At 59.0% G+C, this 56,584-nt stretch carries 55 protein-coding genes and 3 pseudogenes (1 of these 58 cut by a window edge); 49 read left to right on the top strand and 9 right to left on the bottom strand.

All coding sequences use genetic code 11. The annotated features are described in order from the left end of the window. The 4 genes from MRY80_RS03130 to MRY80_RS03115 all read left to right on the top strand — a co-directional run. Window positions 1–290, top strand: the 3' portion of a protein-coding gene (locus tag MRY80_RS03130; protein ID WP_293287883.1) for a DUF3489 domain-containing protein. It extends 94 nt beyond the left edge of the window; the window shows 290 of its 384 coding nt (coding positions 95–384); its start codon lies off the left edge, out of view; the stop codon is at window positions 288–290. Window positions 291–307: 17 nt separating this feature from the next. Then, window positions 308–730 carry a DUF2924 domain-containing protein gene (locus MRY80_RS03125; RefSeq protein WP_293287881.1) on the top strand — a complete coding sequence of 141 codons (423 nt, stop codon included), beginning with the start codon at window positions 308–310 and terminating at the stop codon, window positions 728–730. Then, the gene (locus MRY80_RS03120) at window positions 727–2,529 is read left to right on the top strand and encodes a recombinase family protein (protein ID WP_293287878.1); all 1,803 of its coding nucleotides are present in this window, start codon (window positions 727–729) and stop codon (window positions 2,527–2,529) included. Before MRY80_RS03125 ends, MRY80_RS03120 begins: the two co-directional genes overlap by 4 nt. A 522-nt stretch (window positions 2,530–3,051) precedes the next feature. After that, window positions 3,052–3,777, top strand: a complete 726-nt coding sequence (locus MRY80_RS03115) for a hypothetical protein (RefSeq protein WP_293287876.1) — start codon at window positions 3,052–3,054, stop codon at window positions 3,775–3,777. Window positions 3,778–3,783: 6 nt separating this feature from the next. Here the strand turns inward: MRY80_RS03115 and MRY80_RS03110 are convergent, their stop codons facing one another. Then, the gene (locus tag MRY80_RS03110; RefSeq protein ID WP_346433377.1) at window positions 3,784–4,395 is read right to left on the bottom strand and encodes a DUF2726 domain-containing protein; all 612 of its coding nucleotides are present in this window, start codon (window positions 4,393–4,395) and stop codon (window positions 3,784–3,786) included. A 296-nt stretch (window positions 4,396–4,691) separates the two neighbouring features. Between MRY80_RS03110 and MRY80_RS03105 the strand changes: the two genes are divergently transcribed. Genes MRY80_RS03105 through terL form a run of 3 tightly spaced genes read left to right on the top strand, consistent with a single transcriptional unit; the run spans window position 4,692 to window position 8,090 of the window. Next, window positions 4,692–6,071 (top strand): DNA methyltransferase, encoded by a 1,380-nt coding sequence (locus MRY80_RS03105; protein ID WP_293287872.1) that lies wholly within the window; start codon window positions 4,692–4,694, stop codon window positions 6,069–6,071. Next, entirely contained in the window at window positions 6,061–6,669 is a 609-nt protein-coding gene (locus MRY80_RS03100; RefSeq protein WP_293287869.1) for a DUF5681 domain-containing protein, read from the top strand. Before MRY80_RS03105 ends, MRY80_RS03100 begins: the two co-directional genes overlap by 11 nt. Next, window positions 6,666–8,090, top strand: coding sequence for a phage terminase large subunit (gene terL / locus MRY80_RS03095; protein ID WP_293287866.1), 1,425 nt, complete (start codon window positions 6,666–6,668; stop codon window positions 8,088–8,090). Before MRY80_RS03100 ends, terL begins: the two co-directional genes overlap by 4 nt. A 259-nt stretch (window positions 8,091–8,349) precedes the next feature. Here terL and MRY80_RS03090 read toward each other — a convergent pair whose 3' ends face one another. From MRY80_RS03090 to MRY80_RS03080, 3 genes are read right to left on the bottom strand one after another with little or no spacing between them, the layout of a single operon-like run. Further along, window positions 8,350–8,565, bottom strand: a complete 216-nt coding sequence (locus tag MRY80_RS03090) for a hypothetical protein (protein WP_293287864.1) — start codon at window positions 8,563–8,565, stop codon at window positions 8,350–8,352. After that, window positions 8,562–8,996 (bottom strand): DUF488 family protein, encoded by a 435-nt coding sequence (locus MRY80_RS03085; RefSeq protein ID WP_293287862.1) that lies wholly within the window; start codon window positions 8,994–8,996, stop codon window positions 8,562–8,564. Before MRY80_RS03085 ends, MRY80_RS03090 begins: the two co-directional genes overlap by 4 nt. Further along, window positions 8,993–9,655 (bottom strand): 5-formyltetrahydrofolate cyclo-ligase, encoded by a 663-nt coding sequence (locus tag MRY80_RS03080; protein WP_293287859.1) that lies wholly within the window; start codon window positions 9,653–9,655, stop codon window positions 8,993–8,995. The genes MRY80_RS03085 and MRY80_RS03080 overlap by 4 nt, the downstream gene beginning before the upstream one ends. Before the next feature lie 118 nt (window positions 9,656–9,773). On the opposite strand from MRY80_RS03080, the gene MRY80_RS03075 reads away from it, so the two are divergent. The 3 genes from MRY80_RS03075 (at window position 9,774) to MRY80_RS03065 (ending at window position 11,670) form a co-directional block, all read left to right on the top strand. Continuing rightward, window positions 9,774–10,622 (top strand): LysR family transcriptional regulator, encoded by an 849-nt coding sequence (locus MRY80_RS03075; protein ID WP_293287857.1) that lies wholly within the window; start codon window positions 9,774–9,776, stop codon window positions 10,620–10,622. Window positions 10,623–10,698: 76 nt separating this feature from the next. Continuing rightward, window positions 10,699–11,142: a group III truncated hemoglobin gene (locus MRY80_RS03070; RefSeq protein ID WP_293287854.1), complete on the top strand. Its 444-nt coding sequence runs from the start codon at window positions 10,699–10,701 to the stop codon at window positions 11,140–11,142. 51 nt (window positions 11,143–11,193) lie between these two features. Then, window positions 11,194–11,670, top strand: a complete 477-nt coding sequence (locus MRY80_RS03065) for an Rrf2 family transcriptional regulator (protein WP_293287851.1) — start codon at window positions 11,194–11,196, stop codon at window positions 11,668–11,670. A 28-nt stretch (window positions 11,671–11,698) separates the two neighbouring features. Here MRY80_RS03065 and MRY80_RS03060 read toward each other — a convergent pair whose 3' ends face one another. Further along, complete coding sequence (locus tag MRY80_RS03060; protein ID WP_293287849.1) at window positions 11,699–12,397, bottom strand: cyclic nucleotide-binding domain-containing protein; 699 nt, start codon at window positions 12,395–12,397, stop codon at window positions 11,699–11,701. A gap of 247 nt (window positions 12,398–12,644) precedes the next feature. On the opposite strand from MRY80_RS03060, the gene MRY80_RS03055 reads away from it, so the two are divergent. From MRY80_RS03055 to MRY80_RS02935, 25 genes and pseudogenes are all read left to right on the top strand, one after another. After that, window positions 12,645–14,012 (top strand): nitrate/nitrite transporter, encoded by a 1,368-nt coding sequence (locus MRY80_RS03055; RefSeq protein ID WP_293287846.1) that lies wholly within the window; start codon window positions 12,645–12,647, stop codon window positions 14,010–14,012. A gap of 99 nt (window positions 14,013–14,111) precedes the next feature. After that, a pseudogene (locus tag MRY80_RS03050) lies at window positions 14,112–15,467 on the top strand (NarK family nitrate/nitrite MFS transporter); the annotation flags it as partial. A gap of 27 nt (window positions 15,468–15,494) precedes the next feature. Next, window positions 15,495–19,250, top strand: coding sequence for a nitrate reductase subunit alpha (locus MRY80_RS03045; protein ID WP_293287843.1), 3,756 nt, complete (start codon window positions 15,495–15,497; stop codon window positions 19,248–19,250). Further along, complete coding sequence (gene narH / locus MRY80_RS03040) at window positions 19,247–20,785, top strand: nitrate reductase subunit beta (protein ID WP_293287841.1); 1,539 nt, start codon at window positions 19,247–19,249, stop codon at window positions 20,783–20,785. The genes MRY80_RS03045 and narH overlap by 4 nt, the downstream gene beginning before the upstream one ends. Beyond that, the gene (narJ, locus tag MRY80_RS03035) at window positions 20,785–21,495 is read left to right on the top strand and encodes a nitrate reductase molybdenum cofactor assembly chaperone (RefSeq protein ID WP_293287840.1); all 711 of its coding nucleotides are present in this window, start codon (window positions 20,785–20,787) and stop codon (window positions 21,493–21,495) included. Before narH ends, narJ begins: the two co-directional genes overlap by 1 nt. Before the next feature lie 13 nt (window positions 21,496–21,508). Further along, complete coding sequence (gene narI, locus MRY80_RS03030) at window positions 21,509–22,228, top strand: respiratory nitrate reductase subunit gamma (RefSeq protein ID WP_293287838.1); 720 nt, start codon at window positions 21,509–21,511, stop codon at window positions 22,226–22,228. A gap of 94 nt (window positions 22,229–22,322) precedes the next feature. After that, window positions 22,323–23,141: a peptidylprolyl isomerase gene (locus MRY80_RS03025; RefSeq protein WP_293288355.1), complete on the top strand. Its 819-nt coding sequence runs from the start codon at window positions 22,323–22,325 to the stop codon at window positions 23,139–23,141. Window positions 23,142–23,151: 10 nt separating this feature from the next. After that, entirely contained in the window at window positions 23,152–23,724 is a 573-nt protein-coding gene (locus MRY80_RS03020) for a hemerythrin domain-containing protein (protein ID WP_293287836.1), read from the top strand. Further along, the gene (can, locus tag MRY80_RS03015) at window positions 23,714–24,334 is read left to right on the top strand and encodes a carbonate dehydratase (RefSeq protein ID WP_293287834.1); all 621 of its coding nucleotides are present in this window, start codon (window positions 23,714–23,716) and stop codon (window positions 24,332–24,334) included. Before MRY80_RS03020 ends, can begins: the two co-directional genes overlap by 11 nt. Continuing rightward, a complete protein-coding gene (glp, locus tag MRY80_RS03010; RefSeq protein WP_293287831.1) occupies window positions 24,321–25,631 on the top strand; it encodes a gephyrin-like molybdotransferase Glp in 1,311 nt (436 codons plus the stop codon). Before can ends, glp begins: the two co-directional genes overlap by 14 nt. Continuing rightward, entirely contained in the window at window positions 25,628–26,173 is a 546-nt protein-coding gene (locus MRY80_RS03005) for a DUF2478 domain-containing protein (protein WP_293287829.1), read from the top strand. Before glp ends, MRY80_RS03005 begins: the two co-directional genes overlap by 4 nt. Window positions 26,174–26,310: 137 nt before the next feature. Continuing rightward, on the top strand, window positions 26,311–26,832 hold the full coding sequence (gene mog / locus MRY80_RS03000; RefSeq protein WP_293287826.1) for a molybdopterin adenylyltransferase: 522 nt from the start codon (window positions 26,311–26,313) through the stop codon (window positions 26,830–26,832). Between the two features lie 14 nt (window positions 26,833–26,846). Next, window positions 26,847–28,001, top strand: a complete 1,155-nt coding sequence (locus tag MRY80_RS02995; RefSeq protein WP_293287823.1) for an NnrS family protein — start codon at window positions 26,847–26,849, stop codon at window positions 27,999–28,001. 109 nt (window positions 28,002–28,110) lie between these two features. Further along, a pseudogene (locus MRY80_RS02990) lies at window positions 28,111–28,418 on the top strand (IS3 family transposase); the annotation flags it as partial. A 666-nt stretch (window positions 28,419–29,084) separates the two neighbouring features. Further along, window positions 29,085–30,659, top strand: a complete 1,575-nt coding sequence (locus MRY80_RS02985) for a recombinase family protein (protein ID WP_293287821.1) — start codon at window positions 29,085–29,087, stop codon at window positions 30,657–30,659. Then, window positions 30,659–31,552, top strand: coding sequence for a plasmid partitioning protein RepB C-terminal domain-containing protein (locus MRY80_RS02980; RefSeq protein WP_293287819.1), 894 nt, complete (start codon window positions 30,659–30,661; stop codon window positions 31,550–31,552). The genes MRY80_RS02985 and MRY80_RS02980 overlap by 1 nt, the downstream gene beginning before the upstream one ends. Next, window positions 31,549–32,439: a plasmid partitioning protein RepB C-terminal domain-containing protein gene (locus MRY80_RS02975; RefSeq protein ID WP_293287817.1), complete on the top strand. Its 891-nt coding sequence runs from the start codon at window positions 31,549–31,551 to the stop codon at window positions 32,437–32,439. The genes MRY80_RS02980 and MRY80_RS02975 overlap by 4 nt, the downstream gene beginning before the upstream one ends. 205 nt (window positions 32,440–32,644) lie before the next feature. Next, a complete protein-coding gene (locus tag MRY80_RS02970) occupies window positions 32,645–32,944 on the top strand; it encodes a hypothetical protein (RefSeq protein WP_293287815.1) in 300 nt (99 codons plus the stop codon). Continuing rightward, window positions 32,941–34,368: a His-Xaa-Ser system radical SAM maturase HxsB gene (gene hxsB / locus MRY80_RS02965; protein ID WP_293287813.1), complete on the top strand. Its 1,428-nt coding sequence runs from the start codon at window positions 32,941–32,943 to the stop codon at window positions 34,366–34,368. Before MRY80_RS02970 ends, hxsB begins: the two co-directional genes overlap by 4 nt. Further along, entirely contained in the window at window positions 34,343–35,449 is a 1,107-nt protein-coding gene (gene hxsC / locus MRY80_RS02960) for a His-Xaa-Ser system radical SAM maturase HxsC (protein ID WP_293287810.1), read from the top strand. Before hxsB ends, hxsC begins: the two co-directional genes overlap by 26 nt. A 19-nt stretch (window positions 35,450–35,468) precedes the next feature. Then, on the top strand, window positions 35,469–35,978 hold the full coding sequence (hxsA, locus tag MRY80_RS02955; RefSeq protein WP_346433376.1) for a His-Xaa-Ser repeat protein HxsA: 510 nt from the start codon (window positions 35,469–35,471) through the stop codon (window positions 35,976–35,978). After that, window positions 35,953–36,351 (top strand): TIGR03982 family His-Xaa-Ser system protein, encoded by a 399-nt coding sequence (locus tag MRY80_RS02950; protein WP_293287805.1) that lies wholly within the window; start codon window positions 35,953–35,955, stop codon window positions 36,349–36,351. The genes hxsA and MRY80_RS02950 overlap by 26 nt, the downstream gene beginning before the upstream one ends. 13 nt (window positions 36,352–36,364) lie before the next feature. Beyond that, window positions 36,365–37,597, top strand: a complete 1,233-nt coding sequence (locus tag MRY80_RS02945; RefSeq protein WP_293287802.1) for a His-Xaa-Ser system-associated MauG-like protein — start codon at window positions 36,365–36,367, stop codon at window positions 37,595–37,597. Continuing rightward, window positions 37,594–37,971 (top strand): hypothetical protein, encoded by a 378-nt coding sequence (locus MRY80_RS02940; RefSeq protein ID WP_293287800.1) that lies wholly within the window; start codon window positions 37,594–37,596, stop codon window positions 37,969–37,971. Before MRY80_RS02945 ends, MRY80_RS02940 begins: the two co-directional genes overlap by 4 nt. Beyond that, a complete protein-coding gene (locus tag MRY80_RS02935) occupies window positions 37,968–39,371 on the top strand; it encodes a cytochrome c peroxidase (RefSeq protein WP_293287798.1) in 1,404 nt (467 codons plus the stop codon). Before MRY80_RS02940 ends, MRY80_RS02935 begins: the two co-directional genes overlap by 4 nt. Window positions 39,372–39,813: 442 nt before the next feature. On the opposite strand, the gene MRY80_RS02930 is transcribed toward MRY80_RS02935, so the two are convergent. Beyond that, window positions 39,814–43,419 (bottom strand): ATP-binding protein, encoded by a 3,606-nt coding sequence (locus tag MRY80_RS02930; RefSeq protein ID WP_293287796.1) that lies wholly within the window; start codon window positions 43,417–43,419, stop codon window positions 39,814–39,816. 209 nt (window positions 43,420–43,628) lie between these two features. After that, on the bottom strand, window positions 43,629–44,516 hold the full coding sequence (locus MRY80_RS02925) for a DUF4238 domain-containing protein (RefSeq protein ID WP_293287794.1): 888 nt from the start codon (window positions 44,514–44,516) through the stop codon (window positions 43,629–43,631). A gap of 467 nt (window positions 44,517–44,983) precedes the next feature. Between MRY80_RS02925 and MRY80_RS02920 the strand changes: the two genes are divergently transcribed. The 4 genes from MRY80_RS02920 (at window position 44,984) to MRY80_RS27260 (ending at window position 48,394) form a co-directional block, all read left to right on the top strand. Beyond that, complete coding sequence (locus MRY80_RS02920) at window positions 44,984–45,373, top strand: DUF3489 domain-containing protein (protein ID WP_293287792.1); 390 nt, start codon at window positions 44,984–44,986, stop codon at window positions 45,371–45,373. Further along, window positions 45,370–45,825 carry a DUF2924 domain-containing protein gene (locus MRY80_RS02915; protein WP_293287790.1) on the top strand — a complete coding sequence of 152 codons (456 nt, stop codon included), beginning with the start codon at window positions 45,370–45,372 and terminating at the stop codon, window positions 45,823–45,825. Before MRY80_RS02920 ends, MRY80_RS02915 begins: the two co-directional genes overlap by 4 nt. Continuing rightward, window positions 45,822–47,489 carry a recombinase family protein gene (locus tag MRY80_RS02910; protein WP_293287787.1) on the top strand — a complete coding sequence of 556 codons (1,668 nt, stop codon included), beginning with the start codon at window positions 45,822–45,824 and terminating at the stop codon, window positions 47,487–47,489. Before MRY80_RS02915 ends, MRY80_RS02910 begins: the two co-directional genes overlap by 4 nt. Window positions 47,490–47,767: 278 nt before the next feature. After that, window positions 47,768–48,394 (top strand): RusA family crossover junction endodeoxyribonuclease, encoded by a 627-nt coding sequence (locus tag MRY80_RS27260; protein WP_346433374.1) that lies wholly within the window; start codon window positions 47,768–47,770, stop codon window positions 48,392–48,394. Here MRY80_RS27260 and MRY80_RS02895 read toward each other — a convergent pair. Beyond that, window positions 48,375–49,586, bottom strand: coding sequence for a site-specific integrase (locus MRY80_RS02895; protein WP_293288352.1), 1,212 nt, complete (start codon window positions 49,584–49,586; stop codon window positions 48,375–48,377). The two genes, MRY80_RS27260 and MRY80_RS02895, sit on opposite strands and share 20 nt — an antisense overlap. Then, the gene (locus MRY80_RS02890) at window positions 49,583–50,029 is read right to left on the bottom strand and encodes an Arc family DNA-binding protein (protein ID WP_293287785.1); all 447 of its coding nucleotides are present in this window, start codon (window positions 50,027–50,029) and stop codon (window positions 49,583–49,585) included. The genes MRY80_RS02895 and MRY80_RS02890 overlap by 4 nt, the downstream gene beginning before the upstream one ends. Window positions 50,030–50,134: 105 nt before the next feature. Between MRY80_RS02890 and MRY80_RS02885 the strand changes: the two genes are divergently transcribed. From MRY80_RS02885 to MRY80_RS02840, 10 genes and pseudogenes are all read left to right on the top strand, one after another. Continuing rightward, a complete protein-coding gene (locus MRY80_RS02885; RefSeq protein ID WP_293287784.1) occupies window positions 50,135–50,320 on the top strand; it encodes a DNA-binding protein in 186 nt (61 codons plus the stop codon). Next, a complete protein-coding gene (locus MRY80_RS02880) occupies window positions 50,320–50,628 on the top strand; it encodes a hypothetical protein (RefSeq protein ID WP_293287782.1) in 309 nt (102 codons plus the stop codon). The genes MRY80_RS02885 and MRY80_RS02880 overlap by 1 nt, the downstream gene beginning before the upstream one ends. 77 nt (window positions 50,629–50,705) lie before the next feature. Beyond that, the gene (locus MRY80_RS02875) at window positions 50,706–51,008 is read left to right on the top strand and encodes a hypothetical protein (RefSeq protein ID WP_293287779.1); all 303 of its coding nucleotides are present in this window, start codon (window positions 50,706–50,708) and stop codon (window positions 51,006–51,008) included. Between the two features lie 313 nt (window positions 51,009–51,321). Continuing rightward, on the top strand, window positions 51,322–52,617 hold the full coding sequence (locus MRY80_RS02870) for an AAA family ATPase (RefSeq protein ID WP_293287777.1): 1,296 nt from the start codon (window positions 51,322–51,324) through the stop codon (window positions 52,615–52,617). Between the two features lie 467 nt (window positions 52,618–53,084). Beyond that, on the top strand, window positions 53,085–53,282 hold the full coding sequence (locus MRY80_RS02865) for a hypothetical protein (RefSeq protein WP_293287775.1): 198 nt from the start codon (window positions 53,085–53,087) through the stop codon (window positions 53,280–53,282). A 57-nt stretch (window positions 53,283–53,339) separates the two neighbouring features. Continuing rightward, a complete protein-coding gene (locus MRY80_RS02860; RefSeq protein WP_293287773.1) occupies window positions 53,340–54,410 on the top strand; it encodes a hypothetical protein in 1,071 nt (356 codons plus the stop codon). Continuing rightward, window positions 54,407–54,589: a hypothetical protein gene (locus tag MRY80_RS02855; protein WP_293287770.1), complete on the top strand. Its 183-nt coding sequence runs from the start codon at window positions 54,407–54,409 to the stop codon at window positions 54,587–54,589. Before MRY80_RS02860 ends, MRY80_RS02855 begins: the two co-directional genes overlap by 4 nt. A gap of 81 nt (window positions 54,590–54,670) precedes the next feature. Next, window positions 54,671–54,877 (top strand): hypothetical protein, encoded by a 207-nt coding sequence (locus MRY80_RS02850; protein ID WP_293287767.1) that lies wholly within the window; start codon window positions 54,671–54,673, stop codon window positions 54,875–54,877. A 96-nt stretch (window positions 54,878–54,973) separates the two neighbouring features. Continuing rightward, window positions 54,974–55,186, top strand: a complete 213-nt coding sequence (locus tag MRY80_RS02845) for a hypothetical protein (RefSeq protein WP_293287765.1) — start codon at window positions 54,974–54,976, stop codon at window positions 55,184–55,186. Beyond that, window positions 55,186–56,584: pseudogene (locus MRY80_RS02840) on the top strand (hypothetical protein); the annotation flags it as partial. The gene MRY80_RS02845 and the pseudogene MRY80_RS02840, both read left to right, overlap by 1 nt.

Raw genomic sequence — 56,584 nt, 5'->3', positions numbered from 1 at the left:
CGCGTGCAGCCATCAAACCGAAGTTAGCCGGCACCGGCAAATCGGCTGCGAAGAGCAAGAAGGACCAGCTTGTCGCCCTGCTGTCGAAGCCGAATGGCGCGCGCATTTCGGTGATCGTCGAGCGCCTGGGCTGGCAGGCGCACACGGTGCGCGCGACAATATCGGGCCTGCGCAAACAGGGCATCGAGGTCACGACCTCGAAGTCGCCGAAGACCGGCGAGACCGTCTACGCAATCGTTTCGGCGCCAATCGAGGAGGGCGGGCAGGCCGCCGATGAGGCGGTATCGTGACCTCGGCGTTGTCATCCATGATCGGAAGCGATGTTGCCGCCTTCGACGAACTGGATCGCGACGCTTGCATCGAGGCTTGGGGGAAGCAGTTCGGCCGGAAACCTCCCAAATTCGTCTCGGTGCAATTCATGCGCCGGGCACTGGCCTATGAGGCACAGGTGAAAGCTCATGGCCGGCACTCGCCTGCGGTTCGAAAGGCGCTCGTACGGTCCTTGAAGGACGTTCGAAGGCCGAGATCGGCTCTGCCGGCCTCGTCCATGTCTCTACGGCCGGGCACGCACCTCGTGCGCGAGTGGAACGGCCGGTCCTATCAGGTCGAGGTGCTGGACGACGGCTTCCAGATGGACGGCAAACGGTACCGGTCGCTGAGTGCCATCGCCCGCAAGATCACCGGAGCCCATTGGTCGGGACCGCGCTTCTTTGGACTGGACGCGTCATGAAGAAGATCCGCTGCGCCATCTATACGAGGAAGTCCTCCGAGGAGGGGCTCGAACAGGAGTTCAACTCGCTCCATGCCCAACGAGAAGCCTGCGTCTCCTACATTACCAGCCAGAAGCATGAAGGCTGGGTGCTGCTGCCGGATCACTATGACGACGGCGGCATATCCGGCGGAACTCTGGAACGGGCAGGGCTGCAGCGCCTCCTCCGTGATGTCGATGAAGGCCTGGTCGATCAGATCGTCGTCTACAAGATCGACCGGCTAACACGATCGCTGGCGGACTTCGCCAAACTGGTCGAACGGCTGGATGCGGCCGAGGCTTCCTTCGTGTCGGTGACGCAGTCCTTCAACACCGCCACCAGCATGGGTCGATTGACGCTGAATGTCCTCCTGTCATTCGCCCAGTTCGAGCGCGAGGTCACGGCCGAGCGCATCCGCGACAAAATCGCCGCCTCGAAGAAGAAGGGGCTCTGGATGGGTGGCAATGTGCCACTCGGCTACGAGCCAGATGGGCGCACGCTGAAGATAGTGGAAGACGAAGCCAGAACGGTTCGAACGTTGTTCGACCTCTATCTGGAACATGGTTCGGTCAAGGCGGTCAAACAGCAGGCAGACCGAATCGGGCTGCGAACAAAGGCCAGGGGAGGGACCGAGGTCAAACCATCGAAAGCAGCCGAGAGTGCCCGCAACGAGCCGGTCAGCATTGATGGTGCGACACCGGTATTAGGCTCTGATGAGATTGTGATCGCGGATTGCAGCGACGGACAGCTTGCCAATCAATCAGCAAAGGGAACTCGCAACGCCGCTGGCAATCTTCCCTTCTGCCGAAGCCACATCCATCACATTCTGGCCAATCCGATCTATGCCGGTCGCATTCGTCATCGGGGCCAGGTCTATGACGGCCAGCACGCAGCGATCATCGATCCCGCGATCTTCGATGATGTCCAGCAGCGCCTGATGGCAACAGCAGGAAGAGGGAGGGGACAGTCGGCATCAGGATCCATGGGGTCGTCGCTCACTGGCAAGCTATTCGACGAGACCGGAGATCGTCTGACTCCGACCCACGCCAACAAGAAGGGCAGGCGATATCGATACTATGCCTCCAACCGCATGATCGTCGGCGATGGGAACGCCGACAAATCGAAGGCTGCGAGCGGATGGCGGCTGCCGGCAAGGTCGCTGGAACAGCAGTTGTCTTCCGCGATCCAAACCCATTTTCGCAATCGTTTGCCCGTCGATCTCCTGATCGATTCTTCAGTCGATGATATCGGCCGCATCCGGGATTTGCTCGATGGAGCCGCGTCAGGCAAATCGGCCAGGAAGCCGGAAGCTGTCCTATCCTGCATCCAGCAAGCAACGATTACCCCGGGAAAGATTGAGATCGCTCTTGATGGCGAGCCCGTCGCTGCCTGGCTATCTGTTCAGTCAAAAGCGATCAACTCCGATGCGATGTCGTTCTCGGTCCCATTCCAGTTCCGCAAGCGCGGTGTCGAAACCAAGCTCATCATCGGAAACGATCAAGGCCAATCCATCGACGAAACGCTGATCCGCAACATCGCCAAAGCGCATCAGTATTACAATGCCATCAAGCACGGTCAGACCTTCGAGGAGATCGCTGCGTCCGAAAGCCTCTCGAAGCGCCGCATCCTGCAGGTGATCGATCTGGCATTCCTAGCGCCCGACATTGTCAAATCGATCATGCAGGGCGATCAACCGATCGGACTGACCGCAAAACGGCTCGGCCAGAATCCGTTGCCATCCGACTGGCAGGCCCAGCGGCGCATCGTGGCCACGCTCTGAAACCTCACACGAATTTGTCGAAGACTTGCATCAGTACCCGATGGTCCGCCGATGCACTTTCCGCAAACTGTCAGCCCCGAAATGGCCGACTGAGACTTTCCGCGATTCAGCGGCGATTTGTGGCTCGAAATGCAGTCTCTGTTTCGAGGCGCACCCGCTAACCCGCGGAAACCACGCAGCTATCTGGCGACGAAACTGGAAACGGTATTTTGGGAAGGGTGGTTGGCTGTGGACGCAGTCCTGGGCGAACCAGTCTCTGGTCGAAATTTCCCTGTTTAATGGGAAAGAACAGGGAATAATCGCGATTTCGAGCGGTTTGAGGTGTTCGAGCGGGCTTTTCTCCGCGAAATCTCAGTGGCTTGCCAATGAAATTCCCGTGGAATCAAAACAGGGAATTTTCTCAAACTCAACGGGAACGGAATCGATTGATCAGGGAAGCTGGTCGATCGCCTGAATTGGTAACTTGATCTGCCTGGCTTCCGATCATAAACCCGAGTGGGTCTGGACAAACGGTACTCGGCTATGACCAACCAAACATATGGGCGAGGGCAAATCGAAAACGCTCTGTGGCGAACGTTTGCGCCGTTCGACAAGAATGTAAAAGATCTGTCGGGCGAAGGCGGGTCCGCGTTCCGGACGCGGATCAGGCGGCTCCTGGAAATCGATCGCACGGGAGGCTTCGAAGCTGCAAACGGTGCAACGATAGCGGAGTACGCTTTCGCGCCCGCTCCGGAAACCGAAGGCGGCGCACTTGCTTTCGAAACGAAGGACGTTTTCCGCATGGCGGTCGCGCTGGAATTTCTGGCGCTCGGGTTCAAGCAGCGCGAGGCAGTGGAGCTCGTCTATTACCTTCGCAGTGACCTCGACACGCTGCTGAAGCGCAGTTTCTTTTCCTATGTAATCGATCCAGACAATCCCCTATTGCCGGATCAATATCCCCGCCTACCGAAGATCATAGTCGACGATATCGTTTATCGAGACCCTCGGATCTATCTTTTGATCAAGTCGGCCGAACTCGAGGAGATCGATTTCGAGTTCAAAGGTAAGACCGCGAAGAAAAAGCGGGCGCCGGTATTCATGATGGTGGATGGTATTTCGGCGCTTCAGGAGACGATTGGTGGACTGAGCCTGCGAACGTTCCGCTCGATGACAGTTGTCGAACTGGCCTATCTCGCGCAGCGGGTTACATCCACGCTGCAAAATTCCCAACCGATCCGTCGCGGGCGCAAGAAAGCCGCTGCGACCTAATCGGGCTCATCCGCCCTGACCGGAGAGTTGCGCGATGATGTCCTGCGGCTGATCCGTGCTAGGGACGAGCCGCTCGACGAGACGCTTGAGTTCCGACGGTGTGGTTTGGCCTCCGATCACCTCATGGTAGCCGATACCCGCGCGCCGGAGCGCTTCCTTCTTGATTGCGTCTCGCGCGGCAGCGGTTCCCTGGTTGTGCGCACCGCCCTGGTATTCGATGGCATGACGCGGCTGGCAGTCTTCGTCCATTAGGAGCAGGTCGACCCGCTTCGAGTTGACGCAGCTATAGGCCTTTGGGTCATTGCAATAGAGTATCTCTCCCAAAGACACCTGCGCCATGACCTGCCATCCAGGATTGCGGCCGATGACCATCAGGTCGAGTTCCTTGAAGACCCGCGCTTCGCTCTTGTTGAGAATAGCCTGGGGCTCGAAGTCGGCGCCCATGACAATCCGCAACTGATCTGCAGCATCGACTGCTTTTGGAAGTGCTGCATCCGGGGCCGGGGCCTGTGGTTGCATGTCACGTTGCCGGTGACCGCGATTGTAACGCGGACGCCAGTTGTTCTTCTCGCGCCAGGCTTGGCGGCGCAACTTCGAACGGAAGCGCTCGATCGCCATACCGATGATTGCGCCGAGGACGAGAACAACAATGAGCGTTTCGGGGCTTTGGACCACTGCGCTGTCCCTATTCAATAGCCGGCAGTTTAGGCGACTGCCTCGTGAAATTCCTTAAACGAAGCTTTTGCATTCGATCTATCCGCGAAGGGCCGGGGCTTCGCTGACTGGCTTACAGCCACCGCAACAGAAAAATAAATACAGACTGAAAAGGGTTTGTAATATGCATCTGCGTCCTGTATGGGATTTCTCGATGGATTAAATACAGACCCAAGTCAGTCTGTGAAGGAGTATAGACCATGGCACTGTCGAACCGTTGGCCGACGCTTGAAGAGGCGATGCTTTGCGATTTGAACCCGCGCGCCAATAACGCGCGAACCCATACGAATGCGGATATCGACGCGGTGGCGGAAAGCATTCGCAAATTCGGGATGACGTTCCCGATCCTGGTGGATGGAAGCAATCAGATCATCGCCGGACACTGTCGGTATGAGGCAGCAAAACGCCTTGGCCTCGAGACCGTCCCGATATTGCGTCGGACCGATATGAACGACGCGCAGATCAAGCTCTACATGCTCACCGATAATCGCCTTGCCGAAAATGCCGGTTGGGACCGCGCGCAATTGGCGATCGAGCTGCAGGAAATCATCGAACTTGCTGACGACTTCGATCTGGAGGTCACGGATACCGGTTTCCAGCTCGTCGAAGTCGATCTCATTCTGCAGGAGGCAGCCGACGCCGAAATAGCCACGGCCGGCCCGGATGAAGCCGATGCGGTTCCTGATTTGACGGATACAGAGCCGGTGACGCGGCTTGGTGATGTTTGGATCGTGGGCCGCCATCGGCTGATATGCGGTGATTCCAAGCAACCCGAAACGTATGATGATCTAATGGACGGAGAGGCCGCCCAGGCGGTGTTCACCGACCCGCCCTATAATGTCTCCGTCGACGGTCATGTTAGTGGCAAGGGCAAGGTCAAACACCGCGAGTTCTATGAAGCCTCTGGCGAGATGACAGCGGAGGCATTCATTGCCTTCCTCGGCCTTGTCATGAGGCAGATGGTCCGAGCCTCGGTCGATGGCGCGATCCATTTCATCTGCATGGATTGGCGGCATGCCTTCGACATCATGACCGCCGGCAAAGACGTCTATACCGAACTCAAGAACATGTGCGTTTGGGCGAAGACAAATGGCGGGATGGGCTCCCTCTATCGTTCCCGTCACGAACTGATCTTTGTCTACAAGGCGGGCAAGGCCAAACACATCAATAATGTGCAGTTGGGGCGCAACGGCCGAAATCGGACAAATCTGTGGGACTATGCCGGCGTAAATTCGTTCGGCCATGGCCGTGATGACGCATTGGCCATGCACCCGACAGTCAAGCCGGTCGCGATGATCGCCGACGCAATCCTCGATTGCTCAAACCGGGGTGGGATCATCCTCGATCCCTTTGCTGGGTCTGGCACGACTCTGATCGCAGCTGAGCGCACCGGCCGACGCGGCTACGGCATCGAAATCGATCCGCTCTACTGCGACGTCATTCTGACCCGGCTCAAGAAAGTCTGCGGCCTCGACGCCGTGCTCTCCGACACGGGCGAGACATTCGCGGAAGTACGAGCACGGCGAGAAACCAAACGACAGCAAATCGAAGCAACGCTGGAGCAGGCCGATGTCTGGTGACGACGCTAATCGCGGAATAGAAGATGATGACGGTGTCGCCGATACGGACGCCGGTGGCGGCGGCGAGGGCCCCGTATACGAGGTCGGCTACAAGAAGCCGCCGGTACAAACCCGCTTCCAGAAAGGCAATTCGGGCAACCGGAAAGGCCGTCCGAAAGGCCGACGCGACTTTCGAACCGATCTGGAAAGAACGCTGATGACGCGTCGCAAGGTCAAACGCGGCGACAAGGTCGTCGCCCTGTCGACACAAGAAATCATGCTGGAGAACCTAGCCGGAAAAGCGGCTGGGGGAGACACGAAATCTGTCGGTCTGATGCTCCAGGCGATCGGCAAATACCTCGCCGACGAGGTCGGCGTTCAGGAGAATGGCGAGCTGGATCTGGAGGAAGCCGATATTTTGAATATCGCGCTTGAGCGCTTCGTACAGCGCCACACGGCACCGGATGAGCGCGAAGAACCTTCCGAGCCGAATACGGTCACTGCCCCGCCGTCGGCGGAACCGGCTCCGCCCGCGGAGCCCGTGATCCAACGCGATGAGCCGGTCGTGAAGCAACCGCAGCAGCCCTCTGTCCTCGACAAGCTTAGGAATCGAAAATGAACGAGCAGATCACCGACAAGAAGCTTCTGAATCACTTCCTGCGCGAAGATCTCCTGGCCTTCACGATCTGTGCTTTTAAGGAAATCAATCCGGGGCGGGAGTATCTCGACAATTGGCACATGCGCGCCATCGTCCATTATTTGGAGGAAAGCGCGGCCGGCCGGTTGAACCGGCTGATCGTGACCCTTCCGCCGCGAAGCCTGAAGTCCATCACCATATCAGTCGCCTATGTCGCTTGGCGGCTTGGCCGGGATCCGGGGCAGCGTTTCGTCTGCGTGAGCTATTCCGCCGAACTCGCGGAACTTCTCTCGCGTCAATTCCGCAAGGTCGTCACGTCTTCCTGGTACCGTTTCCTCTTCCCGAAAATGAAGATCCAATCCGATACCAAGTTCGAACTGGTGACGACCAAAGGAGGAGGGCGATTTGCGACCTCGATCGGCGGCACTCTAACCGGACGCGGTGGTGACGTGATCATCATCGATGATCCGATGAAAGCATCCGATGCGGCGTCGGAATCCGTGCGAAATTCGGTCATCGCCTGGTATCGGGAGTCGCTGCCTTCGCGCCTTGACGTCCAATCCAAGGGAACAATCATCCTCGCCATGCAGCGCCTGCATGAGGACGATCTGGCGGGGTTCCTGCTTGATCAGGCCCAGTGGCCGCATCTCGATCTCCCGGCAATCGCTCAGGCCGATCAAGTCGTGCCAATCGCTCCCAACCAGACCTATCACTGGAAAGCCGGTGAAATCCTGCATCCTGGCCTTTGGACGCTGGAAGACCTCGAACGCTTGAAGCGTGAACACGGCAGCCAGGCATTTTCGGCTGTCTATCTTCAACGGCCTGTTCCGTCCGACGGCAACATGATCAAGCGTAAATGGCTGCAGACCTATAATGGTGTGCTGACCTACGAGGATGGCGACCGCATCGTCCAAAGCTGGGATACGGCGCTCAAAGCCGGTGATCACAACGACTATTCCGTCTGCACCACTTGGCTCGTGAAGGGAGACCGCTTTTATCTCTCCAATGTCTACCGCGAAAAATTGGAGTATCATGCGCTCCGCGCCCGCGCGATTGAACTGGCGAAACTTCATAAGGCCGATCACGTCCTCATCGAAGACAAGGGTTCCGGTACGAGCCTGATCCAGGACTTACAGGATGCGGGCGCCGGGGTTTACCCGATCCCGATCGAGCCCGAGGGCGATAAGGAAACGCGCATGTCGACCGTCACGCCGTTGCTCGAAAATGGCCAGGTGTTCCTCCCGAAGGAAGCGCCTTGGCTGGCGGATTTTATCAACGAACTGATGGCATTTCCCCATAGCAAGCACGATGATCAGGTCGATAGCGTGTCGCAGTTTCTGCGTTGGGTGCGGGACCATCTTCGTCATTTGCCGGCCACGGAGATTAAGGTGACGTGGGGGTAGATTTCTGTATCTGTGTCGGATCGATAACGCCTGCCAAACACCTGTCGATCGGTGCCAATTTGGACTCGAAGAAATAGGCGACAGGTCCGGAGTACCCAAAACAGAACGCTCCGACCCGATCTGTTTTCGGCAGCTGAAAACAACCCCAGCATAGCCAATAAACTTGAGGGCAATAATCGACAGAGGAGCCTCGACAGTTCCCATGAGAGTCCTTGATGAGGCTCATGCGTTTGTCGGAGGTGATGTCGTTTAGTGACCTCTATATTTCCAGCGATAGCGTCACGGCACCCTTCAGCGAGATCAGAATCCCTGTCGCCATGATGCCGGCGCCGGTTTCGGGCGCCAGGATAACGGAATTGCCGTCCGCGCCGAACGCCTGACCAATACAGTAGAAAACAATTCCGATTATCGTAGCAGCCAAGCCCGTTGTGAGTGTCATCTCGCCTTGGCTCAGCGCTTTTGGGGCCTGTCTCATTTGCCGCCTCCATTCGCTCCGGGACGCAGAAAATATTCGGGATGTCCGGAACGCTTCGACGCGGCACGGTCATGCTCGCTCAATTCACCCTCGAGATACTCCTTGAGCGCCGCAGCATTGTTCAGGGCTTCGTCCTTTGCTCCGTATATGAGTGTCACCGGTCCATCTTCGAGCAGGCGGAGGATTCTCGTGACCTCGGAATGCTTGTTGTCCAGTTCCCGGAAATAGGCTGCGCGAAAGCCGTCCCATTTCGCGGGATCATGGTCGAACCACCGCCGAAGGTCTGCGCTCGGCGCGATATCTTTCGGCCACCTGGCAATCCGCAAACGGTCGCGCGTCATCCCGCGGGGCCATACGCGGTCGACAGGGATTCGTGACCCGTCCGAGACGCGTGCGGCGCGATAGGCGCGCTTTATGCGTAATCCGTTCATCCCGGTTTCTTCCAGCGTCTGTCTCCAAGGACTATCCAGTCCATCGGGATATCGTGCGGTTGAGGGAAGATGGTATCGACTTCCGCGACAGGGTGGCCGACACCGATCGTCATGACCCAGTCTGGCATCGAAGCCAGTGTGCGGTCATAAAAGCCGCCGCCATATCCCAGGCGATATCCCGCGCGGTCGGCACCGACAACTGGCGAGACCACGATCTCGGGAGTGAGCCTGCGATCGTCGGCCGGAACCGGGATGTTCCACACTCCGCGCTCCATTCTACATCCGGGGTGCCATTCCCGAAACACGAGGGGTTGTCCCTTCGCGACCACGACGGGTAGCGCCACGCGGGCGCCGCGCTTGTAAAGCGCCGCCATCCAGTCGCGAAAATCCAGTTCGCCCCGGAAAGGCCAGTAGAGGCTGATCACCGGGCTGCAAAACTCCGCTAAGAGATCGTCCAGCAGATCTATGACTTTACGGGCTATTGCAGCGCGGTGATCGGCCGGAACGGCAAGCCGCGCTGCAATAAGCCGCTCCCTTTCCGATTTTCGCCAACGGGCGACGTCGATCGTTGTTTGTGGATCGACCGCTTCGAAGCCGTTCCATCCGTCATCGATCTCGTGGGCGAAGCAGGGGGGCGACGAGTAGGTGGTATGGCTCATGGTCTTCCTCGCTCCGTTGGCCAGAAGATTCCTGAAATGGATTTCCCGCCATCCATTCTTCCGCTCATACAACAATTGGAAAAGCGAATTTTAATGCGATATAATATCGGGTAATACGATGGATGGGCCGATGAACGTTGAACATGCCAGAACCTTCCTTGCGGTGGCCGATACCGGGAGTTTCGTCGCTGCCGCGGAACGGCTGCACGTCACGCAGTCGACCGTCAGTGCCCGCGTCGGCGCGCTGGAGAAGACGCTTGGAGCCCGACTTTTCGTGCGCAACAGGTCTGGCGCCGTCCTGACCAATTCGGGTGGTCGATTCTTGAGATACGCCGGACAACTCGTCCGGACGATGGAGCGGGCGCGTCAGGATATAGGACTTCCGAAACAGTTCCGCGGCAGGGTCGTTATCGGTGCGAGGATGGGGCTGTGGGACGGAGCGATGGTGGACTGGTTCGCGTCCCTGTCGCGCGCCTATCCGGAGGTGTCCTTTCGCGCCGAGATCGGTTTCGAAGCGGAACTGATGCAGGGGCTGGTCGAGGGCCGGATCGACGTCGGCATTATGTTCACGCCGCAGCGCCGCCCGAATCTCTCCGTTGTTCCGTTTCTCACCGAGCGGCTTGTGATGGTCACTTCCGATCGCGATCTCGATATGCGGCCGGAGGCCTATATTCACGTGGATTGGGGTCCCGAGTTCGACAACCAGTTCAGCGCGAGCTTTCCCGAGTTCCCCGGGCCTGCTGTCACGGTCAATATCGGTTGGCTCGGCTTGCAGTGCCTGGAGAAAAACGGCGGATGCGGCTATTTCCCCGAGCGCCTGGCGCGAAGCCGCATCGCCGAAGGGAGGTTGTTTGTCCTGCCGGACGCGCCTGTCTTCGAATTGCCGGCATGGGTGCTTGTCAGGGAAGATCGTAGCAAGTCGCTGGTCGATCCGATGGTTGATGGCCTGAGACGGGCTGTTTCCTAATCCCGGCGAATACCATTGCCATTAAGCGCGGTCTGATCTAAGTGGTATTTAGAATGCTACTTTAAGGATTGCATCCATGAGTGCGGAAATCGACCGGGTTCGTCCGGCGCAAGACAAGCAGCCCGAGTGTGAGGGCGTAGACCGCGAGTTCATCAGCGGCCTTGTCAGGGAATTCTACCGCCGCGTGCGTGCGAATCCCCGTCTTGGCCCGATTTTCGCGCGCGAGATTACGGGTGACTGGGAGCCGCATCTGGAAAAGATGACGGAGTTCTGGAGTTCGGTCATCCTTAAGACGTCCAACTATCAGGGACGACCCGTGCCCGCCCATCTGAAACTCGCCGACGTAACCGAAGAGGATTTCCGCACGTGGCTCGGCATCTTCGCGCAGACGACCAGTGACCTGTGCACGGAGAACGTCGCAGCCGTGTTCAACGAAAAGGCTGAAACGATTGCCAGAAGCCTACAATACGCAATGTTCTATCGCTTGCCTTCTAATCAACAAGGCAGCCGGTTTGCGTAATGTGAAACGCCAAGCCGAAATAGGTTTCGACGATCCAGGGAGGCGACCTGGATGCGGATGACGGCGCACACCGATTACGCGCTTCGAATGTTGATTCATCTTGCGGTCTTCAAGGGACGCCCTCATACGGTCAATGACGTCGCCGAAACCTTCGGCCTCTCACGCAACCACCTTCTCAAAGTCGCTTACAATCTCCGAAAAATGGAGCTGGTTCACGCCGTGCGCGGTCGCTCGGGAGGGATCAGTCTCGCGATCCCGGCGACGGACATCAACATCGGCAGCGTCATCCGCCGGATGGAGGAGGACTTCAGTGTGGTCGAGTGCCTGCAGCGCGACGGCGGGGCTTGCCTGATCTCGCCGGCATGCCGCCTGAAAGCCATCGCGGCCGAGGCGCTGGAAGCCTATCTGCGCGTGTTCGACAGCTACACCCTTGCCGATCTTGTTCGAAACGAATCGGCGTTGGCCGCATTGCTTGGAGACGGTAAAAACGGCCCAAGTGCACGCGCCCTCCCGGAATATTTGGATTAGCGATGTAAAGCCGAAGTGGATCGAGTCGTTACTGATCCCGTCCGTCGATTAGCGGATTCGGCTTTGCCAAGGTTTCGAGAGCCTTCGTGTCGTTCAGCCTGACGAACGAACCGTCTACGTCGACGCCGTAGGGTTTCAGCGTGTTAAAGGCACGAGACAGGTTTTCGGGCGTCATGCCGAGCAGCGAGGCTAAGGTGCGCTTGTCATATGGCAAGTCGAGCGAACCGTTCGCGCCTTGGTCCCGATGATACCGCAGCAGCCTGTTTGCCAACCGTTCCACGGCCGTGCGCAGCTTTAGGTTCTTGTGCTCTTTGACGACCCCGCGATAACAACTGGCAAGCTCCTGGACGATGGCTCGGGTGAAGGATGCGTCTGCTTGGAATGCTTCCCGCACGTTATCGGAAGGTATCAGCAGGATCTTCGATTTCTGGCAGGTCCGTGCCGACATCAGATAAACGGCGTCTTTCAGGACGGCCGCCAGGATAAAGGTGCCGACCGGCTGGACCATTCCCATCGTCGCTTCCCTGCTGTTCGAGCGCGCGTAGAGTTCCACGCATCCTTCGATGACGACGTAGAGGAAATCTGCCGGGTCGCCCTCGGTAATCAGGTCGAGTTGCGTAGGGAAGGTTTGCAGATAGGCGGTCTGCATGAGCGTTTCGAAGTTTTGCTCGCTCATGCTCTCAAACAGCCGAAGAGACCGTACCTGAGGAAGATCAGTTGTTCGCACGATCTCGATCCTTGATAATTATCAAGCGTTGAATTGAAATTGGTAGCAAGCCGATTTCGCCGTTTCAACCAGCCGACTTGATCTCGAACGCGGCCGGATTTGCCGTTCTCCCCGCCGAAACTTGTTTCTTCCTCGCTACCCGCAAACGTTGATCTGGATCAACCCTGCTACCCCTATTTGATCCGCTAGTGTCCCGGTCAGTTTCGAAATCGGCGGGATTTTCCGTCTGTAGAAGGGGGTCGGATCGATGCATTCGCTCGAAGGAGTTACCCGCTCGGACCAATACCGGGCGCTGGGGCTCAGCACATTCGCCTTCACGGTCTGCTTTGCCGTGTGGACGATCTTTTCCATCATTGGTGTCCGGATCAAACAGGAACTCGGACTGAGCGACACGGAGTTCGGGCTACTTGTCGCGACGCCAGTTCTGACCGGATCGGTCAGCCGCATCTTTCTCGGCGTCTGGACCGAACAGTTCGGCGGCAGGATCATGTTCCCGCTGCAGATGTTGATCACGTCGGTTGCCGTCTGGCTGCTGACCTCGGTCCACAGCTACGAGATCTTTCTTCTCGCCGCACTTGGCCTCGGCCTTGCGGGCGGTTCGTTCATCGTTGGCGTCGCCTATGTCTCGCAGTGGTTCGAGAAGGAACGCCAGGGAACGGCGCTCGGCATTTTCGGTGCCGGTAACGTCGGAGCGGCTGTGACGAATTTCGCGGCGCCGTTCCTGGTCGTCGCGCTAGGATGGGAAGGCACTGCACGGGTTTATGCGATCGTGCTCGCCGCGACAGCGGTTCTGTTCTACCTGCTGTCGAAGGACGACCCGGCGCAGGCCGCACGCAAACGGTCCGGCCATCGGCCGGTTTCGGCCGCGGAGCAACTGGCACCGCTGAAGAACATCCAGGTCTGGCGTTTCGCAACTTATTACTTCTTCGTCTTCGGCGGCTTCGTGGCGCTCGCCTCGTTCCTTCCGCGCTACTATGTCGGTGCTTACGGGCTTCCGCTGACGACAGCGGGCGTCTTCGCCGGCCTTTATTCGATGCCCGGTTCGGTTTTCCGCGCGCTTGGCGGCTGGATGTCGGACAAGTGGGGCGCGCGCTTCGTGATGTACCTGACGTTCATCGTGTCGCTCGGCTGCCTGTTCGTGATGAGCTATCCGCAGACTAGCTACGTCGTCAGCGGCATCAAGGAACCGATCAGCTTCCAGTTCGGACTGAATGTGACCGCCTTCGTCGCCATGACTGTCGTTCTCGGGTTCGTCATGAGCTTGGGCAAGGCTGCCGTCTACAAGCATATCCCGGTCTATTATCCGCACCATGTCGGCGCTGTCGGCGGCCTGGTCGGTATGATCGGCGGACTCGGCGGTTTCTTCTTGCCAATTTCCTTCGGCATCCTGCTCGACTGGACCGGCGTCTGGACCGCTCCATACATGCTGATGTTCGTTCTCGTCGCGGTGTCGACGATCTGGATGCACGTCGCCATCCGCCGCATGGAGAAAGCGCGGCACCCGGCGCTCGGCGAAGAGAAATATCTCTCCGACGTTCCCGAGAAGCCCGTCGCCAAACCCGGCTCGAAATCCTCATCGGCATCCACGGACGGACATCTCCACCCGGCCGAATGAAATCAAACGGGAGGCGGCTGACCGCCTTCCGCCCTCCCATATCACTCAGGAGTGCACGAAATGGCACATTCTACTGCAGCAGTGGCCGGAAAGGCTCACATACTGACCGACTGGCGGCCCGATGAAGAATCCTTCTGGCAAGGCAGTGGCCGCTCGATCGCCAAACGCAATCTCTGGATCTCGATCCCCGCGCTGCTTCTGGCCTTTTCGGTCTGGATGGTGTGGAGCGTGGTCGTCGCCAAGCTGCCGGCGATCGGCTTCGCATATTCGACCGACCAGCTGTTCTGGCTGGCGGCCCTGCCGGGTCTCTCCGGCGCGACGTTGCGTATTTTCTACTCCTTCATGGTGCCGATTTTCGGCGGCCGACTATGGACGACATTGTCGACCGCCTCGCTGCTGTTGCCGGCGATCGGCATCGGCTTCGCGGTGCAGAACCCGGAAACACCCTATACGGTCTTTCTGATCCTGGCGCTGCTCTGCGGCTTCGGCGGAGGCAACTTCGCCTCCTCTATGGCCAACATCTCCTACTTCTTTCCCAAGAAGGAGAAGGGCAACGCTCTCGCGCTGAACGCCGGCCTCGGCAATCTCGGCGTCTCGGTGATGCAATTCCTCGTCCCGATCGTCATCACCACGGGCACGTTCGCCGCGGTCGTCGGCGATGGCCAGGTTACCAGTGACGGCGCGACCCTTTGGTTGCAGAATGCGGGCTTCGTCTGGGTTCCGTTCCTGATTGTCTCCACCATCGCCGCATGGTTCGGCATGGATGATATCGCCTCGGCCAAGGCTTCCTTCGCCGAACAGTCGATCATCTTCAGGCGGTTCCACAACTGGGTGATGTGCTGGCTCTATACCGGCACCTTCGGCTCCTTCATCGGCTATTCGGCGGGCTTCCCGCTGCTGATGAAGACGCAGTTCCCCGAAGTGAACGCGCTGTCCTACGCCTTCCTCGGTCCGCTCGTCGGGGCGCTCAGCCGCGCGGCGACCGGTTGGGTTTCCGACCGGTTCGGTGGCGGCCGGGTCACCTTCTGGACCTTCACCGGCATGATCGTCGCGGTCGGCGGCGTTCTCTACTTCCTCGGCATCAAGGAACAGCCCGGCGCGTTCTGGGGCTTCTTCGCCTGCTTCATGGCGCTGTTCTTCCTGACGGGGGTCGGTAATGCGTCGACCTTCCAGATGATCCCGACGATCATGCGCCGGGAAGTGCCGCGGCTGATGCCGCAACTCGATGAAGGCGCGAGGCTGAAACAGGCCGAACGCGAAAGTGCCGCTATCGTCGCCTTCACCTCCGCAATCGCGGCTTATGGCGCCTTCTTCATTCCTAAGGCCTACGGCACCTCGATCGTCCTGACCGGCGGCCCGGCAGCCGCGCTCTGGGCATTCCTGATCTTCTACGTCTCCTGCGTGCTCGTCACCTGGTTCTTCTACACGCGCAAGAACGCGGCCGTTCCCTGCTGAACGGCCGACAAGAAAGGACAAAATGCGATGTCACATCTTCTTGACCGCCTGAACTTCCTGGCGCGAAAAAACACCGGCACTTTTTCCGAGGGCCATGGCGTCACGACAAACGAAAACCGCGACTGGGAGGACGCCTATCGGAAGCGTTGGCAGCATGACAAGATCGTGCGTTCGACCCACGGCGTGAACTGCACCGGCTCGTGTTCCTGGAAAATCTACGTAAAGGGCGGAATCGTCACCTGGGAAACCCAGCAGACCGACTATCCGCGTACGCGGCCGGACCTGCCGAACCACGAGCCGCGCGGATGTTCCCGCGGCGCCAGCTACAGCTGGTACATGTATTCGGCAAACCGCGTGAAATACCCGCTGATCCGTTCGCGGCTTCTGAAGCTATGGCGCAAGGAGAGGACGGTCAAGACGCCCGTCGGCGCATGGGCCGCGATCCAGGAGGATCCGGCAAAGCGTGCCGACTATGTCAAGATGCGCGGTCTCGGCGGCTTTGTCCGCGCCACCTGGGACGAGGTCAACGAGATCATCGCGGCGGCCAATGCCTACACCGCGAAGAAGTGGGGGCCGGACCGGGTGATCGGCTTCTCGCCGATCCCGGCCATGTCGATGGTCTCCTATGCGGCCGGATCGCGCTATCTGTCGCTGCTCGGCGGCACCTGCATGTCGTTCTACGACTGGTATTGCGACCTGCCGCCGGCTTCGCCGATGACGTGGGGCGAGCAGACCGACGTTCCGGAGTCGGCCGACTGGTACAATTCGGGGTTCCTGATGCTGTGGGGCTCCAACGTGCCGCAGACGCGCACGCCGGACGCCCATTTCTACACGGAAGTCCGCTACAAGGGCGCGAAGTCCGTCGTCGTGTCTCCGGACTATTCGGAGGCGGCGAAGTTCTCCGACATGTGGCTGCATCCCAAGCAGGGGACCGACGCGGCGCTGGCAATGGCGATGGGCCACGTCATCCTGCGCGAGTTCCATCTCGACCGGCAGGCGGAGTATTTCGAGGATTACTGCCGCCGCTATACCGACATGCCTATGTTGGTTCGCCTGGTGAAGAAGGACGGCCACTACATTCCCGAGCGTATGCTTCGCGCCTCCGACTTCAAGGACGGTCTTGGCGAAAACAACAACCCGGACTGGAAGACGGTCGCTATCGACGGCAAGACGAAGAAGATCGTAGCGCCGAACGGGTCCATCGGCTACCGTTGGGGCGAACAGGGCAAATGGAACCTCGAAGCCAAGGACGGCAAGGGCAGGGATGTCGAACTCGACATGAGCCTGATCATGGACGACGACCACGACCAGGTCGCCTCCGTCGCTTTCCCGTATTTCGGCAATCGCGAGCATGATCATTTCGAGGGCACCGACCATGACAGCGTGTTGCTGCGCTCGGTTCCGGCCAAAAAGGTCAAGCTCGCCAATGGCGACACGCTGGTCGCCACCGTGTTCGACCTGTTCGTCGCCAATTATGGCCTCGACCGCGGTCTGAAGGACGGTAGCTGCGCCTCGTCCTACGACGAGAACCAGCCCTACACACCGGCATGGGCCGAAAAGATCACCGGCGTTCCGCGTGAAAACATCATCACGGTGGCCCGCGAATTTGCGGCCAACGCGGAAAAGACCAAGGGTCGTTCCATGGTCATTCTCGGCGCCGGTCTCAATCACTGGTACCACATGGACATGAACTACCGGGGGATCATCAATCTCCTGGTCATGTGCGGCTGTATCGGCCAGTCCGGCGGCGGCTGGAGCCACTATGTTGGTCAGGAGAAGCTGCGTCCGCAGACTGGATGGTTGCCACTTGCCTTCGGTCTCGACTGGGGCCGTCCGCCGCGGCAGATGAACTCGACGTCCTTCTTCTACGCGCACACCGATCAGTGGCGCTACGAGACGCTGAAGGTCGATGAAATCCTGTCGCCGACAGCGCCCGAAGGCCCGTGGGACGGCACGCTGATCGACTACAACATCCGTGCCGAGCGTATGGGCTGGCTGCCGTCGGCGCCACAGCTCAAGACAAATCCGCTGGAAATCGCCGCCGCGGCTGCCAAGTCCAAGCAGGAGCCGAAGGATTACGTTGCCGAACAGCTCAAGTCCGGCAAGCTGCACATGTCGTGCGAGGATCCGGACGACGAGGCCAATTGGCCGCGCAACCTGTTCGTCTGGCGATCCAACCTGCTCGGTTCGTCCGGCAAGGGACACGAGTATTTCCTCAAGCACCTGCTTGGCACGTCGCACGGGCTGATGGGCAAGGATCTCGGCGAGGAAGGGCGCGTGCAGGCCAGGGAAGCCGTCTGGCACGACGAGGCGCCGGAAGGAAAGCTCGACCTGCTGGTCACGCTCGACTTCCGCATGTCGACCACCTGCGTCTACTCCGACATCGTCCTTCCCACGGCCACCTGGTACGAAAAGAACGATCTGAATACGTCGGACATGCATCCCTTCATCCACCCGCTGACCAGCGCGGCGGACCCCGCCTGGGAGGCAAGGAGCGACTGGGATATCTTCAAGGGCATCGCAAAGAAGTTCTCGGACGTCGCGCCGGAAGTGCTCGGCGTGGAAAAGGACGTTGTCCTCGTGCCGATCCTGCACGACACGCCGGGCGAACTCGCCCAGCCATTCGATGTCGAGGATTGGAAGAAGGGCGAGGTCGACCCGATCCCCGGCAAGACGATGCCTGCGGTCGCCGTCGTCGAACGCGACTATCCGAACCTCTACAAGCGCTTTACGGCGCTCGGTCCTCTGATGGACAAGCTCGGAAACGGCGGCAAGGGCATCTCGTGGAACACAGAGCACGAGGTCGAGCTTCTCGGCCGCCTGAACGGTGTCGTTACCGAGGAAGGCGCGACCAAGGGCCGCCCCCGGATCGAAAGCGATATCGACGCCACCGAGGTGATCCTCTCGCTTGCGCCCGAAACCAATGGCGAGGTTGCGGTCAAGGCATGGGATGCGCTGTCGAATTTTACCGGCCGCGACCACGCCCATCTAGCCGTCCCCAAGGAGGATGAGAAGATCCGGTTTCGCGACATCGTCGCGCAGCCGCGCAAGATCATTTCGTCGCCGACATGGTCAGGGCTGGAAAGCGAGCATGTCTGCTACAATGCCGGCTACACCAACGTCCACGAACTGATCCCGTGGCGCACGCTGTCCGGTCGCCAGCAGCTCTACCAGGATCACCTGTGGATGCGGGCATTCGGCGAGGCGTTCTGCGTCTATCGTCCGCCGATCGACACCAAGTCGATCAACCCGGCTATCGAGTCCAAATCGAACGGCAAGCCGCAGGTCGTGCTGAACTTCATCACGCCGCACCAGAAATGGGGCATCCACTCCACCTATTCTGACAATCTGCTGATGCTGACCCTGAACCGCGGCGGTCCGGTTGTCTGGATATCGGAAGTCGATGCGAAGAAGGCCGGTCTTGTCGATAACGACTGGGTCGAAGTGTTCAACGCGAACGGTGCCATCGTTGCACGCGTGGTTGTTTCTCAGCGCATGAAGGAAGGCACGATCTTCATGTATCACGCGCAGGAGAAGATCGTGAACACGCCGGGATCGCAGATCACCGGCCAGCGCGGCGGCATTCACAACTCCGTCACGCGCGCGATCACCAAGCCGACCCACATGATCGGCGGCTACGCCCAGCAATCCTACGGCTTCAACTACTACGGCACCGTCGGTTCCAATCGCGACGAGTTCGTCGTGGTGCACAAGCTCGACAAGGTCGACTGGCTGGAAGGCCCGTACCGTGAAACCGCTGCACACAAGGAGGCGGCAGAATGAAAATCCGCGCTCAAATCGGAATGGTGCTGAACCTCGACAAGTGCATCGGGTGTCACACCTGCTCGGTGACCTGCAAGAACGTCTGGACGAACCGCGAAGGCGTCGAATACGCCTGGTTCAACAACGTCGAGACAAAACCGGGCATTGGTTATCCCAAGGAATGGGAAAACCAGAAGAAATGGAACGGCGGCTGGACCCGCAAGTCCAACGGCAAGATCGAGCCGAAGATGGGTGCCAAGTGGCGCATCCTCGCCAAGATCTTCGCCAACCCGGACCTGCCGGAGATCGACGACTATTACGAACCGTTCGATTTCGACTATGGCCACCTTCAGACCGCCGGCGAAAGCCAGGCTTCGCCGACGGCGCGTCCGCGCTCGCAGATCACCGGCGAGCGGATGGAGAAGATCGAATGGGGGCCGAACTGGGAGGAAATCCTGGGCGGCGAGTTCTCCAAGCGGTCGGTGGACTACAACTTCGAAGGCGTCGAAAAGGAGATCTACGGCGAGTTCGAAAACACTTTCATGATGTACCTGCCGAGGCTGTGCGAGCACTGCCTCAATCCGACCTGCGTCGCCGCGTGCCCGTCGGGCGCGATATACAAGCGCGAGGATGACGGCATCGTCCTGATCGACCAGGAGAAATGCCGTGGCTGGCGCATGTGCGTCTCGGGCTGTCCCTACAAGAAGATTTACTACAACTGGTCGTCCGGTAAATCGGAGAAATGCACCTTCTGCTATCCGCGCATCGAATCCGGGCAGCCGACGGTCTGCTCTGAAACCTGCGTCGGCCGTATCCGCTATCTTGGCGTTGTCCTTTATGATGCCGATCGCATCTCCGATGCGGCGTCCACGGCCGACGAGAAGGATCTCTACGAGGAGCAGCTCAAGGTTTTCCTCGATCCCAATGACCCGGCGGTGATCGCGCAGGCGAAAAAGGACGGCGTGCCGGACGCCTGGCTTGAGGCCGCCAAGAAGTCGCCGGTCTACAAGATGGCGATGGACTGGAAGGTCGCGTTCCCGCTCCATCCTGAATACCGGACCCTGCCGATGGTCTGGTATATCCCGCCATTGTCCCCTCTGCAGGCGGCGGCCGAGGCCGGGAAGATCGGAATGGACGGCGCGATGCCGGACGTCCGCTCTCTCCGGATCCCAGTCCGTTACCTCGCGAACCTGCTCACGGCGGGCAAAGAAGCCCCGGTCGTCTCCGCGCTCGAACGCATGCTCGCCATGCGCGCCTATATGCGGGCCAAGACGATCGACGGCGTCATCGACGAGGTGGTCGCCGAGAAGGTCGGCATGACCGGTCAGATGATCGAGGACATGTATCACGTAATGGCGATCGCCAACTACGAGGACCGCTTCGTCATCCCGACTTCGCATCGCGAGATTTCCGAGGACGCCTATGACGTCCGCGGTTCCTGCGGCTTCTCCTTCGGCAATGGCTGCTCCGGCGGTGAATCTGAAACCAACCTGTTCGGGGCAAAGCGTACGCGCACAGTGCAGACGCCGACCGACATCTTCAAGGAGCGAGTGTGATGAATACGGCTCTCAAGGTCATATCGCTGCTACTGACCTATCCTTCCGAGGATATCCGTGCGGCGATCCCTGAACTGAAGGCGGCGCTGGACAGTGCCGCCATCGGAGAACGCGAGGCAGAGGCGCTGAAGCGGCTCGCCGACGATATCGCCGGCCTCGATCTCTACGACGCGCAGGAACGCTACGTCTTCCTGTTCGACCGCACCCGTTCGCTGTCGTTGCATCTCTTCGAACATGTTCACGGCGAAGGCCGCGACCGCGGTCAGGCGATGGTCGACCTGATGGCGATGTATGAGAAGGACGGCTTCGAGATCGATGCGAAGGAGCTGCCGGACTACCTTCCCATGTTCCTCGAATATCTGTCGATGAAGCCTGCGGACGAAGCCGGTGAACTGCTCGGCCAGACCGCGCATATATTCGCCGCGCTTCGCGAGCGGCTGAAGAAACGCAAATCCGTCTACGTCAACGCTTTCGGGGTGCTTGAGGCGCTCGCGCTGGGAAAGCCGGACGCAGCTCTCCTGGCTGAACTGCTCGACATGCAGGAAGACAATCCGGACGACCTCGAAGCGCTTGACCGCGTCTGGGAGGAAGAGGCGGTGACCTTCGGCGGCAATGCCGGCGAAAACGCCTGTGGACCGGACCGTCTCCAGCGCCAGATCCGCGCTTCTCATCGCAAGCCCGCCGACATGGCGCAAGCGCCGAACGCCTGAGAGGACAGGAAAAATGTCTGAATTCATCAACACGCTTCTCTTCGGGATCTATCCCTACATCGCGCTCGCGGTGCTGATACTCGGCACCGCCGCCCGCTACGACCGCGAGCCCTACACCTGGAAATCCGGCTCCTCGCAGCTGTTGCGTCGCAAGCAGCTGATCTGGGGGTCGGTTCTGTTCCATGTCGGCGTCCTGGTGATCTTCTTTGGTCACCTGATCGGATTGCTGACGCCGATCGCCATCTTCGACGCGATTGGCATCAGCCATGGCGCGAAGCAGCTCCTGGCGGTCATCGCGGGCGGCATCGCCGGGATCATGGCGATCATCGGCGCGACATTGCTCATTCACCGGCGCCTGTTCGATGCCCGCGTACGCGCTGCTTCGAGCGCAACGGACACGCTGATCATCGTGCTGCTGTGGATCCAGCTGGCCCTCGGCCTGTTGACAATCCCGATCTCGCTGCAGCATCTCGACGGCCACGAGATGGTGAAATTCATGACCTGGGCGCAGGGCATCTTCACCTTCAACGGTGCGGCGTCGAGCTACGTGGCGGACGCCTCGATCGTCTTCAAGCTTCACCTGACGCTCGGCCTGACAATCCTGCTGCTGTTCCCGTTCACCCGGCTCGTGCACATGCTGAGCGTTCCGGTCCGCTACATGTGGCGGCCGGGATATCAGGTTGTGCGCGAACGCAACCGTCGCGCGGCGCAGACCCGCGTTCCTGCGGAGTGATCCGATGGCGACGATCTATCAAAATCCAACCCTGAAAACCCCTGCGGCGTCGGAGGGGGAGGGCTACACGACATACCAGGAACCGGACACGCGGATCCCGCCGAAGGCCGCGCCGGTAATCCGGGAAATTTCCGTCAACGGTGTCTCGATTCCGGAGGCTGACGTGCTGGCCGAAGCCCAGAACCATCCGGCTAAAAATCCCGGCGGTGCGTTGCGTGCCGCGGCGGAGGCACTCGTGATCCGGGAATTGCTTTGGCAGGAGGCCAAACTCCTCAATATCGACGTCTCGTCTGCCCGCGACGAGGCGGGACGCGTGGAGACGGAGCGCGACGCCGCCATCCGCCTGCTGATGGAACGCGAAGTGCAGGCGCCGCTGGCGACCGATGAAGAATGCCGCCGTTATTACGATCGCCATCCGGACAAATTTCGCACGGAGCCGCTTTACGAAGCGCGGCATATCCTGATCGCCGCGCCCGAATCGGATCGTGAGGCCCGCGATGCGGCACGCCGAACCGCCGCCGACCTGTGCAACGTGCTCGCTCAGCGGCGCGGACGCTTTTCGGAGCTGGCGAAGGAATATTCCGCGTGTCCATCGCGTGAGCAGGGCGGCAATCTCGGTCAGCTGACGCGCGGAAGCACGGTCAGCGAATTCGAGGAAGCGCTGGCCGAGATGGGGGAAGGCGATGTCTCCGCCGTCCCGGTCGGGAGCCGCTTCGGCTTCCACGTGATCGCGCTCGACCGGCGGATCGAAGGACGGCAGCTCCCTTTCGAGATGGTGGCCCAACGCATCGCCGCCTGGCTGGAGGCATCCGCATGGTCGAAAGCGGTCTCGCAATACATTTCCGTGCTTGCCGGTCAGGCCGAAATCAAAGGCATTTCGCTGAACGGCGCGGACGGTCCGCTCGTCCAGTAGGAGGCAGACGGTGAACAAGCAGGAAGAGGCACGGCACATGGCCCTGGCGACGCTGGCGACGCCGACGCCAGCCGAACAGCTTGCGTCTCCGCTCGAATACATCCTCGCCGAGCATTTTCGGCAGCGCACACTCTGCTGGACGATCGACCGTATAGCCGATGACCGCGCGCGCGACGAGGAATGCATAGCCGCGGTGTTGCGTTTCCTGCGCGAGGAATTCGGCCCGCATGTCATCGATGAGGAGGAAGACCTGTTTCCGCTTTTGCGCCGCCGCGCGGAACCGGAGGACCGGATCGACGAGGTTCTGGGCGCGCTGAGTCAGGAACATGCTGCCGACAAGTTCGATGCGAACGCGATACTTGAGGACCTGGACGGGGCGAAAGCCGGCAAGCGCTTCACTAAAACGTTTCGCGCCCTGCTGCACCGCTTTGCCGCCAACGAAAGACGTCACTTGGTCGTGGAAAACGCGATCGTCCTGCCGCTGGCGCGGGTTCGGCTGACCGTCGACGACCTGCACAATCTCGGTCGTCGCATGGCGGCGCGCCGTGGTATCGATTTCCGGGGATTTTCCCATGCTGTCTGATCTGCTCGACCACAATATCCGCTGGGCGACGGACAAGGTTCGCGAGGATCCGGACTATTTCCGGCGGCTTTCGGCACTGCAGCGCCCGGACTATCTCTGGATCGGATGTTCTGACAGCCGTGTTCCCGCGAATGTCATCACCGGATTGGAGCCCGGCGAGGTCTTCGTCCACCGCAATGTCGCAAATCTCGTTCATCGCGCCGACCTCAACCTGTTGTCGGTGCTCGAATTCGCGGTCGAGACACTCGAAGTGAAGCACATCATCGTCTGCGGCCACTATGGCTGTGGCGGCGTCCGCGCCGCCATGGACGGCCATCGCCACGGCATCATCGACCACTGGCTGCAGCCGATCCGCGATGTCGCTGACACGCATGATCAGGCGCTGAACGCGGTCCTCGATCCGGACACCCGCCTCAACCGCCTCTGCGAGCTGTCCATAGCGGCACAGGTGGAGGGCCTGTCGCGCACTCCGATCATCCAGTCGGCCTGGAAGCGCGGCAAGGAACTGGCCATTCACGGCTGGGTCTACGGCCTCAATGACGGCCTGATCCGCGATCTCGAATGCGGCTGTGGCGGAGGCCAGTTGGAGAAATGCCATGACCATTCATAGCGCAATCGGCACATCGCGCTGCGGCTGCGATGACCCGCGTCATCTCGAAAACATGCTGACAGTCGCGCAGGCAGCCGCCACTGCCCGCTCGCTCGTCTCTCCGGTCAGGGAGACGGAAGTCGTCCGGCTTGGCAAGGCCAGCGGAAGGGTCGTCGCCGAAAATATCACCGCGCCGCGTCCGATGCCGTTCTTCGACCAGTCGGCAATGGACGGGTTTGCCGTCCGCGTTGCCGATCTGGAAGGGCAGGGGCCCTGGCGCCTGACCGTCAACCAAACAGTAGCGGCCGGAGATCGTTCCGGGGTCGACTCATGGAAGAAGGGCACCGCGAAAAGGATCTATACTGGCGCTCCGGTTCCCGCAGGCGCAGACGCTGTCGTCGTGATCGAGGATTGCACGGATGAGGGTGCGTGCGTCACGCTCGGCCGCCGTCCGCATTCCGGCGAGAACATTCGACCGCTCGGCAGCGACATCGAACGCGATGCGCTGCTTGCCGTGGCGGGGACATGGATAGAACCGCGGCATATCGGGCTGCTCGCCGCGAACGGGTTTGGCGACTTGAACGTGTATCGGCGCCCGCGTGTCGGCATCTTTTCCACTGGCAGCGAACTGGTTTCGCCGGCAGCGCCGGAAGAAGGCCGCATCTTCGACGCGAACCGGCCCGTGCTGATCGCTCTGGCCGAAGCCGCGGGGGCCGAGGTCGTCGATCTGGGTATCGTCGATGACGACCACGAAGCGACGGTTCGTTTCTTCTCCCGCCATGCGGATAAATTCGACATGCTGCTGTCCTCAGGCGCCGTCTCGGCCGGCGGGCGCGACTTTGTTCGTTCGGCCTTCGCCAGAGCCGGCGGCGAGATCCGCGCCTGGAAGGTGGCGCTGAAGCCGGGCAAGCCCGCCTTGTTCGGCACGCTCGGCCGGACCGCCTATTTCGGCCTGCCGGGCAATCCCCTGGCGGCGTTCGTGGGGTTTGAACTCTTCGTGCGCGAACAGATCCTGCGCCTCGGCGGCGTCAGCGATCCGCGCGGTGGCGAAATGCCGGCGCGAGCCGGATATGCCGCCCGTCGCAAGACCGGCCGCACCGAATATGTGCCGGCCCGGATCGTTTCCCACTCGCCGGAGGGCCTGCCGGTCGTCGAGGCGCTCGGCAACGGCAGTTCCGGCACGCTTTATGCGCTCGGTCTCGCCGACGGGCTCGCAGTCATTTCGGCAGACACGCAACAGATCGCGCCCGGCGACGCGCTGGGCTTCCTGCCTTTCTGCCAGCAACTGGCGGGAACAACGAATGGAGACTTCACATGACCGATCATCCGCTGGCCGTCGCCGCCATACGTTTCGGCGACGGGGACCGCATCGACGAAATTCTCGAAACCGTTGTGCGCGCGGTTCGGTCGCGTGGCTATCGCGCCGCCGGCTATCTTCAGCGCGAGACGCCAGACGGGCCGGGCTGCTGCCCCGCGACTTTCCTGGAGGATGTTTCGAGCGGAGAGCAACTGCGTATCACCCAGGCGCTTGGAGCGGGATCGCGGGGCTGCCGGCTCGACCAGCAAGCGCTGGCCGATGTGTCCGGGCGGCTCCTCACAGTTCTGGATTCTGCCACAGACCTTCTCGTCCTCAACCGTTTCGGCAAGGGGGAGTCGGACGGGCAGGGTTTCCGATCGGTGATCGAAAACGCCTGCGGTCTTGGCGTGCCTGTGCTGACCGCCGTCCGGGCGACCTACGAACCATTCTGGAGCGAGTTTGCCGCCGGAACGGACGTGTTCCTCGAACCTGATGCTGAAGCCGCCACGCATTGGGCGCTGGAGGCGATTGCCCGGCGGGGCAGGGCGCGCGATGCGGCCTGACACGCGGGACCCGTCGAACGCACACTGCCGTCGCGTACCTCCGTGCCGAACGCCAGACCGAAAGATCATCTATTCAACATGGAAAGAACCGGGCTCTCCGGGATCAATCGTCACATATCAGTTTTAGGAGGCTGAAAATGAAAATCGCTGTCTTGACCATCTCCGATCGCGCCGTGCGCGGAGAATACGAGGATCTATCGGGGACGATGATCGAGGAATGGCTGAGCAAGGTCGTGACATCACCCTATTCACTGACGCGAAAAGTCATCGGGAATGATTTCGAGATCGTCAACGATGCTCTCATCGAACTATGCGATCAGGACAGGTTCGATCTGGTTCTGACCACCGGCGGAACGGGCCCGTCGGCGCATGACAACACGCCTCTCGCCATGCGTGCGATTATTTCGAAGGAATTGCCGGGATTTGGCGAACTCTTGCGGCGCGTCAGTCTGGATCAAAGTCCGATCGCGATGTTGTCCCGGGACTCCGCCGGAATACGTGGGCACACACTCATTATCAATATTCCGGCCCATCTCGCGTCGATACGCGTTTGCCTGGAAACGGTCTTTCCGAGCGTACCGCACTGCCTGAAGGTGATCGGCGCCGGACATATGGACACAAATCCGGCCGTACTGAACGCCTATCGGTCAGCCAGCTAGCCGAGGGACGTCCAGTGAATCGCGATGCAACGCCCATGCCGCCATTGTTGCGGCAGGGCTTTCGCCTGTTCTTTCTCGGGGCGGCCGCCTGGGCGGCGCTCGCCATGGCGATCTTTGTCGCCTCGCTGTCGGGCGTCGAAATCATTTCCCCGGCTCTCGGGGCGGTCGACTGGCATGTCCACGAGTTCCTGTTCGGCTATACGGGCGCGGTGATCGCGGGCTTCCTGCTGACCGCGGTGCCGAACTGGACAAGACGGCTCCCGGTCTCGGGCGGGCGACTGCTGTTCCTGTTCGCCCTCTGGATCGCCGGTCGCGTCGCTCTCGCCTTTTCGGCGAATTCAGGCGCCTTGCTCGTCGCCGCGGTCGATCTTGCGTTTCCGGCCTGGCTGATCTTCGTGATCGCGCGCGAACTCATTGCAGGACGCAACTACAAGAACCTGCGTGTGCTGGCGCTGGTGATGCTCTTCGCCTCCGCAAATGCTGGATATCACTACGAAATCGCGGCATACGGAACGGGTGATTACAGCCGTCGCGCGGGAATCGCCGTCATCCTGCTTCTGATCATGCTGATCGGCGGGCGGATCATCCCGAGCTTCACGCGCAACTGGCTCGTGCAGAAGGGATCGAATTTGCTGCCGGTTCCGTTTGGCCGTTACGACGGACTGACCATCCTGGCGTCCGCCGCCGCCTTTCTGACCTGGATAGCTGCCCCGCAGAGCATCCTTGCGGCCATCGGCCTCGGTCTGACGGGATTGCTCAACCTTGTCCGCATGGCCCGTTGGAAGGGCTGGCAGACCTTCTCCGAAAGCCTCGTGGTGATACTGCACGTCGCATACGCCTTCATTCCAGCGGGGATGATCGCGTTGGCGTTGTCTATCGTTATTCCTGATCGCATTCCGCCAGCCGGGGCACTGCATCTTCTGACGGCAGGAGCGATCGGAATGATGACGCTCGCGGTCATGACCCGCGCCAGTCTAGGTCACACTGGCCAGAAGCTGCATGCCGACGGCTCGATCCTAGCAATCTACGCGGCGTTGACGATGAGCGTCATCCTTCGTTTTGGGTACGCTACGGTGCCGAATTCAATGTTACTGGTCGCTAGTGGTTCGCTCTGGATATTGGCGTTCGCGCTGTTTAGTTTAAGATATGCCTACATGGCGGTTCGCTAGTACTCCAAATCCAACAGTCCGGCGGGATTTTGAGTGCAGCAAGTATCATATCGTCTTTGGACCTTACACCGCTATGCCCTGTACATCGCGGTCTATCGGTACGCTGGGAGGCTTTACTTATCTGGCATTCGTGATCAAACTCTACTCCCGCCACATTTGGCTGGTCAATGCAGAGCCCGCAGACGACGGATGTAGTTCTGCAGGCGTTGCTGCTGGCGGAAGCCAAAACACAAAGCGCTAATCCATTCGGATCAGGGCTCATAGTCTGGACCGCTCGATGAGTTGGCGTGGGAATTGCTCGGCAAGGCTGTTGCAGTCAGCTGCTTCTGCTCAACCGTGAGCGGATACGGCGCCGAATTCATAAGAATCTTGTCGACGCAAGCAGGACGTATCGACTTCATCGAGACCTTCAACAACCTGAACCACAAGCCGGCACATAAAGGATATTGTCACCCGCCGCGTTCGAACGGCAACGGAAAAGGGAACCACGGAGGTCTGCAAAACTCGAGATTATTCACCTATTCCCAAAATCCTCTTATGCGGCGCGGTAAAGCTAATCGATACTCGCCCATAACTATGCTTCTTTATAGAATTCAGGTGATCGACCAATTTAGAGTAGGTGGGCTTCTCACCGTGGGACTTGGACTCCGCCGCTCCGGCGTTTCAGCCTCTCAAGCGCGCCAATTGCCTGTGCCAACGCGACCTCGGATGCGTGGATATCCAGCGCCAGTATCGCCTCTGGATGTCCCGTCCAGTCACAGACCACCTCCCAGACCGGCGGAGATTCTCTGGCCAAGCAGATCAAGTGTGCCCCGCTCGGGCCGCCGGTACCGTGGAGCCACGTTCTGGCGGTTCTATCGCTGGCGCCAGTCCAGTTCATTACCGTCTTCGCTGCTCTGTGTGATCCGCCGAGTTGCGAACGAAGAGCCGCGCCAATTCGATCGGCGTATTCCTCATCAGTAGGTGAAAGCCGCATTTCGGAAGTCCTCTGCCGGTTTTTGGAAGTTTTCTACCGCCTAAATTGCCCTAGTGGGATGATAGAGGGTCTTTCTCCTCGTTTTCTCTGAGTGCGGGGCCTGCAAGATGGTTATCGACTGGAGCGAAGCTGAAACAAACGGTCCGCGGGGTGACAATCAAAGAATTCCCGCTGCGGAATATGTCCGCATGTCCACCGAACATCAGCGCTATTCCACCGACAACCAGAGAACCGCCATACGTAGCTATGCCGAGCGTCGGGGATACGAGATCGTCAGGACCTACGCGGACGAGGGAAAGAGCGGACTGAACCTCGGCGGACGATTAGCCCTTCAGGAACTTCTCCAGGATGTCGAGGCGGGCCAGGCCCACTTTCGTGCAGTTCTTGTTTACGACGTCAGTCGCTGGGGCAGGTTCCAAGACCCGGATGAAGCGGCCACCTATGAGCTTCGCTGCCGTCGCGCCGGGGTGGACGTGCACTATTGCGCCGAGCAATTCGAGAACGATGGCAGCATAGGCTCTTCAATTATCAAGACCGTGAAGCGCGCAATGGCAGGTGAGTATAGCCGCGAGCTGTCGGTCAAGGTTTTCGCAGGGCAAGCCAACCTAATCCGGCTGGGCTACCGCCAAGGTGGCGCAGCGGGCTTCGGGCTGCGGCGCCTTCTGGTCGACCAAGCGGGAAACCCCAAAGGTGAGCTCACCGTGGGGGAGCGCAAAAGCATCGCCACCGACCGCGTTGTTCTCGTGCACGGGCCTCCCGAGGAGGTTCGGACGGTTCGGGAAATCTATGCAATGTTCAACAAAGACGGTCGTTCCGAGAGCGAAATCGCCGCGACCTTGAACGAGCGTGGGACGCAAACCGACCTCGGCCGGTCGTGGACGAGGGGCACAGTTCACCAGATTCTGATCAATGAGAAATATGTCGGCGACAACGTTTGGGGGCGAACGTCCTTCAAACTCAAACAACATCACAGGCAGAATCCACGAGCAGACTGGATTATGGCCGAAGGGGCGTTTCCGGCAATCGTCGAGCGCTCCCAATTCGAAAAGGCAGCGGCGATCATAGCTGCCAGATCGACCCGCCTCTCCGATGATCAGATGCTGGAACTCCTGCGTTCGGTCCTTGAAGCGCACGGTGAATTATCCGGCCTCATCATCGACGAGCAGGACGATTGCCCATCCAGCAGCGCATACCGATCCCGCTTCGGCGGCCTCCTTCGTGCTTACGCGTTGGTCGGGTTCACACCTCCGCACGACTATCGATATCTGGAGATCAATAGGGCTTTGCGGCGGTTGCATCCGTCAATCATGGAGAGTGCCGTCCGTGGCATTCGAAACCATGGTGGAGTGGTTGCGGCCGACCCGGAAACTGATCTTCTGACTATCAATCAGGAGTTCACGGCGACGATCATTGTGGCCCGATGCTTCCAGACAGTAAGCGGCTCACCAAGATGGAAGGTCAGGCTCGATACGGCTCTAAAGCCAGACATTACCGTTGTCGTTCGGATGAGCGCGGGGAACGAGTCACCGCTCGACTACTACCTGCTGCCGCGGTTGGATATGCGCGAAGCCGTGTTTCGCCTGTGCGAATACAATGGGCTCTCATTGGACGCATATCGCTTCGAGACGCTCGACCGATTTTTTCGACTTGCGCAGCGTACACCTTTCAGGAGGGCGGCTTAATGACAGCACGACCAGCCCAACGGGTCGAATGGATACCGATCGACCGTATATCAGTTGTTAATCCGAGGCTTCGAAACAAACGTGTGTTCAAAGAGATCGTCGAGAACATCGCGCAGATTGGTTTGAAGAGGCCAATTACCGTTACTCGACGGGCCGAGGCTGATGGGCCCTTCTATGACCTCGTCTGCGGGCAGGGTCGCTTGGAGGCCTATCAAGAGCTCGGCCAGATGGAGGTGCCTGCCTTGGTAGTAAACGCAGACGTAGAGGACTGCATGATTTCCAGCCTCGTCGAAAACTGCGCTCGCAGGCAGCACAAAGCGATGGACCTTCTTCAGGACATCGGTCGTATGCGCAAGGAAGGCTACTCAGTTCCCGCAATCGCCAGCAAGACCGGACTGTCGGCCGAGTATGTCTATGGGGTTTCGCGCCTCCTCGAACAGGGCGAGCATCGGCTCCTGCAATCGGTGGAGGCACGTACAATTCCGCTCAGCGTGGCGGTAGAGATAGCCGAGGCGGATGACCATGGGGTTCAGCGCGCACTGCAAGATGCTTACGAGAAGGGAATCTTGCGCGGCAAGAAACTCCTTGTTGCGAAGAAGCTTGTTGAGCGACGACGACGCCGCGGACCGGGCCTGCCAAACTATGACAAGCCCGCACCCGAACGGATCTCCTCGAAGGCGCTTCTTCGTGCATATGAGGAGGACGCCGAACACAAACGAGATCTCATTCGGCGAGCAAACGCGACGAGGGATCGTCTAGCGCTGATCTCGGAGGCCTTGAAACGCCTGTCTCGTGACGCTGGCTTCTCCGAACTGCTCGAGACCGAAGGGCTCGGGACGATGCCGGAGGCGATATCCCGCCGGATCTACGGTGCGGCGGAGCGACGTCCATGACAAGCCGACGGAATCCGCCGCTCAAGCTTGGTTTCGAAGAGTCGAGTTTACGTATTGCCATTGATGCAATATCACCGCTTCGAGAGGTTTCTGCTGCCGTCCGAAAATCGGTGAAATACGCGCAGATAGCCGCATCGATCTCCGAAGTCGGCATTATCGAGCCACCGGTTGTTGCTCGGGATGCGCTCGACCAAAATATCTACCACCTACTCGACGGGCATCTTCGCGTAGACATCCTCCGTGACCGAGGCGAGAAAGAGGTCGTCTGCCTGGTTGCGACCGATGATGAAGCGTTCACCTACAACAAGAGGATAAGTAGGATCGCGATTATTCAGGAACACAAGATGATCTTGAATGCGATAAAGAAAGGCGTTCCGGAGGAACGGCTAGCGCGCGCGCTAAACGTCAATATCGCCAACATCCGGATGAAGCGGAACCTGCTGGTCGGAATTTGCCCCGAGGCGGTAGATCTTCTGAAGGATCGTCATGTGCCGCTCGCGGTGTTCACGGAACTGCGCTTCCTCAAGCCTATGCGACAGATCGAGGCTGCGCAGGCCATGATCACCATGAACCGGTTTTCGATCAGCTACGCGAAATCGCTGGTGGCAGCGACGCCGGCAGATCAGCTGGTTGAGGGTAAGCGGCGCCAGCCTCGGGGGCTCACCGAGGATCAGATTGCCATCATGCATAGGGAATCCGAGAACCTTGATCGCGAATTGCGGGCAGTGGAAGAGCGATACAGTGCCGATAACCTGGATCTGGTTCTGGCGGTCGGCTATGTGTCCAGGCTCTTGGGAAATGCCCAAGTCGTGCGTTACCTGGCCCAGCACTATGGGGACATCCTTTCTGAATTCCAGAAGATAGCGGACCTGCAAAAAGCAGCATAGGGATCACTATTCGGAGCGCTCGACGCTCATCCCAAGTTGGCGCAAGCGGTCAATTCGCATTCGCATTTAATGAGTGTTTTTTCCGAACGTGCTTCGAGCGACATCGGATCGATCAGTGGGTGACTATCCAGCATGGGCATTGAGCTAACAGTCCGGCTCGGAGCGGATGCACGAAAACATGAGCGGCGTACGGCACATCAAATAGTTGTACAGTTCCGCCGCAATTCGTAGCATTCGTATTCGGCGACTTGGGGAGGCGAGAATCAGGGTTGTAATTCCAGCACTGCTCAAAAAATACGCGGAATTGGCAATTGCACGGTTGGGGTATCTGTATCCGGCCGCCCGCTTTACCTTGTGCGACAATTGCATCGAGGTTTCGGGCGAATTCGATGTAGCCGAAGAGACCATCGCCAAAGAGATCAACTATGCTCTCTATCGAGAAAGAATCTTTGCCGAAACACTCTCGATGCGCCAGGACCTGATCAGCGCTGTGACGCGCCGATGAAGATATGGCCACTCCGATTTCGGGAATTGGGTCCTAGCCGCGTCCTCTTCGCAGATGATGCCGGAGGATACTTCGTTTCTGATCCGGCCTTCCTACAACGCTATGTGGATAGTGCGCTCTCGGACACCGACCGTAAGTTCCTGTATGAACACGGGCACGCGTTCAACCGGGTTGGGGATCTCCAACACACGTCATTTACCTGGCGTTGGACGGCAAGGCAGTCTGCACGTGAGAAGATAGCCTATGTCATTCTCGTTCCCACGCTGCGATGCAATCTGACGTGCACCTATTGCCAAGTGTCCAGGGCGGCCGAGAACGCGAAAGGATACGACTGGGACACCGATACGCTTGAAGCCGTTCTGGGCTTTCTTGATCGGCTGGAAACGGACGAGATCAAGGTCGAGTTTCAGGGAGGAGAACCGCTGTTGCGATCCGACCTCCTTCGGCGCGTGCGCGACCACTGCCGGAAGCGCTTCAGCCGGTCGGAGTTCGTGGTTTGCACCAATTTGCAGCGGCTCGGTCCGGACGAGATCGGTTTTCTGGATGCCGTGGATACTTATACGAGCACGTCGCTCGACGGAGGGTTGCTCCATCATGAACGCTATCGGACACGGAACCGCGCGCTGACCGAGGAATTCTTCGAGAACCTCGATACCGTCGTCCAGAGGTTTGGTCAGAGAGTTTCTGCCCTACCTACTGTCGATATCGACGACCCGCCCGAAATTGAAACCTTGGTCACTGCATTTGAATCCTACGGATTCTCGTCGATCTATCTAAGGCCAGTCAATTATCACGGCTTCGCGCGACGGCGCCGAGCGCAGCGTGATGACCTTTCGCGATGGAACGCATTCTATGACGAGTTCATCGATTTCCTCATCGACCGGAATTTCCAAACCGGACACGTCATGGAGGAATTCTATCTATCCCTCTGCCTACGCCGGATGCTCCAACCAGGCCACGACGGCCACGTCGACTTGCGCAATCCGAGCCTTCCGGCTTCGGATTACGTGCTTATCGACTTCGATGGTCGACTGTATCCAAGCGATGAGGCTCGAATGCTGTCGCGTATTGGCCAGATCGACCTGTCGATCGGGACCGCTCACGATGGTATCGACCAAGAGGCGATCGCGGCGCGAGTACCCTCTGCATTTAACAATTTCGATCCCGACTGCATTCATTGCCCCTACCAGCCGTTCTGCGGCACAGACCCTATTGATGACGTTTCGCGATACCGTCGCGTCGACATCCCGCGACAGGACACGTGGTTTTGCGGCCGACAACTAGCGGTCTTCGACAAGGCCATGAGTCTGATCTACAGCAGCGACGAACGGGTGCTCTACTCACTCAGAAAATGGGCCGGCCTTGCAACCTGGCCGAACTCCCTCGCTCCGGAACATCATGATACCTCTGCGCATACAAGTTGAAGGCGCGACCCGTGAGGATCCTTTTGTGGTCCGGCTGTCCGGCGCAACAGCGGACACGACGATAAGCGGGCTTTGGGACGCGCTGTTAGTGCATTCGGAGGATGAGAAATGCGCATATCAGACCCGCCATGGCGAATTGCGTCTTTCAGGAATCCGCTCGTCCGATCTGGCGGGCGACGTGCTGCTGGTTGATCCCACCAGGAAGGTCGGCCACCGCCTTCTGCGAGCCGAGTCTCCGCACAATGCCTTTCTCGTTACCGAACGTTGCGATCAGATCTGCACCATGTGCTCGCAGCCTCCGAAGAGGTATCACGTCGATCTCTTTCCTCTGTTCCAACAAGCAGCCGTTCTTGCTCCCAAGGGCATGACCATCGGGATCACGGGCGGAGAACCCATGCTGTTCAAGGATCAGGTATTTGAACTGCTCCGCCGCACATTGGCCGCCCGACCCGATCTCAGCTTTCACGTGCTAACCAACGCTCAACACTTTGACGAGACCGACGTCGGCATACTCAGGGAGCTATCCAACGGAAAGGTACTGTGGGGCGTGCCGTTGTATGCAAGGGAATCTAGTCTCCACGACGCGATCGTCAGAAAGCCCGGCGCATTCGACAAACTGATGAATTCGCTTGGCGTGCTGGCGCGTGGCGGCGCCTTGATCGAACTGCGCACAGTCGTCTTGAAAACGAATGCGCCAGCGCTCGAGTCCTTGGCTGAATATGTCTCCGTCCAGCTGCCCTTCATCTCCAAATGGGCGATCATGCAGCTCGAGAACATCGGCTTCGGCCGGATGAACTGGGACAAGCTATTCTTTGACAACAGCGAGTGTTTCGCTCCGATCGGAGCGGCCATAGACGTGGCCCGAGGCCGAGGCGTGAACGTCGCGCTCTACAATTTCCCGCTCTGCACGGTACCCGAAAGCTATCGTGCATTCGCGGCGCCATCGATTTCGGACTGGAAGCAACGCTATCTGCGCGAATGCGATGGATGTGTATCGCGTAAGGATTGTGGAGGATTCTTTACGTGGTATCCTGAAGCAAGAGGTTTTTCTAGGCTGGGGCTAGAACAGATTGAAGCTTAAGTTCCTAATCCCGTCACTCATGGCAGCGGGATTTATTCCTGCAAACAGCCACGCGTTGCCGATTTCGGCACGCAAGGACAAGGAGGTGAAGGGTCCTTCATTGTTCGACGTTTTCAAGCTCGAGCATAAGTACACCTTGGCGGCGCATAGATCGCACTCCAGCCATGGATCCCACGGTTCCCACAGCAGCCATCGGTCGTCGTCCGGCGGCTCTTACGTAAGACCTGCACCTTCGCCCGCCCCGTCGCCTTCACCTCGTTTGTACGATTCGACGCCACCGCAACAGGTACTCCCGAAAGTACCGTCCGCTCCAAGAACTTTGCCCGGCAACTCCCCGAAATTCATGCAAATAGTGCTGCAGGTGCAGACCTGCCTGATGCTTTTCGGGTACGATCTTGGCGCGATCGACGGTCGCGTCGGTCCGGAAACAGCCGCTGCGATCGCCAAATTCCAGGAGCAATGGGGATTCAGGATCACCGGCACGATCACTCCGGAGGTACTCGATGCTTGTGGCATCGCAGCGAAGTAGGATCGCGGGCGCGGCGTTGCTGTTTTCGGCCGGCGTCGCCACAGGCCTGCTTGCTACGCCGCTGCGGAAGAACGTTGTCATTCTCGTCAGTGAGGAGCGCTATCAGGAAGCGACGTACCGCTGCGACCGCGCGATGCGCGAGCACCTGATCGCCAAGCAGCAAGTCGTTCACAGTCCCGGCAAGGAGACAGTGGCCAGCCTGCGTGCGGCGGAAGTCGGGCTACTCGATTGTCAGGACTATGACCTCCTACGGAAGCGGCTCATTCAGTGGGGCTTGGACGAAAACGATCTTAGCCTGATGGGCCTGAAAGCGATCGAGGCGAAAGCGGAGGACCTTGGGCAGGTCATCGAGATCCATGAGATACGCTACTAGCGCACTTGCCTGCTTGCTCTTTCTGCAAATTGGGCACGGCAGCGTCGCAGACGATCTTCGTGAAAGCGTTTTGCGCGATCAGGCACTCAAAGCAGGAATCGTGCAAGTCGTGTCACTTTGGCCATCCGTTTCACCGAAGCAAGCCGCCGCCGGAAAACTTCTTTTCGAGAGCAAAGAGCTATCGCTCACGCGCGAAATCGCCTGCCAATCATGTCACCTCGACCGTTTTAGCTCGTCCGACGGGATCCCGCTTGGCATTGGAACTCGCGGATCTGGGGAAGGCATACAGCGTATGCAGCGTGGCGGAGACATGCTTCCACGCAATACATTGCCGTTCTGGGGGCGGGGCTCTCTGGGCTTCGACGTCTTCTTCTGGGACGGGAAGGTCGACAGCTCTTCCGGCGAGGTCGCAAGCCAGTTCGGTGACCTGGTGCCGTCGGATGACCCACTCGTCGTGGCCGCGCATTTGCCGCCAGTGGAAATCAGGGAAATGCTCCGGGACGATGAAGCTGCGGAGGCGCTGCGAACGGAGTCGGTCTCTTCGGCACAATCGATCTATACGACGATCGAGGGGCGGGTGCAGGCTGATCCGATGCTTGCCGCAGCGCTGGTAGATGCATATGACTTTGAGCGAGGCGACATCCGCTTCTTGCACGTCGCTGAAAGCATTGCGGCGTTCATCCGAGACCGATTTCGACTGCAGCCGACCGGCTTCCACCGCTTCGTTTTCGACGAAGGCGACATAAGCGACGAAGAACTCGCCGGAGGGCTGTTGTTCTACGGAAGGGGCCGGTGCGTCGCCTGCCACAACGGCCCGTTCTTCAGCGACCTTTCGTTTCATGCCATTCCTTTTTCGCAGTTCGGGTATGGCCGGAATGGATTCGGCATCGATTACGGTCGGTTCAATGTTACGATGGATCCCGACGATCTTTACAAGTTCAGGACTCCGCCTCTCTACAACGTCGCATCGACAGGGCCGTATTCCCATTCTGGCGCTGTGGCCGATCTGCGCGATGCGATCCTTGCGCACGTTGACCCCTTCCGGGCTATGACTCTGCCTTTGGATCGGCAACAACGTGCCGAATTCTACCGGCGGCTCGGACAGTGGGCCAAGGAGCCGATTTGGGGCGTCGAGCTTGATGAGGACGATATCGATAATCTGGTCGCGTTCCTCGGAACTCTGAGCTTTGATGATGCGAATTTCCAGGGCTCGCGAAGTGGCAACGTGGCAGGGGGCGCGGAATGAGACTCGGCCAATCGTTCGCACTTTGGCTGATAGCAGGAACCCTTGGGATCGATCTTTTCTTAAACCATTCCGTTCCCGGCTTGTCGCTCGCGTTTCAGCGTAGCGCTTACTCCGAAGCTTCCCGTGCATGCCACGAAGCGCGCTCGTATCTGCAGCAGGTTACCGCACTCGCGAACGAGGTCGACGATGGCGTGCGTAGCCCGTTGCTGCGAAGCGCGGCTGTATCGATGTTGGACTGCCAAACCTACCAGATCATGCGCAGCAGATTGCTGGCGGCCGGAGTGAAGGAGCACTCTTTGCACGCGTTGGACGTCGCGGCCCTGCGCGCTTCGCGTACAGCCTTGCCATACACTGTCGAAGCGATTGATCAATGAAATGGATCGCTGTCCTCGGCGCTATCGCGTTGTCCGCATGCTCTGGGCCTTCCGAGGATGAGGCGACCTATGACCGCTATCTCGAACGCATTATCGCGGCTAACAACCTGCGGCCCTTGCCAACGAAACCATACGAGGAAACGCCGAAGTTCAAACTGGGACAGGCGCTATTTTTCGATCCTATCCTGTCGGGGAACCGCGACATCTCCTGCGCGACGTGCCACTTGGTTGGTGCCGGGCTTTCCGACGGCTTGCCGGCTTCCATCGGATCCGGCGGGGTCGGCTTGGGAACGTCGCGCGAGCGTCCCCGCGACCGCCCCGCTCAGCCTCGCAATTCGCTCGATCTCTGGAACCGTGACAACAATTCGGTGAAATCAATGTTCTGGGACGGCCGCGCAGAGGTTCTCGATCCGGTCAACCGGAAGTTCCGGACACCACTCGGAGATCTTCTTCCGGAAGGGTTCGAAAATCTCATGGCCGTGCAAGCAATCTTTCCTCTAACGCAGGCCGACGAAATGCTGGGGCTGCCTGGTGACGCTTCGCCTGGTGGCAATCCACCCGCACATGCAGGCTTGGTCAATGAAATCGCGGCTTCCGTAGTCGACCTGGAAGAACCCTATCGAACTGCAGCTGTCCTCGATCATGTGGTGTCAAGGCTGATCGGTACACCGGACACACCGCCGTCTCATTGGGAGTTGGAATATCGGCGATTATTCGAAAAAGCATTTCCCGGTACCTCACCGGAGGAAGTATCCATCGTTCACGTGGGGAACGCATTAGCGCATTTTGAGGAGATCGCCTTCGCCACCCGCGACACGCCGTGGGATCGGTACCTGGAAGGGGATATGACGGCGATCGGCTTGGAAGCCAAGCGCGGCGCTTTCCTGTTCTTCGGAAGGGGCCGCTGCGCAGTATGCCACGGCGGCCCCCTTTTCAGCGACTTTGAGTTCCATAGCATAGGAGCCAGGCCATTTGGTGCCGGGTACGACGGCCAAGGCCACGATACGGGTCGTTTCAGAGTTACGCGCCGTCCCGCTGACAAATTCAAGTTTCGGACACCTCCATTGCGGAATGTCACTCTCACGGCACCTTATTTCCACAACGGAAGCGCGAAGACGCTTGATGAAGCAATTCGCCAGCACGCCGATCCGCTCCAGTATGCGGACAAGTACGCCGAAAGCGGAGAACCTCTGTTGCAGATCGATGAGATTGATTCCGTTTCGCCCATTCTTCTTATTCGCGTGGAGTTGGCTCGGCGGGAGATTGACTATCTCGTTGCCTTTCTAATGGCGCTTGAGGATGATGGAATTGACCGATTAGAAGGGGTCGTTCCACTTGGCGTTCCCTCCCAACTGCCAATCCATAGCACGTCTGGCGCAGGCGACATTCGGGGTCACTAAGAGACCTTTTTCAAGGAGGTGAAGTTAATGCACAACCCACCTCAAGCCGGGTCGGTAGTCCGCTGTGTCTTTGTTGAGAATGTCTGTGCGCAAGTCGTGGCAGGTGACCGAATACTAGTCAGAAAAAGCGTTGTGTAAGACCGCATGCAGCGGAACCGTAATGTCCAATTAGGGGACGTCTTCGAACGGGCAGCTTTCGGAATTCGAACAGGTGACATCGGACGCCCGTCGTAATCAAGCTTGTCGTTGCTCACGGCCCAAAGTAGTCTTTCGTTCGGCAGCGAAGCATTAGTCCGCTCTCACTGCATTCAGAAGTTCTGGCTATCGTTGTGAAGACTCAGATGCGGACGATCAGCTATCAGGCCTAGCACATGCGTCCGCCTCGTGTTGAAACGCGCGTGCAATGAAGCGCGGGAAATAGTTGAAGGCAAAAGTGACCACCCTAAGAGCGATATAGATTAATCAATATATCGTCTGACCAGAAAGGCTTCCCTATAGAAGAGATGATGTCGCGCTCATCCAGCCATTTGACCAGTTCGCTGTTTTCATTTGTCCTCTTGAGCGTCGGACGTGCGTATCCGGTCTGAATTTTCGAGTATGGGTAAGGAAGCTGTCCTAAGACTTCTCGAATCTCGTTCTTATCCAGTGTTTCGTGGAGGAGATTGAGCAACTCAACCTGTGTGCCTACTGGCTTAGCGTTCAGGACAATTGCCTTGACGATTTCGGGCGTGAGCGAAGGCAGCATGCCATTTGTCCGCAATAGAATTGGCCCGACAATGCCGGCACGCTCGGGAAGGCTGGGTAGACCGCTTAGGTCCATCAAACCAATGACCGCCCGCTTCTCGTCGTCTGAGATATCGGTGGCAAGCAATCGCTCGCGGAAATCATCGCCGATCGAGAAAGAGCTGGGGTCGCGAAGATAGAAGGCGATGTTCTGGGCGACAAATTCTGTTTGAAGATCTTCCTCATCGTTGAGTGCGGCCAAATTCCCGGCACCGAAGGTGACACGCCGCTCATTGATAAGTATCCGACGCTTTTGGACGCTTAAAGATTCGGGAAATTTCTCGAATTGGTTGGGTAGGGCTCGCACGTATGCGCGATACGCCTCATCTTGAAGATCATCTGCTTCGATCAGGAATTGACGGAGAGGAAAAGTTTCTTTTGTTACCGGAATCGGCGTTTCCAAAAGAGTGGCGCGAACCTCGTCATCATCAAGGAAGGTGATAAGAGCGTCGCTCTCGAAAGCCTCTGATCGGAGATAAGCGAGGCAATTAGACCAAGTGGGAGCGATCCGCCCCCTGCGAACCACCATGGTCTGATGAACATCGGGTATTTCTTCGAGCGTGGGGAATAGCTTCGTTTGGCGCAGCACGAAGGTTTCTACCTCTTTGGCATCAAGCTCATCGTGGGACATCACAGCCAGTATCGCGTCGATATCCTCCTCATCGTTATCGTCCATATCCAGTAGTACGTTCGCGAAGTACGCTTCGAAATCGCTTTCCACCCGATCGAGTAGGGGTTCGGCTCCGGAGTTTCGCACCCTCGAATAATTTCGCTTAGTCAAGGCCAGGCCGGTATCTTCCCCGAGGATTGAGCCGAAGATGTAGCCTAAGTTCGCTTCGCTCAGGCGATAATGGCCGAGCTCGTATAGTTTACGAACGACGTTCGGATATCCATCGATCGCAGCAAGGTCCTTTGTCTCGATACACAACTCTTCAAGCTTGACCGGATCAACCCCCTCCAAGAGTTTGAGAATGTCTCGGAGATTGTCGGCCACGAATGCTCGTAGCTCGGGGTGCTCTTCGCGTTCGCGAGCCAGCATGGCTGGATGAAGATGTTCGATGAGCCTAGCGATATGCAAGACCGCGGAGGAGCCCTCAATGGCCGCGGGTACGAAACCGCGCCAAGCGCCGACGAGCTGCCTTATGAATTCGCCAACCTGCGTTCCCGTCGCGTAATAGGCTTCGAAGAATTCCTGCTGGTTCGGAAACTCGTTCGAAACGTATGCGAAAACCTTCCTAAGCCGTTCCGTATGCTTCTTGCTTTCCAGAAGCGCGTCGATGAGCCGAACGTTCAGCGCATAATCGAGGCCGAAATCGTCCTCCCTCATTCCCGCGATGACTTCACTCGGGTTGTCTATCGGGAAAAGGGGCTCAGGTGTTTGGAAAGCCCTTATTTGTATCAGGAACTTGTTGTCGTTTGGCGAAAGCCGTCCGGAGTGAAACAAAGACGTATATTGGTAGTAACTGTCATCGAGATAGCCCTCTAAGAGCAGGAACCGCGCGAGTTCACCGCCGTCGCCGAGCTTCTCGAAGACGCCTTCGGTTTCTTGCATGCTAGACCGCAGCAGGACGTTAAACTTACTTGTCCGGATCGACTTAATCTCACTTCTCAAATGGGCGATCCGCCGAAGCGCAGCCTTCTTATAGGCGTCTGCCTTGTGTTCGATCCTTTGCACCCGTTCGGCATAACCTTCTTCGGGGTCGACGCTGTCTTGGAAGGCAGCATTATTCTGCTGACGCCGACCATTATTAAAAATGTTGAAGTAAATGATTGGCGCAGTGATAAATTGTTCGAAATCTTCGTGCCCGGATAATTTAGCGGGCGTGATATACGCCTGTCCGTCCGAGCTTAACCCAGCGATATTGGCCGGCAACGTTTCAAGCAGGGCCATCGCGTAAATGCGTCTGAGCTCTCGCAAATCCTTAGGGATCTGCTTTTCTGCCCTCTCGATATCGCGTTCGAGTTCGGCGATCTCGGATCGATAGTTACGTTCGCGTGTGGCGATGAGTTCATCTTTACGCCCCAAAATTCCTGCGAGATGCCCTTCACCGCGGTGGAGTCGTTCGAAATCCCTCGGATAGACATTTTTATAGATCAGCACGGCGAGAAGCTTAGTGGCGTCCAGTACGTTCTCGCCATCAGTTTCCAAGTTCGCAACATAGATCGCATACTCGTTAAAGATGTTATGAATCAGCCGGAGATCGCTTAGGTAGCGAGATACTTCGCGTAGGAACTGCTGATCGAGCCTTCCGTCCAACTCTAGCCGCTTGCCCTGCGCAAGCACCATGTCGATCGAGTTCGAGCTATTGATAATTGGAATGACCGGAATGATGAATTCGAAAAACTTTGTCCGGTCGGTGTTGACGAACATGTCGTCGCGCAGCGCGTAGAGGAACCTGACTTGACGTCTCACACCCACATTGCCGTTCACGAGACTATTGATCTCGCGAAGGGTGACGAAGATGTCGGAATCCTCGAAGCGATCGAGATCCTCCACGATGACGAGGTCATAAGGGGTCGACTGGAAGAAGTAGACGATCTCGTCTAGGTGACGATTGAGGATCGAATCCTGGTCGTCGGAAGACGGCCGTATCTCAATGTCCTTCAGCGAAATGCTTTTGAGCGAAACGCCGAAGCTGGCGACGTAGAAGTGATGGATCGCAGACCAAAGATAGATCAGCGCGAAAGCAGCTACGGAGATATCGAGCCAGTTCGAGAAATCAAAGGGTTCGAAATACGACCCCTCAAAAATCGCTGCGCGATTATGGAACACATGCCAGAGAGCGAGCAGTCCGGTAAGAATGTAAAGTGATCGGAAGATCGACCAGAATCCTGGCGATTGGATTCGCTTGAAACGCGAGAGTGGCAGTTTGTTTGCATCTGCGCCATACAGCAGTTGCTGAAGGATACTCCGCTCGATCTCCTGTTTAGTAACTGTGCGTCGCTCATCGCCTGCTTCCGGTAAGAAGGCGGCGAGAGAGATGTGTAGGGCTTTACGGGGATAGGACTTTAAGAACGATCGGATGATGCTGCTTTTGCCAGAGCCATAGGGCCCGGTGAGCGCGATGTTGGACACGTCCGGACTGTCTGTCGCGAACTTCAATGCAGCCGCATATACCCCTCCTTGGTCGGCCTCATCGGTTGGGGCGAGATCGACGAATTTCGCTGGCCCCTCGGGCGAAACGGATCGCAGGCGCAGCGCTCCCGCCATAGCGGTGAACCTGTCGGCGATCCTATTGCTGGATTTAGTAAGACCAATATTCATAACAAGCTGTCTACCACGTTCGGAGTTTTATCCCAGCGGCGTGTAGAATAAACCGTAAGTGATACGAAAGCCCTGCCGATTTCCGCTTGAGGCCACTCGAGTCCCTTGAGTAAGCCGCAGCGAACGGCCGCTTTGGGAAGTTTAGGTTTGATCGAGAATGGCAGAGATGGGGCGCATTGCTCCTACTCAATGTTCATTACAAGCAAGCCTCATCCAGACAGGTATTCCGAGGTCGTGAAATATTCAGGCGTTTCGTAATTCACTCGGGATAGCGAGGCGACCAGCGCCTGAGATCGCCCTGCGATCATCACTGACTGCCTTGCCATTGCCTCGTTCATTGTGCGGAGCTGCGCCCTAGTGATCTGCTCAAGGTGAATTGTCTTTGCTTGAGAGCAATAACCGATCGCGACGTCACTCGCGATCGGCATGAAGGAGATCTTGCCGCCAGGTGCATCTTTAGCGACGGACCCGACCTTGGCCATTGCCGTCGGATGGTCTCCAAGCACGAAGGCAGCGTTTCGCGGTGCCATGTATACGGCTAGGCCTTTGCGTCGCATCTCCACTAAGAGCTCCTCAGGAGGACCGGATGCCTGAGCCGCAATGCGAGCATTCTGCTTGATCCTATCGACGTCTGCGGGGTCATCCATCCAGGCCCGGTCGGCATCGCTCCAGCGCTCCTGGCTCGCAACCTCTGCCAAGACGGCATCTAACTCCTGTTCACTAACGAAGCGGGAGTGCCAGGCTGCGGATCGTTTGTCGGAATAGTACCGGAAATGGTGGAGAAATTCCCAAGCCTCGTCCGCCATACGAGGTGTCTTGCCAACCCTGACTATGCCAAGAAGTTGACGGAGAAATGCAGCCCCCGCTGACTCAAGTTTCGAAAAGCCATGCTCCATTGAGACGTCGCGTTCGCCCTCGTCGCCGACAATAGTGTAGAGATCGGTTTTCAAGAAAAGGTTTTCCGGCGTGGTGACCCTGACCTTACCAACAGGGAAAGTTCGGCGCCAGAAATGCAGCCCTCCCTTTTCGTTGGTGAAGTTCCTCAAGATCATGCGAGGAATGTAGTGGTGCCGGCGCGGCGCTATATTGCTAGGCATTTTCCGATTTCAGCAGATTCGTACCGAGGCTAACAACCTGTTTAATCCGCGGAGTCATCGACGATGTGCGAGGTTGGCAATGCGCCTGCTGTAGGGCAGAAACACCGCTTGCCATCCCAAGGTAGTATCAAAGCAGTGGGAGTTGAACGGCTGCTTCCGGGCAACGGACGCAGTTATACGAATGACCAAAATGGGCGCGCTAAAGCTGTCATGGATGGAAACGCCACTGTCACTGCGTTGGGCATATTGCGAGCAATTCCGAGTACACCGATCGTCCCAAACGCGGTTGTGATTCGCCGGCATATTCCGACTTGCCAAGAAAGTTATCTTCTGAGCGTTTTCCCGCTCGACTTCTTTGGCGAAGGAAGCGTTAGTGTTGGCACGTCGTGCCAGACGGTGCCCGCAACGCGGGCTTCACTCAGTGGGAAGCTGGATAATCCGGCCTCGAAAACTGAGTGGAGAACAGCATGAACACCCAAATTGTTGACAATATCGGCGACGGCGACGGCGGCGCGGCCATTGAGGCCGAATCCCAGGCGATCGACAAGCCTGCCACCAAGCGTAAACCGCGCGCAGCCATCAAACCGAAGTCGGCCGGCACCGGGAGGTCGGCTGCAAAGAGCAAGAAGGACCAACTCGTCGCTCTGCTGTCGAAGCCGAATGGCGCGCGCATCTCGGTGATCGTTGAGCGCCTGGGTTGGCAGGCGCACACGGTACGGGCCGCGTTGTCGGGCCTGCGCAAGCAGGGCGTCGAAGTCGCCATGTCGAAGTCGCCGAAGACGGGCGAGACGGTTTACACGATCGTTGCGGCGCCAATCGAGGAGGGCGGGCAAGCGGGCGATGGGGCGGCGTCGTGACCACGGCCTTGGCATCCATGATCGGAGGCGATGTTGCCGCCTTCGAGGAGATGGGTCGCGACGCTTGCATCGAAGCCTGGCGAAAGCAGTTTGATCGCGAACCTCCCAAATACGTCTCGGCGCAGTTCATGCGCCGGGCATTGGCCTATGAAGCGCAGGTAAAAGCCCATGGTGGGCATTCGCCTGCGGTTCGAAGGGCACTCGAACGGTCCTTGAAGGACGATCGCAAGCCGAATGGCAAAGTAAGGCCGGCGCTGCCGGCCTCGTCCGTGGCGCTGCGGCCGGGCACCCACCTTGTCCGCGAGTGGAATGGTCGATCCTACCAGGTCGAGGTTCTGGAGGCCGGCTTCCGGATGGATGGCAAACAGTACCGATCACTGAGCTCCATCGCCCGTAAGATAACGGGCGCGCACTGGTCGGGGCCGCGCTTCTTCGGACTGGATGCGTCATGAAGAAGATCCGCTGCGCTATCTATACGCGCAAGTCGTCGGAGGAGGGCCTGGAGCAGGAGTTCAACTCACTGCATGCCCAGCGCGAAGCCTGTGTCTCCTATATCGCCAGCCAGAAGCATGAAGGCTGGGTGCTGTTGCCGGATCACTATGACGATGGCGGAATATCCGGTGGGACACTGGAGCGGGCAGGGCTGCAAAGGCTGCTGCGCAATGTCGATGAAGGCCTGGTCGACCAGATCGTCGTCTACAAGATCGATCGGCTGACGCGATCGCTGGCCGACTTCGCCAAGCTTGTAGAGCGGCTGGATGCGGCAGATGCCTCCTTCGTCTCGGTGACACAGTCCTTCAACACGGCAACCAGCATGGGGCGACTGACGCTGAATGTCCTTCTGTCCTTTGCCCAGTTCGAGCGTGAGGTCACTGCCGAGCGCATCCGCGACAAGATCGCGGCCTCGAAGAAGAAGGGGCTCTGGATGGGTGGCAACGTTCCTCTCGGTTACGAGCCGGATGGGCGGACGCTGAAGATCGTCGAAGACGAAGCCAGGACGGTCCGAACCCTGTTCGACCTCTATCTGGAACATCGTTCGATTAACGCGGTCAAACAGCGGGCCAACCGAATGGGGCTGAGAACAAAGGCAAGTGCGAGAGGCGGATCGGGAGGCCAGGCTGCTGGCGAAGCCGCCTTCGAACGGGGCCATGTGTATTACATCCTGACCAACCCGATCTACGCCGGTCGTGTCCGCCATCGTACCCAGGTCTATGAGGGCCAGCATCCAGCAATCATCGATCCCGCGGTCTTCGGTGATGTCCAGCAACACCTGAAGGAAACCGCTGGGCGGGGGAGGGGGCGATCAGCATCGGGTTCGAAAACTTCGCCGCTTGCGGGCAGGCTGTTTGACGAGACCGGAGATCGTCTGACGCCGACCCATGCCAACAAGAAGGGCAGGCGGTATCAATACTATGTCTCGAACCGCATGATCGTCGGCGATGGCAACGCCGACAAATCAAAGGCTGCGAGTGGATGGCGGCTCCCGGCAAAGTCGCTGGAACAGCAGCTGGCTTCTGCGGTCCTGACTCATCTCCGCAATCGATTGCCCGTCGATCTGCTCATCGATCCCTCGGCAGATGAGATTGGGCGTATCCATGATCTCCTTGACGATGCCGGAGCAGTTAATGTGACGCGCAGCCAAGAAGCTGTGCTGGCTTGCATCCAACCAGCAACGATCACTCCCGGAAAGATCGAGATCGCTCTTGACTGCGAGACCGTCGCTGCGTGGCTGTGTGTCTCGTCAGGCGCGATGAACTCCGATGCCCTGTCATTCTCGATCCCGTTCCAGTTCCGCAAGCGCGGTGTCGAGACCAAGCTGATCATCGGGAACGGTCATAGCCGAGCCGTCGACGAGGTCCTGATCCGCAATATTGCCAAGGCGCAGCAGTACTACGATGCGATCAAGCAGGGTCAAACCTTCGAAGAGATCGCCGCATCGGAAAACCTCTCGAAGCGCCGCATCCTCCAGGTGATCGACCTCGCATTCCTTGCGCCCGACATCGTCAAGTTGATCATGCAAGGCGATCAGCCCATCTGCCTGACCGCAAAGTGGCTTGGCCAGAATCCGCAGCCATCCGACTGGCAGGCCCAGCGCCGCATCGTCGCCGCACTCTGAAATCACCTGCAAATTTTTCGAAGAAGTGCATCAGAGGCCGATCGTCCGCCGATGCGCTTTCCGCAAACTGTCAGTCCCGAAATGGCCGACTGAGACTTTCCGCGATTCAGCGGCGATTTGTGGCTCGAAATGCAGTCTCTGTTTGTGGGTGCAAACGCTAACCCGCGGAAACTACGCGGTTATCCGACCGCGAAACTGGAAACGCTATTTTGGGAAGGGTGGTTGGCTGGGGAACCTGGATTCGAACCAGGACTAACGGAGTCAGAGTTTGTTAAATCATGCGACATGGCCGCAATATTGCGTTGATTTGTAAGGGTTTTGATGCGACATGGAAAAACCATGTTGCATTTGTGTTGCAAGGAGACCCTATGCCGAGCGTCCGAAAGAGAACCTGGGAAACCAACGGCGTTGCGAAGGAAGCATGGATCGTCGACTATCGGGACGTGACCGGAAAGCGCCGGATCAAGACGTGTCCCACGAAGAAATCCGCAGACAATTTCGCGCGCGCGCTCAACACAGTCCACGGCCATGCGCCCGAGCCATTGAGTCGAACAGGCGCGATGGAGTTTATTGCTCCGCTTCCCAAAGGCAGGCGAGAACCGGGAAGGGTCGCTATCGCCGACGCTTTCCGAGCGGCATTCCCCGACCGTGCGCCCACTACCAGCACGATCGCCATCCACGTCTTTGCCGAAGTGCCGCCCGCCATTGCCGTCGCGGACGTCGACAACCTTTTGAAGCCGGTTCTCGATGCCCTGAGCGGGGTGGCCTATTTCGATGATACGCAGATCAGCGAATGCTTGGTGCGCCGCATTCCGGCAAAGGAACGCCGCCTTCTGATCAGGCTTTGGTCTGTGCCTACGGAACTGCTAGTGCGGGGCCTGCCCGCTACCCCGCTACTGGCCTGACCGTCATCAAACGGCTCTCGGCATCGGCCAAAGCCTGTGCTTCGTCGGTGGCCGGAAACAGGTGGCCGTAGGTGTCGAAGGTCACCTGAATCGACGAGTGACCCATGCGCGCCTGAACCGCCTTAGGGGATAGCTCGAGCCCTCCATCGGTCTTGCTGTTGATGCACCAAGACGCGTACCAGTGCCGCAGGGCGTGGAGGCCGGTGTATTTCGGAGCGGGCAGGGGGTTACCGGCCTCATCCTGCTGGCTGCCCGGCACGGTGACGCCAGCCCTGATCATCGTCGGGTGCAGGCCTCGCTTGATGATGTTCTGATGCCATTCGATGTGACCCTCGCCGTTCGGGAAGACCAGGTTCAATTCGCCCTTCGGGCAGGCGAGGCGCCATTCCCGGAGGGTGTTGATCACCATCGGCGTCAGCGGGATCGTACGCTGCCCGGCGTCCGATTTCGGCATCCCCACCGTGTGGTATTTATCGGCGCGCTGCCGGACATGGATCAGGCCCTTGGCGAGATCCACATCGGGCCATGAGAGGCCTCGCAATTCCGAGGCGCGCATTCCGGTGAAGACGGCAGTGACGATAAACGGGCGATATCGGCCCTGTGCTGCCTCCAGAATGGCGCGGACCTCTCCCATGGTCGGAATGTCCACCCCGTAGCGCAGACGGGCTTTCTGGCGCTTCTCTGCGGCGTTTCCGCTACCGCGGCGCTTGCTCATCTCCTGGACGGCATTGCGGACCACGAGGCCGCGCTCCTGAGCGTCTGACAGGATGCTGCCGAGGCTCACCGTCACGCGCTTGATCATCGCCGCCGAGCGGCCGTTCTCCCGCAACTCTTCCTGAAACCCGCGAACCGCCGGCACGGTGACCTTGCTGAGCTTCACGTCGCCGATCATGGGGGCGATATGCAGGTCGAGGTGCTGCCTGTACTGGTCGAGGGTGGCCCGCTCGAGGCCGGCCGCGCCGCAGCTTTTCATCCACAGGTCGCCCGCCTCCTTGACCGTCACGGTTTCCCGATCCGCTACATGGACACCCTCGCGGACCTCGACGTTGGCCGTTGCGGCGAACTCGTCTGCAAGCTTCTTCAGCTTGAAGGTCTTGAGTCGCCGCCGGCCTTTGGTATCGACGTAATCGACCACCCAGGCCGTGCGCTCGTCGCCCTTGCCGGTGGTCCATGTTCGCTTCCGGACGCTCATTTCTTCCTCCATGGGAGCGTAGGCTCCCCCTTGGCGGCGTCTCTCACGTATTCATCAACGAACGTGATGAAGAGCTTTTCGCGTTCGGTCTTTTCCCGATTTTCGAAGGCGAGCTTATCCGCCATCGCGATCAACTCGCCTTCCAGTGTAGGCGGTGGCGGGAACGCCTTCTCGATTACCTCGTGAAAGATGTCGTTCGGGTCAGTCTCCCGCCGGCTCGCCTCATCGAGCACGCGCGCCAACAGTTCCGGTGGAAGCCATATCCGGAACGATCCGTCGTCAGACCGATCCAGCCCGCTGTTCTGCAATCGAGCGACGATCTCCGCGTTCATCGATCGATTGTTCCTGCGTGCCGATTCGGCGACCTGTTCCTTCAGCCCCGGCTGCATGCGCAGCCCGAACGGTGTGATATTTGCCAGCAATTCTCGGTCATCTGTACTCATGGCTTCATATTGCAGCTATTTGCCATTGACGCCATAGCTACATTCTGTTGTTATCCTTAACAGATGGCTACAGATTGTAGTTATCGCCGCTATAAGGAGATCGAAATGACGGAAACCAATGCAGATGACATCGTTTGGGGCGCCAGCGAGATCGCGAAGGTGATCGGGCGCACCGACAGGCAGACCTTCCACCTTCTGACATCCGGCCAGCTTCCCGCGAAGAAGGTCGGCGACCGCTGGGTTGCTTCACGCAAGAAGCTTCTCGAAGCACTGATTGGAGAGGCCGCATGATGGATCTCTCCGACATCAGGGCCGCCATCGAGCGCGGCATCGTGTCCGACCTCGAAGATGCATTCCGGGCGCTGGTCGGATGGCCAGGCGAGGATGAAATCGCCGGGGCGGACGCGACGGAACGTCAAGCGCTTCTTGAGCGCATCTGTGATGCCCTGCGCGACGATGACCGGCAGATGCCGGGCGGCACGCGCGAGATCCTTGAGGATGCCGCGGCCGATCTTCGCGGTGGCAGATACTGCGATGGCGCGTTGGCCGTTCTCGCCGATCTCGACCACTGGCGCACTCGCCTTGGAGATCGGTCATGACGGCAACTCGAAGAAAAGGCCCGACACCGGCTGCAACCGGCTCGGGCCATGGTTCAAACAACCCGTTGGAGGAAAGAATGAACGCGCACACGAATATCGCAAAACTGCCGCAGAGCGCAAGCGCCGGTGGCACCAAGACTCCGGACATAACCGACTGCTGGTCTCAGGCGCAGGGTCTGCTGCATCGGCTCCACTACCTTTCCAACGATCTGGAGCATGCACTCACCCCGAAGCGGGCGACCCGCCGGGACGGTGATGTCGTGACGCTCGTGTTCACCGAGGCCAGCATTGACGCGACTATTTGGCTGGCAAACGAGGCGTGGTCGACGGCGAACAAGCTGACAAAAGCGCTGGAAACCCTCATGGAGGCAGAGGATTGACCTTCGGAACGAAACGACCCGGCGCTGGAACGCCGGGTCAAAATCATGAACCCCACCAAGGCCCACATGCGAATGGCTCGCAAGATACCGCTTCGACAAAGCGGCCGCAAGTTTGTTGCCGGACCTGCTTCTTCTATCATCAATGGGAGACCGAAGAGTGTCTTGGCAATGGTCTCTACTCGCCTGGCAATGGAGATTGCCGGTGCAGGTCTCCGCGCGTAGTTTCCGGCGATCTTTTGGGCCAGGACAGATGGCCGCGCGTATCAGATGGAGAATGGTGCGGCGAGTGGCGTTCTGAAAACGGCGAGTGCCTGTGAGCGAGCAAGTCGTTTTCCATCCTGATCATGGTGCGGGCACGATTGTCCGCGCCAGTAGTGCTGGCAATGGCTATCTCGTCAATTTTGAGGGCGGTGCCAGTCTGTCAATTCTATCCAGCTTTCTTTACCCGACTGCCGAGGCGGCTGCAGAGGCGAAGAAACGTCGAACGCCGGCGCCTGAAATCGAGCGCGCGCCGCATGTTCGAGACATGCATCTCTCGATTGTTCCGGCATCGGAATTCGCCGCACGAGAGACGCCGCAACGCCAGTTTCTGGACGAGCGACGGCTGATCCCGCTGCGAAACGTCACGATCATTTCAGGCGATGGCGGGACCGGCAAATCGCTTCTCGCCCTGCAGCTCGGCATGGGTGTCGCGGCTGGCGGCATATGGCTTGGCAGGCGCGTTCGAGAGGGCAGCGTTCTCTATTTCTCGGCGGAAGACGACGAGGACGAGACGCATATCCGCTTCAAGGAAATCTGCGCGGCCGAGGGTCTCCACCCCTCCAGCTTCAATGCGCTCGGCTTCGACTTCCGAGCAGGCAAGGAAGCTGCGCTAGCGGTCGAAGTGCCGCGATCCGCGGTCTTGCAGAGAACGCCACTCATGGGCGCGCTAGAGGCCGCAATGGGCGAGAACAGTCCTGTCCTGCTTATCCTCGACAACTTGGCCGATGTGTTCGCCGGCAACGAGGTTTCTCGCGTCCAGGCGCGCCAGTTCATCGGCATGATGCGCGGGCTCGCCCTCAAGCATGATTGCGCCGTGGTTTTGCTTTCGCACCCGTCTGTGGCTGGCATGAACAGCGGCACAGGATCATCTGGCTCGACGGCATGGAACAATTCCGTGCGCTCGCGGCTCTACCTTCGACGAGACGTGTCGGATGACGGATCGGAAGCGGACGCCGACGCTCGCATTCTGGAGACCAAGAAAACGAACTATGCCCGTGCTGGCGACGAGACGCGGTTGCGGTGGGAGGATGGCCGCTTCGTCGCGGTGGAGGAAACTCGGCAGGACAATGGCGATCCGATTGCGCAGGCGACCAAGGCGGAGCGCGTGTTCCTCCATCTACTCGACTGGCATTCGCGAAAGGGGCTGCACGTCTCCCCGAACAAGAGCAATCGATATGCGCCGACGGTGTTTGCCCGCCATGGGCAATGCGAGGGCGTCAAGGCGCGCCAATTTGAGCGAGCAATGGAAACCCTGTTCGAGCATGGCCAGATAGAAATTGATCGCCACGGGCCACCATCGAAGCCGCGAAATCACATTGTCCGGGCTGGTGATGCCGACCATGAATAGGCCTTCCAACCGGATTTCCAACCGGATTTCCAAGACATTTTCCGACTGCTTCCAACCGAGTGTTTCCGGCCTTCCAAGGGTGGGCGAGACACACACTATACCTAAAGGTATATGGCCGCCGCCCCTTGGCGGGCGCGGCCTAATGGACACTGACGATCGATGATTGTCTCGCCGGCCATCCCGAAAAGATCGGACGACGCGCGCGCGCTCCAAGACTTGGCCGATCGGATCGAACAACTGGTGCCGGACAGACGCGATCCCGAGCGCTTCCATGTCGAGAAATCCGAGATCGTGCACGAGCTCCGAAGGATTGCGGGCGGATGACAGGGGGCGGGCATACGAGGTTCAAAACCAGTCCGATCTGGGACCGGCGGATGGCCCAAAAAATCGCAAAACCGTAAGAATTCGGTTTTTCGGGTGAGAAAATGAAATCTCGAGAACCAGCAAACCGAACAGCGGCGGCACGCATGCGCAGGTGTCGTGAGCGGCGTAAGTCTGGCTCGATCGTCACGCCGCCGCTAGCCGTTCCACCGTCCGCCGTCGAGAACCTGGTCGCAGGCGGTTTCCTGAAATCTTGGGACGAGGAAAACCCGGAGGCTGTAGCAAACGCGATCCTGCTGCTGCTGGAAAGCCTGCATAGGTTCGATGACAGCGTTACGCCGTAACGCGTTCCGGATTTTCGATTTGCTATGAGTCGCAAATCAAGAACCGGGAGACCGAACATGAAGGGCGTATTTGCCGTATCCCCGCAGAATGCCGAAACCGGCCAAATGGCTTTGCTCGCAAAGTCGCTCATGCTCGGCGGCGGTCGGCAAGGTGATGCGATCGCCGCGGCGGAAATGCTCAATGCGCCGCCGCGCGTGTCAAACTTGGTCAAGGCTCCGGTCCCGGCACATTGGTCCGGCGATCCCGACGTCGATGGTTTGCAAGACGCGCGGAATATCACGACCGCGTTCCTGCCGTTCCTGCGCACCTCATCCCTGTTTTACAGCGCCTTCTCGCTCGGCATGGCGCGCGTCCCGCTGATGACGCAAGCCTCGATCATCACGGCGACGGCAACAGCCTTTGTGGCTGCTGAAGGCGCAGCAATCCCTATGAGCCGCATGGAAGTCGGCCAGGGGGGTATCGATAGGCAAGTCGCTAACGCCTTGGTCATCGTGACGAAGCCGTTGCTGCGGATGGCAGGGTCGGCAGGCGAGCAGATGATCAGTCGCGAACTGCGCCGCTCGATCGCGCCGGCCGTGGATTCAAAATTCATCGCCACCATCATCGACGGATTGACGCCGCTTGTCTCGGCAGGGTCCGACGCCGAGGCGGCAGTTGTTGACGTGAAGGCGCTGATCGAGGCCGTCGCGCCGACGGTCGAGTCCCGCCTGATCTTCGGCATGGCAAAGGATGTCGCGATCGCCGGCTCGATGATGATCCTCGATGGCGGATGGCTCTTCCCGGACCTGACCCCGACCGGAGGCCAGATCAAGGGCATCGATGTTGTGGTGTCCGAAGCCCTCGATCCCGGGACACTCATGCTGATCGACGCGACCGGCATCGCGGGCGACTCGGAACTGATCACGCTTGCGGCTTCGGACGAAACGTCGATCCAGATGGAAACCACGCCGACCGGATCCTCCGCGGCGCCGACCGCGACCGAAATGGTGTCGATGTATCAGACGAACAGCTCGGCTTTGCTCGCGACGGCATTCTTCGGCGCAGAGCGATACACCGACAATGCGGCGGCGACGATGACAGTCGGATGGTCCGGCGAAGAAGGCGAAGCGGAAGGAGAAGGCGAATGAGTGACGTCATGGCAGAGGGTGACGCACTCCTGAAACGCCTCGACGATCGTCAGAAGGAGCGCGAAATGCGGCGCCGGGATTTCGTTGTCGTCAACGTGCCACTGCGTCGGCATGCCGATGGCGTGGTCTCGACGCAAAGCATTTCGGTCCCGCGATCGTCCCTCCCGAAGGGCAAGTAACGCGCGCGTGGCAGGTCGGCGCCGCCGCGTCCGGCAACATGGCGCCGGCCTGTTTCTCGACTGACTAAAGAATGGATCAAGATGGCAGACGACAAAATCACGGATTTGCAGACCGCCTTCGACGCCTTCGGAGACATCCTAAAGGGCTACGTCGACCGGTCCCTCGATCATTACGCTTCACGCATCGAGGCGCTGGAAAAGCAGGTGGAGGAAATGAAGAGCGATCGCTCCAAAAGCTTAAACCTCGATCGTGTGAACTCGTCGATGCAAAGCACCGGCAGTCTGTGAGGGGGGGGCATCTTCAGATGCCAGGGCCACCGATTTGGGACCGGCGGGTGACCGACAAAAAGCGAAAAACCAGATTAACGTTCTGAGGTTGTCAATATGGCCAAACCTCTGAAGCCGGCAGAAATCGTGCAGATCCACGCGCTGAACCTATCGCGCGAACTCGGCTGCACTGACCGCGATATCGCGGTCGCCGCGCTTTCGACCGCGTTCATGATCGCCGACGAGATGGGCGACCCGGACGGGTTCGTCGCGAAATTGACAGCGCTCGCTCTGGAGCGCGGCCACCTCAAGAAAGGGAGAGCCCTGTAATGGCCGGGTCAGCCGTAATTGGAAGTCTTCGCGTAGGCCTCGGCCTGGACAGCGCACAATTCACGTCCGGCTTGAAGAAGTCGGAGAACCGCCTCGCCGGATTCGGCAAGACCGTCGCGAACAGCATGGCCGGCATTGCCGTCGCCGCATCCGCCGCGCTCGCGGGTGTCTCTGTCGCAATCGGAAAGACGATATCGACCGCCGATGAGATGACGAAATCGGCTCAAAAATTCGGCGTGCCGGTGGACCAGCTGAGTCGCTTGAAGCATGCCGCCGACCTCTCCGGCGTGTCGATCGATACCTTGGGTACCGGATTGCGGCGGCTTTCCGATACCATGCTTCAGGTTTCGGCCGGCGCGAGCACGAGCGCGACACGGGCGCTGGAAGCTCTCGACGTCACCGTCCAGAACTCGGACGGTTCGTTGCGCTCATCTTCCGATGTCATGACCGATATCGCCGGAAAACTCTCCCAAATGCAGGACGGCGCTGCCAAAACGGCGGCCGCGATGGCGATCTTCGGTCGATCTGGCGCCGACCTGATTCCGATGCTCAACGCGGGACGCGACGGGCTTGCCGCGATGCTCGCCGAGGCCGATGCGCTCGGCATAACACTGGACCGCAACACCGGCCAGGCGGCCGAACGGTTCAACGACAATCTGACGCGTCTCGGCAAGATCACCGACGGTTTCACGCTCAAGCTGACCGCGGCGATGCTGCCGGCGCTCGAGAAGGCGTCCGAGGCCTTCCTCGCGATCGCGAACGACGGCGAAAAGGTTCAGGCGATCGCATCTGGTCTCACCCGAGCCTTCGCCTTCGTCTCGAATGAGATCGCGCAACTGGCGATCATTGGGAACCGCCTGAGCGCGGAATTCGCCGGCATCTCCGAGGCCTTCGGACGACTCAAATCAGGTGATTTCCGCGGCGCATGGTCGGCATGGCTCGCCGGACAGGAACAGTCCGTCAAGATGTCCGAGGATCTGCGCAAGCAGATTGATGGCATTTTCTCAGGCGAAGTTTTCAGCCAAGGGCAAATCCAGCGGCGAATTGACGACGCATTCGGTCAGTCCGGGGCGTCGGCGGGCGCCAGCTTCGTCGCCAGGTTCGCGGAAGCATCGAAGACGGTCGGCGACACCGTTACGAAGACAGACGCCTGGAAGGGGCTCAGACAGGCGGCGGAAGCGGCCTCCAGCGCCGTGAACGGTGTCCGGTATGCTGTCGACTCTTTTGTGTCGGACATGAGGTCAGGCCTGGAAGCCGGTGAAGGGTTCTGGAAATCGTTCGGCTCGGCCGCGATGAAGGCGATCGATCGACTGGTTGACGCGCTCCTCAACGACGTGCTCGACGCCATGTTCAAAGTCAACACCGCCGGCTCTGGTGGCGGATTTCTAGGCGCCATTG

The organism is Oricola sp. (assembly GCF_022763245.1).
Lineage (GTDB): Bacteria > Pseudomonadota > Alphaproteobacteria > Rhizobiales > Rhizobiaceae > Oricola.
The sequence above is the reverse complement of the archived record's forward strand: the minus strand, read 5'-3'. Positions and strand labels throughout refer to the sequence as shown.

What these genes read in the sequence shown, in the direction of transcription:
- MRY80_RS03120 (WP_293287878.1), top strand. Translation starts at nt 727, where the DNA reads ATGAAGAAGATCCGCTGCGCCATCTATACGAGGAAGTCCTCCGAGGAG.
- hxsA (WP_346433376.1), top strand. Translation starts at nt 35,469, where the DNA reads ATGGCAGCGGGATTTATTCCTGCAAACAGCCACGCGTTGCCGATTTCG.
- MRY80_RS02845 (WP_293287765.1), top strand. Translation starts at nt 54,974, where the DNA reads ATGGCCAAACCTCTGAAGCCGGCAGAAATCGTGCAGATCCACGCGCTG.
- MRY80_RS02910 (WP_293287787.1), top strand. Translation starts at nt 45,822, where the DNA reads ATGAAGAAGATCCGCTGCGCTATCTATACGCGCAAGTCGTCGGAGGAG.
- MRY80_RS03055 (WP_293287846.1), top strand. Translation starts at nt 12,645, where the DNA reads ATGCATTCGCTCGAAGGAGTTACCCGCTCGGACCAATACCGGGCGCTG.
- MRY80_RS02940 (WP_293287800.1), top strand. Translation starts at nt 37,594, where the DNA reads ATGAGACTCGGCCAATCGTTCGCACTTTGGCTGATAGCAGGAACCCTT.
- MRY80_RS02895 (WP_293288352.1), bottom strand. Translation starts at nt 49,586, where the DNA reads ATGAGCGTCCGGAAGCGAACATGGACCACCGGCAAGGGCGACGAGCGC.
- MRY80_RS03045 (WP_293287843.1), top strand. Translation starts at nt 15,495, where the DNA reads ATGTCACATCTTCTTGACCGCCTGAACTTCCTGGCGCGAAAAAACACC.
- MRY80_RS02850 (WP_293287767.1), top strand. Translation starts at nt 54,671, where the DNA reads ATGGCAGACGACAAAATCACGGATTTGCAGACCGCCTTCGACGCCTTC.
- MRY80_RS03115 (WP_293287876.1), top strand. Translation starts at nt 3,052, where the DNA reads ATGACCAACCAAACATATGGGCGAGGGCAAATCGAAAACGCTCTGTGG.
- MRY80_RS02925 (WP_293287794.1), bottom strand. Translation starts at nt 44,516, where the DNA reads ATGCCTAGCAATATAGCGCCGCGCCGGCACCACTACATTCCTCGCATG.
- MRY80_RS27260 (WP_346433374.1), top strand. Translation starts at nt 47,768, where the DNA reads ATGCGACATGGCCGCAATATTGCGTTGATTTGTAAGGGTTTTGATGCG.
- MRY80_RS02980 (WP_293287819.1), top strand. Translation starts at nt 30,659, where the DNA reads ATGACAGCACGACCAGCCCAACGGGTCGAATGGATACCGATCGACCGT.
- MRY80_RS03110 (WP_346433377.1), bottom strand. Translation starts at nt 4,395, where the DNA reads ATGGCGATCGAGCGCTTCCGTTCGAAGTTGCGCCGCCAAGCCTGGCGC.
- MRY80_RS02860 (WP_293287773.1), top strand. Translation starts at nt 53,340, where the DNA reads ATGAAGGGCGTATTTGCCGTATCCCCGCAGAATGCCGAAACCGGCCAA.
- MRY80_RS03080 (WP_293287859.1), bottom strand. Translation starts at nt 9,655, where the DNA reads ATGAGCCATACCACCTACTCGTCGCCCCCCTGCTTCGCCCACGAGATC.
- MRY80_RS02950 (WP_293287805.1), top strand. Translation starts at nt 35,953, where the DNA reads ATGCTTGTGGCATCGCAGCGAAGTAGGATCGCGGGCGCGGCGTTGCTG.
- MRY80_RS03105 (WP_293287872.1), top strand. Translation starts at nt 4,692, where the DNA reads ATGGCACTGTCGAACCGTTGGCCGACGCTTGAAGAGGCGATGCTTTGC.
- mog (WP_293287826.1), top strand. Translation starts at nt 26,311, where the DNA reads ATGAAAATCGCTGTCTTGACCATCTCCGATCGCGCCGTGCGCGGAGAA.
- MRY80_RS03070 (WP_293287854.1), top strand. Translation starts at nt 10,699, where the DNA reads ATGAGTGCGGAAATCGACCGGGTTCGTCCGGCGCAAGACAAGCAGCCC.
- MRY80_RS02985 (WP_293287821.1), top strand. Translation starts at nt 29,085, where the DNA reads ATGGTTATCGACTGGAGCGAAGCTGAAACAAACGGTCCGCGGGGTGAC.
- MRY80_RS02930 (WP_293287796.1), bottom strand. Translation starts at nt 43,419, where the DNA reads ATGAATATTGGTCTTACTAAATCCAGCAATAGGATCGCCGACAGGTTC.
- MRY80_RS03075 (WP_293287857.1), top strand. Translation starts at nt 9,774, where the DNA reads ATGGATGGGCCGATGAACGTTGAACATGCCAGAACCTTCCTTGCGGTG.
- MRY80_RS02975 (WP_293287817.1), top strand. Translation starts at nt 31,549, where the DNA reads ATGACAAGCCGACGGAATCCGCCGCTCAAGCTTGGTTTCGAAGAGTCG.
- MRY80_RS03090 (WP_293287864.1), bottom strand. Translation starts at nt 8,565, where the DNA reads ATGAGACAGGCCCCAAAAGCGCTGAGCCAAGGCGAGATGACACTCACA.
- narJ (WP_293287840.1), top strand. Translation starts at nt 20,785, where the DNA reads ATGAATACGGCTCTCAAGGTCATATCGCTGCTACTGACCTATCCTTCC.
- MRY80_RS02890 (WP_293287785.1), bottom strand. Translation starts at nt 50,029, where the DNA reads ATGAGTACAGATGACCGAGAATTGCTGGCAAATATCACACCGTTCGGG.
- MRY80_RS02935 (WP_293287798.1), top strand. Translation starts at nt 37,968, where the DNA reads ATGAAATGGATCGCTGTCCTCGGCGCTATCGCGTTGTCCGCATGCTCT.
- MRY80_RS02920 (WP_293287792.1), top strand. Translation starts at nt 44,984, where the DNA reads ATGAACACCCAAATTGTTGACAATATCGGCGACGGCGACGGCGGCGCG.
- MRY80_RS03005 (WP_293287829.1), top strand. Translation starts at nt 25,628, where the DNA reads ATGACCGATCATCCGCTGGCCGTCGCCGCCATACGTTTCGGCGACGGG.
- MRY80_RS03085 (WP_293287862.1), bottom strand. Translation starts at nt 8,996, where the DNA reads ATGAACGGATTACGCATAAAGCGCGCCTATCGCGCCGCACGCGTCTCG.
- can (WP_293287834.1), top strand. Translation starts at nt 23,714, where the DNA reads ATGCTGTCTGATCTGCTCGACCACAATATCCGCTGGGCGACGGACAAG.
- MRY80_RS02855 (WP_293287770.1), top strand. Translation starts at nt 54,407, where the DNA reads ATGAGTGACGTCATGGCAGAGGGTGACGCACTCCTGAAACGCCTCGAC.
- MRY80_RS03065 (WP_293287851.1), top strand. Translation starts at nt 11,194, where the DNA reads ATGCGGATGACGGCGCACACCGATTACGCGCTTCGAATGTTGATTCAT.
- hxsC (WP_293287810.1), top strand. Translation starts at nt 34,343, where the DNA reads ATGATACCTCTGCGCATACAAGTTGAAGGCGCGACCCGTGAGGATCCT.
- MRY80_RS02865 (WP_293287775.1), top strand. Translation starts at nt 53,085, where the DNA reads ATGCGCAGGTGTCGTGAGCGGCGTAAGTCTGGCTCGATCGTCACGCCG.
- narH (WP_293287841.1), top strand. Translation starts at nt 19,247, where the DNA reads ATGAAAATCCGCGCTCAAATCGGAATGGTGCTGAACCTCGACAAGTGC.
- MRY80_RS03125 (WP_293287881.1), top strand. Translation starts at nt 308, where the DNA reads ATGATCGGAAGCGATGTTGCCGCCTTCGACGAACTGGATCGCGACGCT.
- MRY80_RS02885 (WP_293287784.1), top strand. Translation starts at nt 50,135, where the DNA reads ATGACGGAAACCAATGCAGATGACATCGTTTGGGGCGCCAGCGAGATC.
- narI (WP_293287838.1), top strand. Translation starts at nt 21,509, where the DNA reads ATGTCTGAATTCATCAACACGCTTCTCTTCGGGATCTATCCCTACATC.
- MRY80_RS02880 (WP_293287782.1), top strand. Translation starts at nt 50,320, where the DNA reads ATGGATCTCTCCGACATCAGGGCCGCCATCGAGCGCGGCATCGTGTCC.
- hxsB (WP_293287813.1), top strand. Translation starts at nt 32,941, where the DNA reads ATGAAGATATGGCCACTCCGATTTCGGGAATTGGGTCCTAGCCGCGTC.
- MRY80_RS02875 (WP_293287779.1), top strand. Translation starts at nt 50,706, where the DNA reads ATGAACGCGCACACGAATATCGCAAAACTGCCGCAGAGCGCAAGCGCC.
- glp (WP_293287831.1), top strand. Translation starts at nt 24,321, where the DNA reads ATGACCATTCATAGCGCAATCGGCACATCGCGCTGCGGCTGCGATGAC.
- MRY80_RS03100 (WP_293287869.1), top strand. Translation starts at nt 6,061, where the DNA reads ATGTCTGGTGACGACGCTAATCGCGGAATAGAAGATGATGACGGTGTC.
- terL (WP_293287866.1), top strand. Translation starts at nt 6,666, where the DNA reads ATGAACGAGCAGATCACCGACAAGAAGCTTCTGAATCACTTCCTGCGC.